Source organism: Microbacterium hominis NBRC 15708 (assembly GCF_001592125.1).
Taxonomy (GTDB): domain Bacteria; phylum Actinomycetota; class Actinomycetes; order Actinomycetales; family Microbacteriaceae; genus Microbacterium; species Microbacterium hominis.
In genome coordinates this window covers 1-54,316 of record NZ_BCWI01000024.1, presented here as the reverse complement: position 1 = coordinate 54,316, position 54,316 = coordinate 1, and the positions used below count along the sequence as shown (strand labels likewise).

Annotated in this window: 53 protein-coding genes and 1 riboswitch; of the genes, 24 read left to right on the top strand and 29 right to left on the bottom strand. The window is 72.6% G+C overall.

Translation table 11 applies throughout. From position 1 onward, the window contains the following. Positions 1-31: 31 nt before the first annotated feature. Positions 32-415 carry a rhodanese-like domain-containing protein gene (locus MHO01S_RS15090; protein ID WP_061782544.1) on the bottom strand — a complete coding sequence of 128 codons (384 nt, stop codon included), beginning with the start codon at positions 413-415 and terminating at the stop codon, positions 32-34. 238 nt (positions 416-653) lie between these two features. Here MHO01S_RS15090 and MHO01S_RS15085 point away from each other — a divergent pair, with 238 nt between their 5' ends. The 4 genes from MHO01S_RS15085 (at position 654) to MHO01S_RS16985 (ending at position 4,730) form a co-directional block, all read left to right on the top strand. Beyond that, positions 654-1,691 carry an amino acid ABC transporter permease gene (locus MHO01S_RS15085; protein ID WP_060960857.1) on the top strand — a complete coding sequence of 346 codons (1,038 nt, stop codon included), beginning with the start codon at positions 654-656 and terminating at the stop codon, positions 1,689-1,691. Further along, positions 1,688-2,461, top strand: coding sequence for an amino acid ABC transporter ATP-binding protein (locus MHO01S_RS15080; RefSeq protein WP_061782543.1), 774 nt, complete (start codon positions 1,688-1,690; stop codon positions 2,459-2,461). Before MHO01S_RS15085 ends, MHO01S_RS15080 begins: the two co-directional genes overlap by 4 nt. Positions 2,462-2,508: 47 nt before the next feature. Beyond that, a complete protein-coding gene (locus MHO01S_RS15075) occupies positions 2,509-3,510 on the top strand; it encodes an ABC transporter substrate-binding protein (RefSeq protein WP_060960859.1) in 1,002 nt (333 codons plus the stop codon). 68 nt (positions 3,511-3,578) lie between these two features. Then, positions 3,579-4,730 carry a GNAT family N-acetyltransferase gene (locus MHO01S_RS16985; protein WP_255266111.1) on the top strand — a complete coding sequence of 384 codons (1,152 nt, stop codon included), beginning with the start codon at positions 3,579-3,581 and terminating at the stop codon, positions 4,728-4,730. A 4-nt stretch (positions 4,731-4,734) separates the two neighbouring features. On the opposite strand, the gene MHO01S_RS15060 is transcribed toward MHO01S_RS16985, so the two are convergent. The 11 genes from MHO01S_RS15060 to MHO01S_RS15010 form a co-directional block, all read right to left on the bottom strand. Beyond that, positions 4,735-5,592 (bottom strand): DUF1684 domain-containing protein, encoded by an 858-nt coding sequence (locus MHO01S_RS15060; RefSeq protein ID WP_060960860.1) that lies wholly within the window; start codon positions 5,590-5,592, stop codon positions 4,735-4,737. Positions 5,593-5,627: 35 nt separating this feature from the next. Further along, positions 5,628-6,665, bottom strand: coding sequence for an LLM class flavin-dependent oxidoreductase (locus tag MHO01S_RS15055; RefSeq protein ID WP_060960861.1), 1,038 nt, complete (start codon positions 6,663-6,665; stop codon positions 5,628-5,630). After that, positions 6,662-8,038: a M20/M25/M40 family metallo-hydrolase gene (locus tag MHO01S_RS15050; protein ID WP_082734280.1), complete on the bottom strand. Its 1,377-nt coding sequence runs from the start codon at positions 8,036-8,038 to the stop codon at positions 6,662-6,664. The genes MHO01S_RS15055 and MHO01S_RS15050 overlap by 4 nt, the downstream gene beginning before the upstream one ends. After that, entirely contained in the window at positions 8,035-9,648 is a 1,614-nt protein-coding gene (locus MHO01S_RS15045) for a dipeptide ABC transporter ATP-binding protein (protein WP_061782542.1), read from the bottom strand. Before MHO01S_RS15045 ends, MHO01S_RS15050 begins: the two co-directional genes overlap by 4 nt. Beyond that, complete coding sequence (locus MHO01S_RS15040) at positions 9,645-10,583, bottom strand: ABC transporter permease (RefSeq protein ID WP_082808097.1); 939 nt, start codon at positions 10,581-10,583, stop codon at positions 9,645-9,647. The genes MHO01S_RS15045 and MHO01S_RS15040 overlap by 4 nt, the downstream gene beginning before the upstream one ends. A 31-nt stretch (positions 10,584-10,614) precedes the next feature. Next, positions 10,615-11,586, bottom strand: a complete 972-nt coding sequence (locus tag MHO01S_RS15035; protein WP_060960863.1) for an ABC transporter permease — start codon at positions 11,584-11,586, stop codon at positions 10,615-10,617. Positions 11,587-11,617: 31 nt separating this feature from the next. Then, a complete protein-coding gene (locus MHO01S_RS15030; protein WP_060960864.1) occupies positions 11,618-13,234 on the bottom strand; it encodes an ABC transporter substrate-binding protein in 1,617 nt (538 codons plus the stop codon). 175 nt (positions 13,235-13,409) lie between these two features. Further along, the gene (locus MHO01S_RS15025; protein ID WP_061782541.1) at positions 13,410-14,873 is read right to left on the bottom strand and encodes a protein adenylyltransferase SelO; all 1,464 of its coding nucleotides are present in this window, start codon (positions 14,871-14,873) and stop codon (positions 13,410-13,412) included. Between the two features lie 10 nt (positions 14,874-14,883). Next, the gene (locus MHO01S_RS15020) at positions 14,884-16,827 is read right to left on the bottom strand and encodes an FAD/NAD(P)-binding protein (protein WP_061782540.1); all 1,944 of its coding nucleotides are present in this window, start codon (positions 16,825-16,827) and stop codon (positions 14,884-14,886) included. Further along, the gene (locus MHO01S_RS15015) at positions 16,824-18,185 is read right to left on the bottom strand and encodes an NtaA/DmoA family FMN-dependent monooxygenase (protein WP_060960867.1); all 1,362 of its coding nucleotides are present in this window, start codon (positions 18,183-18,185) and stop codon (positions 16,824-16,826) included. The genes MHO01S_RS15020 and MHO01S_RS15015 overlap by 4 nt, the downstream gene beginning before the upstream one ends. Further along, the gene (locus tag MHO01S_RS15010; protein WP_061782539.1) at positions 18,182-19,387 is read right to left on the bottom strand and encodes an LLM class flavin-dependent oxidoreductase; all 1,206 of its coding nucleotides are present in this window, start codon (positions 19,385-19,387) and stop codon (positions 18,182-18,184) included. Before MHO01S_RS15010 ends, MHO01S_RS15015 begins: the two co-directional genes overlap by 4 nt. Before the next feature lie 133 nt (positions 19,388-19,520). Between MHO01S_RS15010 and MHO01S_RS15005 the strand changes: the two genes are divergently transcribed. From MHO01S_RS15005 to MHO01S_RS14995, 3 genes are all read left to right on the top strand, one after another. Further along, positions 19,521-20,723, top strand: a complete 1,203-nt coding sequence (locus tag MHO01S_RS15005) for a trans-sulfuration enzyme family protein (protein ID WP_060960869.1) — start codon at positions 19,521-19,523, stop codon at positions 20,721-20,723. A 77-nt stretch (positions 20,724-20,800) separates the two neighbouring features. Beyond that, positions 20,801-21,508: a GNAT family N-acetyltransferase gene (locus MHO01S_RS15000; RefSeq protein WP_061782538.1), complete on the top strand. Its 708-nt coding sequence runs from the start codon at positions 20,801-20,803 to the stop codon at positions 21,506-21,508. Between the two features lie 71 nt (positions 21,509-21,579). Then, a complete protein-coding gene (locus MHO01S_RS14995; RefSeq protein ID WP_060960870.1) occupies positions 21,580-22,602 on the top strand; it encodes an LLM class flavin-dependent oxidoreductase in 1,023 nt (340 codons plus the stop codon). Between the two features lie 9 nt (positions 22,603-22,611). On the opposite strand, the gene MHO01S_RS14990 is transcribed toward MHO01S_RS14995, so the two are convergent. Next, positions 22,612-23,466 carry a sulfurtransferase gene (locus MHO01S_RS14990; RefSeq protein WP_060960871.1) on the bottom strand — a complete coding sequence of 285 codons (855 nt, stop codon included), beginning with the start codon at positions 23,464-23,466 and terminating at the stop codon, positions 22,612-22,614. Positions 23,467-23,560: 94 nt separating this feature from the next. Continuing rightward, positions 23,561-23,962 carry an arsenate reductase ArsC gene (locus MHO01S_RS14985; protein ID WP_060960872.1) on the bottom strand — a complete coding sequence of 134 codons (402 nt, stop codon included), beginning with the start codon at positions 23,960-23,962 and terminating at the stop codon, positions 23,561-23,563. 234 nt (positions 23,963-24,196) lie between these two features. Between MHO01S_RS14985 and MHO01S_RS14980 the strand changes: the two genes are divergently transcribed. Together MHO01S_RS14980 and MHO01S_RS14975 are read left to right on the top strand one after the other, a co-directional pair. Further along, entirely contained in the window at positions 24,197-24,442 is a 246-nt protein-coding gene (locus MHO01S_RS14980) for a hypothetical protein (RefSeq protein ID WP_060960873.1), read from the top strand. A 75-nt stretch (positions 24,443-24,517) separates the two neighbouring features. Beyond that, the gene (locus MHO01S_RS14975; RefSeq protein ID WP_060960874.1) at positions 24,518-26,629 is read left to right on the top strand and encodes a bifunctional lysylphosphatidylglycerol flippase/synthetase MprF; all 2,112 of its coding nucleotides are present in this window, start codon (positions 24,518-24,520) and stop codon (positions 26,627-26,629) included. A gap of 11 nt (positions 26,630-26,640) precedes the next feature. On the opposite strand, the gene MHO01S_RS14970 is transcribed toward MHO01S_RS14975, so the two are convergent. The 4 genes from MHO01S_RS14970 to MHO01S_RS14955 all read right to left on the bottom strand — a co-directional run bounded on the left by MHO01S_RS14970 (position 26,641) and on the right by MHO01S_RS14955 (position 29,550). After that, positions 26,641-26,961: a DMT family transporter gene (locus MHO01S_RS14970; protein WP_060960875.1), complete on the bottom strand. Its 321-nt coding sequence runs from the start codon at positions 26,959-26,961 to the stop codon at positions 26,641-26,643. Positions 26,962-26,971: 10 nt separating this feature from the next. Beyond that, positions 26,972-27,038, bottom strand: a riboswitch (guanidine-III (ykkC-III) riboswitch). Between the two features lie 23 nt (positions 27,039-27,061). Next, positions 27,062-27,922: a CPBP family intramembrane glutamic endopeptidase gene (locus MHO01S_RS14965; RefSeq protein WP_060960876.1), complete on the bottom strand. Its 861-nt coding sequence runs from the start codon at positions 27,920-27,922 to the stop codon at positions 27,062-27,064. After that, complete coding sequence (trmB, locus tag MHO01S_RS14960) at positions 27,919-28,671, bottom strand: tRNA (guanosine(46)-N7)-methyltransferase TrmB (protein ID WP_060960877.1); 753 nt, start codon at positions 28,669-28,671, stop codon at positions 27,919-27,921. Before trmB ends, MHO01S_RS14965 begins: the two co-directional genes overlap by 4 nt. A gap of 30 nt (positions 28,672-28,701) precedes the next feature. Beyond that, complete coding sequence (locus MHO01S_RS14955; RefSeq protein ID WP_061782537.1) at positions 28,702-29,550, bottom strand: DUF3097 family protein; 849 nt, start codon at positions 29,548-29,550, stop codon at positions 28,702-28,704. A gap of 173 nt (positions 29,551-29,723) precedes the next feature. Between MHO01S_RS14955 and MHO01S_RS14950 the strand changes: the two genes are divergently transcribed. From MHO01S_RS14950 to MHO01S_RS14935, 4 genes are all read left to right on the top strand, one after another. Further along, a complete protein-coding gene (locus MHO01S_RS14950; protein ID WP_061782536.1) occupies positions 29,724-31,715 on the top strand; it encodes a TPM domain-containing protein in 1,992 nt (663 codons plus the stop codon). 78 nt (positions 31,716-31,793) lie between these two features. Then, positions 31,794-32,531, top strand: a complete 738-nt coding sequence (locus MHO01S_RS14945) for a PspA/IM30 family protein (RefSeq protein WP_060960880.1) — start codon at positions 31,794-31,796, stop codon at positions 32,529-32,531. 76 nt (positions 32,532-32,607) lie between these two features. Then, positions 32,608-33,420: an arginase family protein gene (locus tag MHO01S_RS14940; RefSeq protein WP_061782535.1), complete on the top strand. Its 813-nt coding sequence runs from the start codon at positions 32,608-32,610 to the stop codon at positions 33,418-33,420. Next, positions 33,417-33,899, top strand: a complete 483-nt coding sequence (locus MHO01S_RS14935; RefSeq protein WP_060960881.1) for a hypothetical protein — start codon at positions 33,417-33,419, stop codon at positions 33,897-33,899. The genes MHO01S_RS14940 and MHO01S_RS14935 overlap by 4 nt, the downstream gene beginning before the upstream one ends. Here MHO01S_RS14935 and MHO01S_RS14930 read toward each other — a convergent pair. The 3 genes from MHO01S_RS14930 to MHO01S_RS14920 are packed head-to-tail and all read right to left on the bottom strand — an operon-like array spanning position 33,886 to position 35,676. Next, on the bottom strand, positions 33,886-34,425 hold the full coding sequence (locus MHO01S_RS14930) for an SIP domain-containing protein (RefSeq protein WP_060961026.1): 540 nt from the start codon (positions 34,423-34,425) through the stop codon (positions 33,886-33,888). The two genes, MHO01S_RS14935 and MHO01S_RS14930, sit on opposite strands and share 14 nt — an antisense overlap. Before the next feature lie 40 nt (positions 34,426-34,465). Further along, positions 34,466-35,176, bottom strand: a complete 711-nt coding sequence (locus MHO01S_RS14925) for a tyrosine-protein phosphatase (RefSeq protein ID WP_060960882.1) — start codon at positions 35,174-35,176, stop codon at positions 34,466-34,468. Continuing rightward, on the bottom strand, positions 35,173-35,676 hold the full coding sequence (locus tag MHO01S_RS14920) for a carboxymuconolactone decarboxylase family protein (protein ID WP_060960883.1): 504 nt from the start codon (positions 35,674-35,676) through the stop codon (positions 35,173-35,175). The genes MHO01S_RS14925 and MHO01S_RS14920 overlap by 4 nt, the downstream gene beginning before the upstream one ends. A 152-nt stretch (positions 35,677-35,828) precedes the next feature. Here MHO01S_RS14920 and MHO01S_RS14915 point away from each other — a divergent pair, with 152 nt between their 5' ends. The 8 genes from MHO01S_RS14915 (at position 35,829) to MHO01S_RS14880 (ending at position 43,286) form a co-directional block, all read left to right on the top strand. Next, on the top strand, positions 35,829-36,767 hold the full coding sequence (locus tag MHO01S_RS14915) for an alpha/beta fold hydrolase (protein WP_061782534.1): 939 nt from the start codon (positions 35,829-35,831) through the stop codon (positions 36,765-36,767). Positions 36,768-36,931: 164 nt separating this feature from the next. After that, positions 36,932-38,443: an ABC transporter substrate-binding protein gene (locus tag MHO01S_RS14910; RefSeq protein ID WP_060960885.1), complete on the top strand. Its 1,512-nt coding sequence runs from the start codon at positions 36,932-36,934 to the stop codon at positions 38,441-38,443. Beyond that, positions 38,440-39,390: an ABC transporter permease gene (locus MHO01S_RS14905; RefSeq protein WP_061782533.1), complete on the top strand. Its 951-nt coding sequence runs from the start codon at positions 38,440-38,442 to the stop codon at positions 39,388-39,390. Before MHO01S_RS14910 ends, MHO01S_RS14905 begins: the two co-directional genes overlap by 4 nt. Then, on the top strand, positions 39,387-40,265 hold the full coding sequence (locus MHO01S_RS14900; protein ID WP_060960887.1) for an ABC transporter permease: 879 nt from the start codon (positions 39,387-39,389) through the stop codon (positions 40,263-40,265). The genes MHO01S_RS14905 and MHO01S_RS14900 overlap by 4 nt, the downstream gene beginning before the upstream one ends. Beyond that, positions 40,262-41,050, top strand: a complete 789-nt coding sequence (locus tag MHO01S_RS14895; protein ID WP_060960888.1) for an ATP-binding cassette domain-containing protein — start codon at positions 40,262-40,264, stop codon at positions 41,048-41,050. Before MHO01S_RS14900 ends, MHO01S_RS14895 begins: the two co-directional genes overlap by 4 nt. Continuing rightward, positions 41,047-41,868: an ABC transporter ATP-binding protein gene (locus MHO01S_RS14890; RefSeq protein ID WP_082734282.1), complete on the top strand. Its 822-nt coding sequence runs from the start codon at positions 41,047-41,049 to the stop codon at positions 41,866-41,868. The genes MHO01S_RS14895 and MHO01S_RS14890 overlap by 4 nt, the downstream gene beginning before the upstream one ends. A gap of 19 nt (positions 41,869-41,887) precedes the next feature. Further along, positions 41,888-42,973 (top strand): M4 family metallopeptidase, encoded by a 1,086-nt coding sequence (locus MHO01S_RS14885; protein WP_060960889.1) that lies wholly within the window; start codon positions 41,888-41,890, stop codon positions 42,971-42,973. A 25-nt stretch (positions 42,974-42,998) separates the two neighbouring features. After that, positions 42,999-43,286: a protealysin inhibitor emfourin gene (locus MHO01S_RS14880; protein WP_231735195.1), complete on the top strand. Its 288-nt coding sequence runs from the start codon at positions 42,999-43,001 to the stop codon at positions 43,284-43,286. A 207-nt stretch (positions 43,287-43,493) separates the two neighbouring features. Here the strand turns inward: MHO01S_RS14880 and MHO01S_RS14875 are convergent, their stop codons facing one another. Genes MHO01S_RS14875 through MHO01S_RS14865 form a run of 3 tightly spaced genes read right to left on the bottom strand, consistent with a single transcriptional unit; the run spans position 43,494 to position 45,309 of the window. Beyond that, positions 43,494-44,114 carry a GNAT family N-acetyltransferase gene (locus MHO01S_RS14875; RefSeq protein WP_060960891.1) on the bottom strand — a complete coding sequence of 207 codons (621 nt, stop codon included), beginning with the start codon at positions 44,112-44,114 and terminating at the stop codon, positions 43,494-43,496. A 5-nt stretch (positions 44,115-44,119) separates the two neighbouring features. After that, positions 44,120-44,809 (bottom strand): uracil-DNA glycosylase, encoded by a 690-nt coding sequence (locus tag MHO01S_RS14870; RefSeq protein WP_060960892.1) that lies wholly within the window; start codon positions 44,807-44,809, stop codon positions 44,120-44,122. Beyond that, positions 44,809-45,309, bottom strand: a complete 501-nt coding sequence (locus tag MHO01S_RS14865; RefSeq protein WP_060960893.1) for a phosphoribosyltransferase — start codon at positions 45,307-45,309, stop codon at positions 44,809-44,811. The genes MHO01S_RS14870 and MHO01S_RS14865 overlap by 1 nt, the downstream gene beginning before the upstream one ends. Positions 45,310-45,369: 60 nt before the next feature. Here MHO01S_RS14865 and MHO01S_RS14860 point away from each other — a divergent pair, with 60 nt between their 5' ends. After that, positions 45,370-46,872, top strand: a complete 1,503-nt coding sequence (locus MHO01S_RS14860; RefSeq protein WP_223849528.1) for an MFS transporter — start codon at positions 45,370-45,372, stop codon at positions 46,870-46,872. 29 nt (positions 46,873-46,901) lie between these two features. Here MHO01S_RS14860 and MHO01S_RS14855 read toward each other — a convergent pair whose 3' ends face one another. After that, positions 46,902-47,690: an SDR family oxidoreductase gene (locus MHO01S_RS14855; RefSeq protein ID WP_061782532.1), complete on the bottom strand. Its 789-nt coding sequence runs from the start codon at positions 47,688-47,690 to the stop codon at positions 46,902-46,904. A 162-nt stretch (positions 47,691-47,852) separates the two neighbouring features. On the opposite strand from MHO01S_RS14855, the gene MHO01S_RS14850 reads away from it, so the two are divergent. Both MHO01S_RS14850 and metX read left to right on the top strand, forming a co-directional pair. Next, positions 47,853-49,175 carry a bifunctional o-acetylhomoserine/o-acetylserine sulfhydrylase gene (locus tag MHO01S_RS14850; protein WP_060961029.1) on the top strand — a complete coding sequence of 441 codons (1,323 nt, stop codon included), beginning with the start codon at positions 47,853-47,855 and terminating at the stop codon, positions 49,173-49,175. Positions 49,176-49,323: 148 nt separating this feature from the next. Then, positions 49,324-50,526 carry a homoserine O-acetyltransferase MetX gene (gene metX, locus MHO01S_RS14845; protein WP_060960894.1) on the top strand — a complete coding sequence of 401 codons (1,203 nt, stop codon included), beginning with the start codon at positions 49,324-49,326 and terminating at the stop codon, positions 50,524-50,526. 6 nt (positions 50,527-50,532) lie between these two features. On the opposite strand, the gene MHO01S_RS14840 is transcribed toward metX, so the two are convergent. The 4 genes from MHO01S_RS14840 to MHO01S_RS14825 form a co-directional block, all read right to left on the bottom strand. Beyond that, positions 50,533-51,729 carry an MFS transporter gene (locus MHO01S_RS14840; RefSeq protein WP_060960895.1) on the bottom strand — a complete coding sequence of 399 codons (1,197 nt, stop codon included), beginning with the start codon at positions 51,727-51,729 and terminating at the stop codon, positions 50,533-50,535. A gap of 72 nt (positions 51,730-51,801) precedes the next feature. Continuing rightward, complete coding sequence (locus MHO01S_RS14835) at positions 51,802-52,134, bottom strand: thiamine-binding protein (RefSeq protein WP_060960896.1); 333 nt, start codon at positions 52,132-52,134, stop codon at positions 51,802-51,804. 27 nt (positions 52,135-52,161) lie between these two features. Continuing rightward, positions 52,162-53,412, bottom strand: coding sequence for a glycosyltransferase 87 family protein (locus MHO01S_RS14830; RefSeq protein WP_060960897.1), 1,251 nt, complete (start codon positions 53,410-53,412; stop codon positions 52,162-52,164). Between the two features lie 23 nt (positions 53,413-53,435). Continuing rightward, positions 53,436-54,269 (bottom strand): NAD(P)H-hydrate dehydratase, encoded by an 834-nt coding sequence (locus MHO01S_RS14825; protein ID WP_061782545.1) that lies wholly within the window; start codon positions 54,267-54,269, stop codon positions 53,436-53,438. Positions 54,270-54,316 lie beyond the last annotated feature (47 nt).

Genomic DNA, 54,316 nt, shown 5'->3' with positions numbered 1-54,316 from the left:
CCTAGCGGGCAGGATGCGGGCCGTCGGGGATTCAGTCCTCGGACGGGAGCTCGGCCGCCGGTGCCCCCGCGTCGCGCCAGGCGGGGAAGCCGCCGTCGACGTGCGCGACGTTGGTGAAACCGCTCTCGCGCAGCTTCTGCGCCACCGGTCCCGAGCCGCGGATGGATCCGCAGACGATGACGATGTCCTGATCCCACTCGGTGATCTCGGCGAGCTTCTCCGGAGAGTCGAGGAGGAACTGCGCGTCGATGCGATCGCGGTCACCGCGGATCACCCCGTCTTTGGCGCGACCGGCGTCGCTGCGCACGTCGACCACGACGGCGCCGGCCGCGAACCGGTCGGCGGCCTCTTCCGGGCTGATCAGCGGGGCCTCGACGGCGGGGGTGGATGCGGGTGCGACGTGGTCGTGGGTCACGGATGTCTCCTCGTGGGTCGGGATCGGAAGGGGGTGGTCCGCATGCGTCCGACGATAGGTGCGCCCCCGCGCAGCGCCGGCCGATGCGTCGCCGGATTGCTCTGTGTGACGCCACGCTACGGATGATCACGGGCCGTGACGAACGGTGTTTGCCGTGCGCCCGTGCCGCTCTCTACCGTCAGGCAACCGGCTCGTCCCCGATGAGCCTTCCCGAGAGAACGGCCCGAAAGAGGCTTCCATGACCGACACCCTGGCCCGCGCCACCGGCGCGTCCGCGACCGCCCCCGGATCGCCGCCCGACGGCGACCGGTGGGACCTCGGCACCATCCGCGTCGTCCGCACGAAACACTGGTTCCGCTGGGCGCTCGCGGCCGTCGTGATCTTCGTCCTCGCGCAGTTCGCGTGGTCGCTCGTGACCAACGAGAACTACGAGTGGGACGTGTTCGCGCGCTACTTCGTCTCCGAGCCGGTCCTGCGCGGACTCGGCCTGACGCTGCTGTACACGGCGGTCTCGGCCGTGATCGGCTTCCTCCTCGGGACGCTGATCGCCCTGGCCCGCCTCGCGAAGTCGCCGCTGCTGAACAGCGCCGCCTGGCTGTACATCTGGTTCTTCCGCTCGGTGCCGCTCGTCGTGCAGCTGGTGGTCTGGTACAACCTCGGCTACCTCTACCCCACCCTCGGCCTCGGAACGCCGTTCACGACGGACTTCTGGATCGTCGAGTTCCCCACCGTCCAGCTGATCTCGGCGTTCGCAGCCGGCGTGCTCGGTCTCTCCCTCCACCAGGCCGCCTACTCGGCGGAGATCATCCGCGGTGGACTGCTGTCGGTGGACCAGGGACAGCTGGAGGCCGCCGCCTCGCTCGGCATCCCACCCCGCCGCCGCCTCACCCGCATCGTGCTCCCGCAGGCCATGCGCTCGATCGTGCCCAACGCGACCAACGAGGTCATCGGTCTCGTCAAGGGGACGTCGGTGCTCTTCGTCATCGCCATCCCCGAGCTGTTCTACGCGGTGCAGGTCATCTACAACCGCAACAGCCGCGTCATCCCGCTGCTGCTGGTCGCGGTGGTCTGGTACACGATCGTCACGACGATCCTGAGCATCGCGCAGTACTACATCGAGCGCCACTACGCCCGCGGAACCGTGCGCGTGCTCCCGCCCACGCCGGTGCAGAAGGCGCGCGCGTGGATCGCCGCGCAGTGGGCGCGCCTGGCCGACGAGAACCCGACAGCGGCGCGACCGGTGTCGCACGACGAGAAGGTCGCAGGACGGTCATGAGCGCGACGACGGGACTCGTGGAGATCCACGACGTGCACAAGAGCTACGGCGGCATCGAGGTGCTCCGCGGCATCCATCTGACGATCGCCCCCGGCGAGGTCGTGGCGATCCTCGGCGCCAGCGGCTCGGGCAAGTCGACCCTGCTGCGCACCATCAACCACCTCGAGACGGTGGATGCCGGCTCGGTCACGGTCGACGGCGAGTTCATCGGCTACGAGAAGCGCGGCGGCGTCCTCCACGAGCTGCGCGAGCGCGACGTGCTCGCGCGACGCACGCAGATCGGCATCGTCTTCCAGAACTTCAACCTCTTCCCGCACCTGACCGCCCTGGAGAACGTCACGGAGGCGCCGATCGCCCTCGGGCGACACTCCAAGGAGGATGCCCGCGAGCTCGGGCTGGGGCTGCTGGACCGCGTGGGCCTCGCGGACAAGGCCGACCGCTACCCGCGCCAGCTCTCCGGCGGTCAGCAGCAGCGGGTGGCGATCGCCCGCGCGCTGGCCCTCGCACCGAAGGTGATCCTGTTCGACGAGCCGACGAGCGCCCTCGATCCGGAACTGGTCGGCGAGGTGCTCGACGTCATCCGCGACCTCGCGCAGCTCGGCACCACGCTGGTCATCGTCACCCATGAGGTCGGCTTCGCACGCGAGGTCGCCGACCGCGTCGTCTTCCTCGACGGCGGTCGCATCATCGAGCAGGGTCCGCCCTCCGAGGTCCTCGTGCGTCCGCAGCACCCCCGCGTGCAGGAGTTCCTCGCCAAGGTCCTCTCCTGACAACCCCACCGCAGATCACACCCGACACAGAAAGCAGAACACAGCACATGGCCATCAGCAAGAAGCAGGGCATCGCCCTCGGCATCGCGGTCGTCGCCGTCGCCGCGATCGTCGGCGGCATCGTCACGGCGGTCAGTCTCAACGGCTCGGCGACCGCCGCCGAGCCCGGCCCGACCGAGACCAGCGCGAACGTGTCCACCTCCGACATCCACTGGGTCCACCTGGACTCGTCCGTCCCCGCCGCCGTCGAGGCGCTCAAGGAGAGCGGCTTCACCCCGATCGAGCCCGGGAAGCTCACCGTCGCGATCGGCGCCTTCGTCCCGCCGCTGAGCTACCAGCCGGAGGGCACCTCGGCCGCGACGGACGTCGCGGGCACCGAGCCGAACATCGGCTCGCTCATCGCCGAGGCGCTGGGGCTGGAGTACAACCCCGTCGTGGTCGCCTGGGCCGACTGGCCGCTCGGCATCCAGTCGGGCAAGTACGACCTCATCGCGTCGAACGTCACGGTGACCGAGGAGCGCAAGGAGCTGTACGACTTCGCGAGCTACCGTGTCGACCAGCTCGGCTTCTACGTGAAGTCCGACAGCGCGATCACCTCCATCGCGGGCTCCGACGACATCTCGGGGCTGAAGATCATCGTGGGCTCGGGCACGAACCAGGAGAAGGTGCTGCTCGCCTGGAACGCGGAGCTCGAGAAGAAGGGCAAGGCGCCCGCTGAGCTCGTCTACTACGACGACAACGCGGCCGCGACGCTCGCGATCCAGTCGGGTCGCGCCGACGCCACCTTCGGCCCCAACGCGACCTCCGCCTGGGCCGCGCGCGAGACCGGAGACACCAAGCTCGTCGGGCTGGTGTCGGGCGGCTGGCCGCTGACGGCCAACATCGCGGCGGCGACGAAGAAGGGCAACGGCCTCATCGAGCCGGTCCAGATCGCCCTCAACGCCATCATCGACGGCGGCCAGTACGACGAGCTCCTGAAGACCTGGGGTCTGGAGGGCGAGCGGGTCGACAAGAGCGAGGTCAACCCGCAGGGTCTGCCGAAGTCCTGAGTCCACGCCCTCCCACCGGCCGGTCCCGTCCGCGGGACCGGCCGGTATCCTCGTCCTCTGGAGATCCCATGCCCCCTTCTTCCCCCGTCCCCGCTCCCGCGGCGCCCGCGCGAGCGGCCCACGACCCGGCGTCGCCGGCCGACGCCGTCACCATCCGCCTCGTGCGCACCGAGGAGTACGCGCGCGCCGGCGAGGTGACCGCCGCGGCGTACCTCGCCAGCTACGGCGCGCTGTCCGACGGTTATCTCGCCTCCCTGCGCGACGTCGCCTCCCGCGTGCGCGCGGGCGACGTGTGGGTGGCCGTCGACGACACGGGAGAGATCGTCGGCACCGTGTGGGTGTCGCGGCCGAACCGGGCCCTCAACCCCGACATCGGACGGCCGGGCGAGACCGACTTCCGCCAGCTCGCGGTCGCCCCGTCGGCGCGCGGCCGCGGCATCGGCGCCGCGCTGACGCGCCACGTCATCGCGCTGGCCCGCGAGCGCGGCTCGCACCGCGTCGTCATGAACTCGGGTCCGGAGATGACCGGGGCCCACGCGCTGTACGCGAAGCTGGGGTTCCGCCGGCTGCCCGACCGGGAGCAGGCACGCGAGCTCGAGCCGGGCCGCATCGTCACGCTCCTCGCCTTCGGCTACGACCTGGCTCCCGCACCCGCGCCCCCTGCCGAGCGCGCCCCCGACGAGCGCGGGCGACTGCTCGAAGTCCCCTGGGCCGACACCCGCGCCGCCGCGCTCCGCGAGCTCATGGATGCCGAGGTCGGCCCCCGCTACGCCGACCGCTTCCGCGACGGCGACCCGTCCGTCGCCGAGAGGGCGTTCGCCGTCGACCCCGCGACGATCGTCGCCACCCTGATCGCCCTCGACGAGGACGGCACCCCGGTCGGGCACGCCGCGCTGCGCGATCTCGCCCACGACGGCATCCGTGACCTCGAGATCAAGCGCTTCTTCGTGCACCCCCGCGCGCGCGGCCGTGGCGTGAGCCGGGCCCTGCTCGCGGAGTTGGAGCGCATCGCACAGCACCGCGGCGCGCGCCGGCTCATCCTGCAGACCGGGGACCGGCAGCACGACGCCGTGGCGCTCTACGAGAAGGCGGGCTACACCCCCATCGGGATCTACGAGCCCTACACGCCGTTCGCCTTCTCGCACTGCTTCGCGAAAGAGATCCCGGCGCGAGAGGTCCCGGCGCGAGAGGTCCCGGCGAGCGGGCCCGGCGAGCGCTGACCGCTCAGGCCGGCACCGGCGCCGTCGCGCCGTGCACGCGCGAGACGGGGGTCTTCTCGCCCGCCTCCACCGCGATCGGCAGCCGGTTCTCGCTCGGCGGCAACGGGCACGTCGCGAAGTCGGTGTACGCGCACGGCAGGTTCGTCGCGCGGGTGAAGTCGATCGCCGTCCAGCCGTCCGCATCGGGGGCGTCCACCGCGACCGAGCGGTTCGCCGCGTAGGTCGTGCGCCCGCTCGTCGCATCGGTGAACAGCACGAGGAGGCCGCCGCCGTGACCGGGGAAGGCGGTGAGGGCGAGCGTCTCCCCCTCCCAGGCGAACTCCAGGCGGCCGGGCGCGTCGTAGACGTGGGTGAGACCGTCGACGGCCGAGCCGACCTCGGTCGGACGCGGGGTCTCGAACGGCACGAAGCGGGCGGGCACGCGCCACCGCGCGTCGGGGAGGTAGGCGGGCGTCCCCGGATACGCGACCAGGAACGGGTGGTCGGCGCGCCGGGGACGCACGATCGTGTGGCCCCCGCGGCGGGCGAGTTCGATCGCGCCCTCGACGTCACCGTCGGTGAAGCCCAGGAGCACGGAGGCGCGCTCGGGCAGCGTCCCGAAGACGTGGCGCCCGCCGATGGCGACGCCGTCCAGGGTCAGGGTCTCGCCCGCGGCCAGGTCGACGACGGCGCCGTCCACTCCGACGCTCCACGCCCCCGGCGCGCCCTCCAGGCGCACCGGGTCGGCCGAGAGCCAGGCCAGCCCGGTGATCGCGTGGAAGCCCAGCGGACTGTTGCGTCGCTCCTCGTGCGCGAGGTGCCATGTCTCCCACTCGTGGGCGAACCGCGCCCGCTCGACGTCCGCGGTGATCGTGCTGGTCATGTTCTCTCCTCGTGGGGATGGGGGTGGGGTGGGTCTCAGGCGGGGATGTCGGCGGCCACGTGCGCGGCGACGAGCGGCAGCACGGCGTGGCGGACGTCGTGCAGGATGTGACGGTACTCCTCCGGCGCGAACGCGTAGGGAAGCGCGAGACGCAACTCGGTGCGCCCGTCGAAGGCGGGATCGGCCGCCAGGCGCTCGGCGATCTCCTCCGCACTGCCGAGCAGGTCGCGCTGGAACACGATGCGGCGCGCGCCCACGGTGACGGGTCGCTCGGTGCGGGCGTGGCGCTCGGCCACGTACGCGGCGTAGTGGGCGCGCTGCGCGGAAGTGGCCGAGTCGGTGGGCAGGATCACCCGCTCGACCGCGACCGCGGCGCCCTCGCCGCGGAACAGCCGGCGGTACTCGGCGATGTGGATCGCCTGCGCCTGCTCGAAGGTGTCGGCGACATGTCCGTCGCCGACGTTGCCGAGCAGCAGCTTCAGCCCGTTCTGCGCCGCCCACCGCACGGAACGCAGCGACCCGCCGCCCAGCCAGACGCGCCGGCGCAGGTCGGCGACGTGCGGCTGGATGCGCGGCACCTGCGGGCCGTAGGGCGTCGAGAGCGGCTCGCCGCCCAGCTCGCGGCCCTCAAGGGCCTCAAGGAAACGCGTGATCAGCGCGAAGGGGTCGGTCTCGGCATCCGCGTCGGGCCGGGCCAGGGACCGCAGGAGGTCCTGGTGCGGCGTCGAGGTCGAGATGCCCACATTGACGCGGCCGCCCGACAGCGCGTCGACGGTGGCGAAGTCCTCCGCGAGACGGAACGGGTTCTCGTGACCGAGGGGCACGACGTCGCTCTCGAGCCGGATGCGCCGCGTGCGCTGCGTGGCCGCGGCGAGCACGGTGAGCGCCGACGAGATGCCGCGCTCGAGATGCCGTTGCCGCACGCCCGCCACGTCGAAGCCCAGCTCCTCCGCGAAGGCGATGAGGGCGAGCGTCTCCTCGAGGCCCCGCGACGGGTCGTCTTCCGGATAGCTGCCGGCGACGATGATCCCGGTGCGCGCGATGACGCCGCGCGTCGCGGCATCCCCGGTCATCGCGCCGCCTCCGCCCGGGCGCGGGGCGTCCGCACCCGTGCAGCGCCGTCGGGATCGTGGAAGGTGCGCACCACGTCGTCGAGCGCGGTGACGGTGAGCTCGAGCGACGCGAGGTCGATGCGCTCGTCGTTGCCGTGGAAGAGCCGCCGGAAGGTGCCGTAGTCCCAGCGTTCGCTGAGGACGCCGAAACCGTATGCGGGGATGCCGCGGCGACGGTAGAACCGCCCGTCCGTCCCGCCGACGCCGAGCATGGGGAGCAACTCCGCTCCCGGATGCGCGCGACGCACGGCCGAGCCGATCGCCGCGTAGAGCGGCGTGTCGATGGGCGAGAGGGTCGCCTCGCCGAACCAGTCGCCCTCGATCTCGATGTTCTCGATCAGATCGCCGAGCGCGTCGCGCAGCTGCCCCTCGACATCCTCGCGGGTGACACCGGGCAGGATGCGGATGTCGAGCTGGATCGTCGCCTCTCCGGGGATGACGTTCCCCTTCTCCCCGGCGCGCACGATGTTGGGCGAGACGGTCGTGTGGGTCGAGGCGTGCGCGAAACCGGCGAGCCCGCCCAACCGCGGGAGGGCGTCGTCCAGGCGCTCGGGGTCGAGGAGATCGGCTCTCGTCGCCGCATCCAGATCCAGCGCCCGGGCGTAGTCGCGCCACTGCGGCGTGATGACGGCGGGTGAGCGATGCCGGGCCAGACGCGTGACGGCCTCCGCCGCGATCACCGCGGCGTTGCGGGCTCCCCAGGGTGCCGAGCCGTGGCCCGGGGATCCCGTGACGCGCAGCAGTCGTCCGGCGCCGCCCTTCTCCCCGACCATCACCGTGATCCCCGGCGCCTTTCCCGCGTGCGCGCCGCCCGACTCCGTCAGCACGTAGTCGGCGTCGATGAGGTCGAGCCGATGTTCGGTGAGCCACTCAACCCCGAACCGGCTGCCGTTCTCCTCGTCCGCCACGGCCGCGAAGACGAGATCGCCGCGCGGACGGAAGCCCTCGACGGCGAGGTTGCGCGTCACGACGGCGTAGGCCGCTGTCAGGTTGAGCATGTCGATGGCGCCCCGTCCCCACAGCACGCCGTCGACGATGTCGGCCGCGAACGGGTCGCGCGACCATCCCGCCGCCTCCACCGGGACGACGTCGGTGTGCCCGACGAGGGCGAGGGAAGGGGCGGCGAGGTCGGTGCCCTCGATGCGGATGACGAGCGAGGTCCGGCCCGGATGAGGCTCGACCGTGACGCCTTCCAGGCCCGACCCCTCGAAGAAGCGCGACAGGGTCTCCACCTGTCGGTGCTCGCCGCCGCCGTCGGGCGTGCCGTCGTTGACGGCCGCGCCGCGGATGAGATGCTGCAGCAGATCGACGGTCTGACGTCCGAGGGCGCTCATGCGGCGTCCTCGCGTCGGAGTCGGCCGCCGGGCACCGCGTCGAGCAGGCGTCGCGTGTACTCCTCGCGGGGCGCCGTGAGCACCCGCGCGGTCGGCCCCTCCTCGACGACGCGGCCCCCGCTCATCACGACGACCCGGTCGGAGATCTCGCGGACGACCGACAGGTCGTGGCTGATGAAAAGGTAGGCCACTCCCGACTCGGCCTGGATGTCGGCCAGCAGCGCGAGGATCTGCGCCTGCACGGAGACGTCCAGCGCCGAGACCGCCTCGTCGAGCACGACCAGGTCGGGGCGCAGCGCGAGGGCCCGGGCGATCGCCACCCGCTGATGTTGGCCGCCGGACAGCTCGGCGGGCCGGCGGTGTGCGAACGCGGCCGGCAGCGCGACCTGATCGATCAGCGCCGCGACGCGCGCCGCACGGGTCGCCCGGTCGACGCCGTACGCCCGCAGCGGCTCGTCGACGATGTCGGCGACGCTGAAGCGCGGGTCGAGGGAGGCGTAGGGGCTCTGATGCACGAGCTGGAACCGGCGGCGCAGCGCCCGCAGCTCCTCGCGCCCGGCGTGCACCAGATCGATGCCGTCGAAGAGGATCTCCCCCGCGCTCGGGCGCTCCAGCCGCAGGGCCAGTCGCGCCGTGGTCGTCTTGCCCGACCCGGACTCGCCGACCACGGCGACGGTCTCGGCGCGGCGGACGGTGAGCGACACGTCGTCGACGGCGACGAGCGATCGACGTCCGGGGAGGGCGAACTCCTTCCGCACGCGCGCGAGTTCGAGCAGCGGTGGGGCGGTCGATGCCCCCGCGGCCTGCGGTGCGCGCTCCCGCCGCATCGCGCCGGGGGCGGCGGCGAGGAGCGCGCGGGTGTACGGATGCTGCGGCGCGGTCAGGATCTCGCGCGCGTCCCCCTCCTCGACGATGCGCCCGTGCTGCATCACGATGATGCGGTCGGCCCGGTCGGCGGCGACCCCCAGATCGTGAGTGATCAGGAGCACGGCGGTGCCGAGGTCGCGGGCGAGGATGTCGAGGTGGTCGAGGATCTGCTTCTGCACCGTCACGTCGAGGGCGCTCGTCGGCTCGTCCGCGATGATGAGCTCGGGGTCGGCGGAGAGGGCGGCCGCGATGAGGGCGCGCTGTTTCATCCCTCCGGACAGCTGATGGGGGAACTGCCGTGCCCGCGCCTCGGGTTCGGGGATACCGGCGAGGCGCAGCAGCTCCACGGCGCGCGCATCGGCGCCGCGCGCGTCCGCCAGTCCATGGATGACCAGGGGCTCGCCCACCTGACGCCCGACGCGCTTGACGGGGTTGAGGCTCGTCGTCGGGTCCTGCGGGATGAGCGCGATCCGACGGCCGCGCACGTCGCGCCAGGACCGAGGCGACAGCGCCGAGATGTCGTCGCCGGCCAGTCGGAGGGTCCCGGCATCCACCGTGGCGTTGGCGGCGAGCAGACGGATGATCGCGTGGGCCGTCGTGCTCTTGCCCGATCCCGACTCGCCGACGATCGCGACGATCTCGCCGCGACCGACGGTGAACCCGACACCGTCGACGGCGGTGCGCGAGCGCCCGTCGACCGTGTAGGACACGGACAGGTCCTCGACCTCGAGCACGGCGCTCATCGACGTCCCCCGTCGCGCTCGAGGGCGCGGGCGACGCGGTTGGCCGACAGGACGACCGCGACGATGACGAGCCCGGGAAGCGTCGTCAGCCACCACGCCACCGCGAGGTAGTCGCGACCGCCCGACACGAGCGAGCCCCACTCGGGCGCCGGAGGCGGCGCCCCGAAACCGAGGAAGGACAGCGAGGAGATCGCGAGCACCATGACGCCGAACTCGAGCGCGGCCAGCGCGACGACGGGCCCGGCCGCGTTCGGGAGCACGTGGCGGCGGAGGATCGTGTACCAGCGCACCCCCGACACGCGGGCGGCCTCGACGTACACGGCCGTGGCGATCGAGAGCACCTCGGCGCGCATCACCCGCGAGAAGGAGGCGATGCTCGCCAGGCCCACGGCGACGGCGACGTTCAGCGTGCCGAAGCCGAGGGCGGTGATGAGGGCGAGGGAGAGCAGCAGGCTGGGGATCGCGAGGAGGACGTCCATGATGCGCATGATCGCGTCGTCCACGATGCCCGGGAGGAAGCCGGCGAGCAGCCCGAACAGCGACCCGACCGTGAGCCCGACGACGACCGCGACGCTCGTGGCGGCCAGCGAGGTCGCCGAGCCGTAGACGACCCGCGAGAACAGGTCGCGCCCGAGGTTGTCCGTCCCGAACCAGTGCGCGGGGCCGGGAGGCTGCAGCCGATCGGCGGGGACGCCCTCGATCGGGTCCCACGCCGTGAACCAGGTCGGGAAGAGGGCCCACAGCGTCACCAGCACGAGGACGAGCACCGCCAGCGCGAGCGAGGGCGCCACGCGCCGCGACCGGGGCCGCGCCGCGGCGGTCGCCGCCGCGGGGATGCCCGCCGCCGGCGGGACGGTCGGGACGTCCGGCTCCGCCGCGGGGATGCCGGGGGCGGGCGAGCGGTCGGTGACCGAGATCACGGTGTCGACGGTCATGGTGCTCCTTGTCGGAGGGTCGGGCCCGGGGTCAGGCGGCGGCGAAGGCGCTGCGGGCGAGGGTGATGCGGCGATCGACGAGGGGATAGATCAGGTCGACGACGAGGTTCGCGACGACGAACACGAGCGCGGCGAACACGACGACGATCTGCACCACGGGCACGTCGCGGTTGTTGACCGCCGTGACGACGAGGCGCCCGACGCCGAGGCGCGAGTACACGGTCTCGGTGACCACGGCGCCCGACAGCAGGCCTCCGATCAGCACACCGAGCATCGTGAGGCTCGGGATCGCGGCGTTGCGGAAGGCGTGTCCGAGCTGCACCCGCGCTTCCCCCGCACCCTTGGCCCGCACGACCTCGACGTAGGGCTGGGCGAGGGTCGCCCGGAGGCTGCGCGCGAGCAGCTGTGCGACGAAGGCGCCCGAGGGGATCGCGATCGTGAGCGCGGGCAGGACGAGACTGACGAACCCGGCGTCTGCGACGGACGGGAACAGGCGCAGGCGGAACGAGAACGCCTGCAGCAGGAGCAGCCCGATCCAGAACACGGGGATCGAGACCCCGATCGGCGGCAGCGCGGAGAGGAGGTTGCGCAGCCATGCGGGTCGCGCGAGCGACGCGGCCAGGGCGAGGCCCACCCCGAGCGCGATCGACAGGAGGAACGCGAACGAGGTGAGGGCCAGCGTCGGCGGCAGCGCCTCCGCGAGGAGGGCGGATGCGGGGCGTCCGGTCTGCGTCGAGACGCCGAAGTCACCGGTCAGCGCTCGGCCCAGCGCCGCGAGGTACTGCTCCCAGAGCGGCCGGTCGAGGCCGAGCTGGGTGCGCAGCTTCGCGACGAGCTCCGGGTCGACGGCATCCTGATCGCCTCCCCCGGCGAACAGCGTCGCCGCATCGCCCGGCAGGAGGTAGAGGATGAGGAACGAGACCGTGTAGGCCGCCCACAGCACGAGCAGCCCCTGCCCGGCTCTCCGTCCGACGTAACGCAACCACACGATCTCGCTCCTCATCGTCGTCACCTCCTCGCTGCCGCTGCGCGCCTCACGGGGTGACCCAGGCGTCGTAGAAGTCGAGGCGGCTCGACGCCTCGAACGTCAGGTCGTGCACCTTCACGGATGCCGTGATGGTCGTCGACAGCTGGTAGATCGGGATGGAGGAGGCGTCCGTGACGAGCAGGGTCGCGGCCTCGTCCACGAGCTTCTGCCGCTGGGCGCGGTCGGTGGTCGCCGCCTGCTGGGCCAGCAGCTCGTCGATCGGCTCGACGGCCGTCCGCTTGGTCGCGTTGTTGGTCCCCTGCGAGGAGAAGACGGTCCGCAGCACGTCGGGGTCGGCGCGCGTCAGGTTCCCGTAGCTGAAGTCGTAGTCGCCGTCCGCCTGGGCCGCCTGCACGTCGGCGATGGAGGCGAACTTCAGCTGGAGGTCGACACCGATCTGCCGAAGCTGCTGCTGCACGAGCTCGAGGACCTCCTTCGGCGACTGCCAGTACGTCACGAGGAAGCTCAGCTTCTCGCCGTTCTTCTCGCGGATGCCGTCGGAACCGACGGTCCAGCCGTCGGCGTCGAGGAGCTTCTTCGCGGCATCCGGGTCGTACACGAGCTCGGCGCTCAGGTCGGTGAAGTACGGCGTGGACGAGGACAGCGGCGACACCGCGGGCTTGTCGTCGGGTCCGAGCAGCGACGACGTGATCTGCTCGCGGTCGATCCCCTTCTGGATCGCCTGCCGCACGGAGACGTCCGCGAGCTTCGGGGTCGACTGGTTCGCATACAGGTTGTAGACCACTCCGGGGTTGGCGCGGTTGTGGGACCAGAAGTCGGCGGTCTGGAAGAGGGGCGCGTCCGTCGTCGCGATGCCCGTGGTCGCGTCGATCTGACCGGACTGCAGGCTGCCGGTGCGGTTTCCCGACTCGGGGATCACGACGTAGGTGATGGTGTCCAGGTACGCGTCTCCGCTGTGCGCGGCGGTGGGCGGCGCCCAGTCGTAGCCTGCCCGGCGCTCGAGCACGGCGCCCTGGTTGGGGGTGTAGCTCTTGACCGAGAACGGTCCCGAGCCGACGTACTTCCCGAGGCAGCGGTCCGCCTGGCTGACGGACGCGGTCGCGGGCGAGAGCAGCCCGAGCGTGAAGGTCGACGTCGCCTGCAGGAACTGCGCGCTGGGCGCGGAGAAGTCGATGACGACGGTGCTCGCGTCGGGTACCTCGATGCTCTTCAGCCCGGCGAGGTAGGAGGACCCGAGGGTCGCTTTGGCGCCGAGGGCCTGGATGGCCTCGAAGTTGGTCTTGACGGATGCCGCGTCGATGGGGGCGCCGTCGGCGTAGGTGGCGCCGCCACGCAGCGTGAAGGTGAAGCTCGTCGCGTCGTCGTTGACCTTCCACGACTGCGCGATCCACGGGAGGATGTCGCCGGTCTGCGGGTCCTGGGTCGTGAGGGAGGCGACGGTCTGGCGCGCGATGGCGATCGCGTCGTTGTTGCCGACCTGCTGCGGGTCGATGCACTGGCTGTCGACGGAGATCGCGAACGTGAGGTTTCCGCCGGGCACGGCGCTGGCCGATGACGCGGTGGGATCGGCCGCCGGGGTGCCGCCGGCGCACGCGGTGAGCGCGAGGGCGAGTGCTCCGCCGGCGACGCCGATCGACGCTGCGCGTGATCTGGTGAGGGACATGTCTGGACTCCAAGCTGTGTGAGGGCGGGATGCGGTGCTCCCGCACTCCAGGTTCGTCAGGGCCCGGTCGCGACGCGAAGGGCGTCGTCATCCGGGTCAATGTGTCGACATAGAGCTCAATGAGGCGTCTTCCGGCGTCATGTTCGGCGCGTGCCACGACCCTCCCGCGGCGCCCTCAGGTGCCGCAGAACGTCCGATGCGGAGGGTGGTCCGCCGGGGCGGGCGCGGCGTACCGGCGGTACGTGGGCTCGCTGCGGACCGTGTACGGGGCGCGGACGAGGGACAGGAGGACCCGAAAGGGATCGAGGTCTCCGGCGACCGCCGCGTCGAGCGCCTCGTCCACGAGGTGGTTGCGGGGGATGTAGACGGGGTTCGCCGCCCGCAGCCGCTCGGCGACGGGCGCGAGACGGCGCCATCGGCCGAGCCAGTCGTCCAGCCCGCCGACGGCGCCGAGGAAGCGCGCGCGCACGGGACGCTCGTCGCCGTCGGCCGCCGCGGCCAGATCACGCCAGAACCCGGTGACGTCGACGCCGTGGTCGTGGAGCAGGAGGTGCGCGTCCGTGGTGAGCTCGTCGACGTCCGCGGTGGCGACCCGCACGTCCAGGCCGAGCTTGTCGCGGAAGAAGGCGGTCCGGTGGGCGCGGTGGCGCTCGTCGAACGCGCCGACGATCTCCCGCGCGGCCGCCGCGCCCCGGGCGGGCTGGTCGTCCAGCAGCGGCGCCAGGGCCTCGCCGAGGCGTTCCAGGTTCCACGCCATGATCTCCGGCTGACGCGCGTAGGCGTAGCGCCCCGAGGTGTCCAGGCTGCTGTAGACCGTGTCCGGGTCGTACGCGTCGAGGAACGCGCAGGGTCCGTAGTCGATGGTCTCCGCCGACACGAGCACGTTGTCGGTGCTGAGCACGCCGTGGACGAAGCCCAGCCGCATCCAGTGCGCGGTGGTCGCGGCGGTGGCGTCGACGATGGCCGCCAGCAACGCGCGATACGGCTGTGGTGCCGACGCGGCGCCGGGATGGTGCCGGCCGATGACGTGATCGGCGACGCGGCGCAGGAGTCCCGGGTCGTCGTGACGCGCGGCATACTCGAACGTGCCGATGCGCACGTGACTGGATGCCGTGCGGGCGAGCACCGCACCCGGACTCCCCCGGCCGTCGCGCACGCGTGTGGCGCCCGTCGACACGACGGACAGCGCGCGGGTCGTCGGCACTCCGAGGGCGTGCATCGCCTCGCCCAGGAGGAACTCCCGCAGCATGGGCCCGAGCGTGGCGAACCCGTCGACGCGTGACATCGGCGTGGGACCGATGCCCTTCAGGTGCAGATCCCGCAGCCGGCCGTCGGCATCCCGCAGCTCGCCCAGCAGTGCCGCGCGGCCGTCTCCGAGGATCGGACGGTACCGCCCCCACTGATGACCCGCGTACACCTGGGAGACCGCGCCCTCGGCCGCCGCGCCCGTGAGCAGCTGCACGCCGTCGGGCGAGGACAGCCACGCGGCGTCGAGTCCGAGCGACGCCGCGACGCCCTCGTTGAGCACCACCAGCTCCGGGGAGGGCGGAGCGACGGCACGCACCGGGACCGACAGCTCGGGCAGCTCGTCCGCCCACACCCGCTCGAGTGCGACCGCGACACCGGATCGCTCCGTCACGGCCTGCTCCTCACGAGCGGCTCAGCTCCGGGATCCCCGCATCGCTGGCCTCCCGCGGGCCTCCGCGCGATCCGGCGAGGCGAGCGAGCAGCGCCCCGGCGACACGATCGGTCTGCCGGAACGACAGCGCGTCGCTGCGCGGGCGGGTGAACGCGCCGCCCTCGGGATGCGAGGTGAACGGGCCGATCGCGAACAGGGCGTCGTGGACCGCGCCGTCGGCACGACGCACCCGACCGTCCGCGTCGACGACGACGCGCCCGATGGTGAGCGTGCGCTCGCCGTCGGCGACCCGCAGGACGGTGCCGTGCACGGTGGCCAGCTGGCGCAGCGCGGCGCTGTCGCCGGTGGCCGCGTCGCTCGGCGGAAGCCACGCGTCGACGAGGGTCCGCGCCCGCGTCGCACCCGGCCGAGACGGGCTGGATGCCGCGAACGACGCCCCGGAGGGGCCGCCCGCGTCGATCGCGATCTCGAGGTCGGGGCCGAGGAAGCGGACGATGCCGGCGTCGGCGAGCGCGAGCAGCTCCTCGAGACGGTGCGCGGGCGGGCCGCTCGCGACGTAGCTGAAGAAGGTGTGCCAGCGCACGGGCAGCAGGTCGGCGCGCGAGCGGGCGTTCCACCGTTCCGCGGGGATCTCGCTGAGCGCCAGGAACGAGAGCAGGATCGCGAAGAAGAGCCCCTGCGCGGGGCTGCGCTCGGGCGCGGTGCGCAGGTGGAGGTCGCCGCGGATGTGGGCGACGACCGCATCGTGCGCGTCGTCGCCGTCGCGGAAGACCGCGCCCGCGAAAGGGCGATCGAGGGCGGCGATGTCGAGCCGGTCCAGCGGGTCGGTGACGAGCGCGGCCAGCGCCGCGTGCAGCGCGGGGTCGTCCCAGGCGTGCGTCGACAGCAGCGCCCGCGCCTGCTCCCACGTGCCCGCGACCCGGTCGGGGTACCCCGTGAACAGCTCGCGATAGTGACCGTGGAGGAGCTCGCCGGCGATCAGCGGCCAGGCGTCGCGCTCGAAGTCGAGGAGGCGCCCGTCGTCGCCGGATGCCGCGAGGGCCGCGATCGCGGTCGGTGTGAGCACCTCGCGGCGGGGAGCCTCGCCCCGCAGCTGCGACGAGACCTTGGACCGGTAGGGGACGCCCCGTCGGGAGCCGAGATGCAGTCGGGGCTCGCGGCCGGAGGGGACGTAGCGCAGACCGTCCGCCGCGCGCTCGAACCGCCCCCCGCGCCCCTGCGTCAGCAGGACGACGAGATCGACCGCGGCGAGCCCGAGCCCCCGCACGATGACGTCGGCGGCCGCGGGGACCGCGTCGAGGTCGAGGTCTGCGGTGAACGCTGGCGGGATGTAGTCCAGGCCCGCACGTCGCGCGGCATCCACGAGGACCGCGGTCGGGCTGCCCGCGGCGGGGGCCGAGGCGACGTGGCCGATCGCGTAGACCACGGCATCCGCGGGCAGTGTCCCGCCCGAGGCGAGGGCGACCTCCCACTCCGCGCCGACGGCACGCACCTCGGTCACCTCGTCGACGTGCGTGCGGATGACGACGCCCTCGGGCGCCGCCGCGACCACCCGGCGCGCGAACCACTCCAGGTAGAAGCTCTGCAGCCGCCGGGTGGGGAACGCGTCGCCGGTCAGGGCCCGGGCCTCGGCGGCCACGACCTCGTCGTCGATCTCGACGTCGGCGAGGAGACCCTCCCGCCAGGACTGCGCCCACTCGATCAGCGAGGGCCCCGCGACGACCGGCCCCTCGATGGAACAGGTCTCGTCGGTGAACACCGTGACGTCCTGTGCCATCGAGTTGAGCTTCAGCAGCGGCGACTGCGCGCGCCGCCAGATGCGCCCCGCCCCGAGCGGATGGGGGTCGACGAGATCGATCCTCAGATCGGAGGCGGCGTCGGAGCGCGCGACGATCCGCTCCAGCAGCATGATCGCCCGGGGACCGCCCCCGACGATGACCAGGCGCGAGGTCATCGAACGGCGACGCTCGCGTCGAGGGGACGCACGGCGGGAAGCCCCAACAGGTCGCGGAGGGTCGCGCCGTCCTCGTACGCCTGACGGTACGAGCCGCGCTCCTGCAGCAGGGGCACGACCCGGTCGGCGAACTCGTCGAGACCGTGCGGGGTGAGGTGACCGACGATCGTGAAGCCGTCGGTCGCGCGCCCCTGCACGTAGCGGTCGATCTCGGCGGCGATGTGCGCCGGCGTCCCGACGAAGGTGTGCCGCGCGGTGAGGCGGATGACGACTTCGCGGATGCTGAGGTTCTCGCTCTCGCTGAGTTCGCGCAGCGAGGCGATGCGCCGCCGCACCGCGGCGTGACGGTTCGCCCACCCGTGGTCCGACTCGGCGCCCGTGTCCGGATCGATCTCGGGGAGCGGACCGTCCGGGTCGTAGCCGCTGAGGTCGCGCCCCCACACCTGTTCGACGTAGGTCAGGGCGACCTCGGGACGCACCTGCTGGCGGGCGATCTCCCGCGAGCGCTCCTCGGCCTCCTCGGCGGTGTCGCCGATCACGAAGCTGGCGGCGGGGAGGATCTTCAGCGACTCCTCGTCGCGGCCCCCGGCGGCCAGGCGGCCCTTGACGTCGTCGTAGAAGGCCCGCGCGTCGTCGAACTCGGTGTGCAGCGAGAAGATCACCTCGGCGTGGGCGGCCCCGAAGTCACGGCCGTCGGCAGAGTCGCCCGCCTGCACGATCACCGGCCGCCCCTGCGGGGAGCGCGGCACGTCGAAGACCGCGTCGACGTCGAACTGGGGGCCGCTGTGACGCACTCGTGCGGGTGCGCCCGCACGCAGGTACTCCCCCGCGGCGGCATCCGCGACGACGTCGCCCTCCGCCCACGAGTCCCAGAGCTTCTTCGCGAGCTCCGCGAACTCGGCGGCGCGCGTGTAGCGATCGGCGTGGTCGAGGAAGCCGCCGCGGCGGAAGTTCGCGCCGTGGAACGCATCCGAGCTCGTCACGGCGTTCCACCCGGCGCGTCCGGCGGAGAGCCAATCGAGGGTGGCGAGCTCCCGCGCCAGCTCGTACGGCTCGTTGAACGTGGTGTTGAGCGTGCCGACGAGCCCGACGTGATCCGTGACGGCGGCGAGCGCCGCGAGCACCGACAGGGTGTTGGGCCGGCCGACGACGTCGCGTCCGTGGATGCGACCGCGATGCTCGCGCAGGCGCAGCCCCTCCGCGAGGAAGACGTAGTCGAACAGCCCCTTCTCGGCCGTGCGACCGAAGTACTCGAAGGAGGAGAAGTCGATCTGGCTGCCCGAATGCGGGTCGTTCCACACCGTCGTGTTGTTGACGCCCGGGAAGTGGGCGGCGAGATGGATCTGACGACGGCTCATGCGAAGGCCTTCTCTCGGGTGGGGGTGGTGGTCGGTCGTGCCAGACCGAGACGGCCGCGCAGGCTGACGCGGTCGTCGCGGACGAGGCCGCCGAACGCGTCGAGCAACGGGACCACGCGCTCGGCGACGGCGACGACGTCGCGCGGCTGACGAGCGGGTCGCAGGCGCACGCCGTCGACGCCGGTCGCCGCCAGCGCGCGGATCTCGTCCACGACCTCGAGCGGGGTGCCGATGACGATGCGCGCATCGGAGGCGAACGCGGAGCCGGCGAGATCGTCCAGACGCGCGGCGGCGGCGCGCGCCGCGGCCGGGGTCTCCTCGATCAGCACGACCAGATCGGCGAACACCCGGAGGCGCTCCCGTCCGCGTCGGTGCGCGGCGACGGCCTGATCGAGCTCGGCCAGGATCCCCGTGGCCGACGCCTCGTCGTGCGGTGTGACGAAGACGACGTCGGCCTGCTCGGCGGCCAGTCGGAACGGCACCGTCTGGTGCGCGAGCACCGTGATCAGCGGACGCCCCTGCGGCGAGCGCGGCACGATCGAGGCCCCCTCGACGGAGAAGAACTCGCCCTCGAACCGCGCGGGGTGCACACGATCGGGGTCGAGGAAGAGGCCCGCGGACGTGTCGCGGACGATGGCGTCGTCGTCCCACGAGTCCCACAGTCGTGTCAGCACCTCGGCGAACTCGCCCGCCTCGCGGAAGGCGGCCACCAGCTCGGGCGCGTCCTCGACCCGTCCGGATGCCGGGAGCCGTCCCGGCCCGTCCGGACGACGTCCGAAGTTCGCGCGCTCGGCGGGCGACGCGCCCGCGACGAGGCGGACGCCCGCGCGGCCACGGCTCGCGAAGTCCAGCGTCTGGATGCCGGTGGCGACGTGGAACGGCTCGGGGTGCGCGGTCGTGACCGTCGGTACGAGCCCGATCCGCTGCGTGAGCGGAGCGACGTACGACGCGACGAGGACGGCGTCGAGGCGGCCGCGGACCCGATCCGATGCCGGGTGCTGCGCGTCCTCGAAGCGGTCGGTGAAGCTGAGGGCGTCTTCGATCGTGGCGAGCACGAGACCCGCGCGGTCGGCGCTCGCCACGAGGCGCCGCCAGTAGTGCGGGCTCTGCAGGTCGTGTGGGGCGGCGGAGGCGTCGCGCCAGGCGGCGGGATGCCACCCGGCCCGGTCGAGGGCGAGGGCGAGATGAACCGGGGCTGTCATGTCGCCACTGTGCGTCGGTCCCGCGCGATCTCTCAACCGACGACGACACAGGACGACGCACCTCGACACGCGGCGTCATCTTCCCCGTGGGTTCGTCGTGAGACGGGTGCGGTCACCGGCCTAGGCTCGGGGCATGACCCGTCCCGATCGGCACGACGCCCCCACGACCCATCTCGACACGCGGGCGGTGCACGCCGGCAACCGGGTCGATCCGGCTTCCGGCGCGATCCGGACGCCGGTGGTGATGGCCAACTCCTACGCGCTGCCCGAGGACCCGTCCGCCCTCGACTGGTCGGGCACCGACGTGCCGCTGTACACCCGGAACTCGGGCGTCAACCAGCTCGCGCTCCAGGAGAAGCTCGCGGCACTGGAAGAGGGCGAGGATGCCGTGGCCCTGGCATCCGGCGTCGCGGCGCTGCACGCGGTCTTCTTCACGTTCCTGCGCACCGGCGACCATGTCGTCGTCGCCGACGTCACCTACGAGGCCAGCTGGCGGCTGTTCGCGCAGCTCCTCCCGGAGAAGTACGGCATCGACGCGACGTTCGTGGATGCCGCCGATCCCGCCGCCGTCGAGAACGCCATCCGCCCCGAGACGCGGCTGATCCACGTCGAGACGATCGGCAACCCCACGACGAAGGTGACCGACATCGCCGCCGTCGCGCGCATCGCGCACGCCGCGGGCGCGTTGCTGTCGGTCGACTCCACCTTCACGCCGCCGCCCCTCTACCGGCCGCTCGCCGACGGGGCCGATCTGGTCGTCCACTCGCTGACGAAGTTCATCAACGGTCACGGCGATGCGATGGGCGGTGCGGTCATCGGCCGTCGGGAGCTCATCCAGCGGATCAAGGCGGACGCGATGGTCGACGTCGGCGGCGTCATCTCGCCCTTCAACGCGTGGCTCATCCAGCGCGGGTCGGTGACGCTGCCGCTGCGTCTGCCCCGTCACCTGGAGACGGCGCAGCGGCTCGCCCGCGTGCTGGACGCCGATCCGCGCATCGCCTTCGTCGCCTATCCGGGGCTGGAGAGCCACCCGCAGCACGAGATCGCGCGACGTCAGTTCGGCGGGCGTGGGTTCGGCGCCGTCATGGCGTTCGCCGTCGACGGGGGCCCCGAGGTGCAGAACCGGTTCGTCTCGCACCTTCGCGTCATCACCTCAGCCGTCTCCCTCGGGCACGACGAATCCCTCATCGTCCACATCGGCACGAGCGGCCCACGGACCCTCGCGTACCCGGAACCGTTCCGCCGCTACGGTCATCTGCGTTTCTCGGTGGGGCTCGAGGACGCCCGCGACCTGGAGGCCGACCTCCTCGCCGCGCTCGACGACACGTTCGCATGAGGCCCTCCGACGCGCGCGTGTTGCCCGACGTGTCGGACGCGTTTGCGTGTCGCGTCGCGGACGCCGACAGTGGACGGATGACCGCATCGCCCGCCACGGCCGCCAGCGAGATCGCGCTGGACAACGCCGCCTGGTCCTCCCTCGCCGGCCCCCATGCGACGTTCGCGATCGGCGACGACCTCGCCCGCCGGTATCCGGAGGACGTCGCGCCGTTCGTGGCGGTGCGATCGTGGGACGAGCCGGGCGTCTGGGATGCGTTGCGCGGCATCCTCTCGCCGGGTGAGGCGTTCGGGCTGTCCGGCTTCGACGGCGAGCTCCCGCCCGGATGGGCGCTGCTCGGCGGCGGCGACGGGGTGCAGCTGGTCGAGACGGCGGCGCTGTCGCCGCGCCCCGACGACGAGGCGGTGCTCCTGGGCGCCGACGACGTGCCCGAGATGCTCGCGCTCGTGGAGCGCAATCAGCCCGGTCCGTTCCGCCCCCGCACCCACGAGCTCGGTCGCTACATCGGCATCCGCCGCGGCGACCGCCTGGTCGCGATGGCCGGCGAGCGCCTGCACCCGCAGGGGTGGACGGAGATCAGCGCCGTCGCCGTCGACGACGACCATCGCCGACAGGGGTTGGCGTCCCGTCTCGTGCTCGACGTCGCGTTCCACATCCAGCAGCGCGGCGACCGCGCCCTCCTGCACGCCGCGGCGTCGAACACGGGTGCCATCGCCGCGTACGAGAGGCTCGGCTTCGCGCTGCGGCGACGCACGCGGTTCAGCTCCGTGCGCGCACCCCTCTGACCGCCGCGCCGCGTGACGCCGCGTGACACGAGCCGGGCGATCCGACGCGGCGGCGCGCCTAGCGTGGAGGCGTGACCCGTCCCCTTCGTGCGCTCGGCTTCCTCACCATCGGCCTCTTCGACCGGGCCGACCCTCGACCCGGGCATGAGGCGACCCTCGCGATCATCGAGCGGGCCGAGCGACTCGGCTTCGACAGCGCCTGGCTGCGCGATCGCCACCTCCAGTACGGCATCTCGTCGCCGGTCGCCGTCCTGGCGGCCGCGTCGCAGCGCACCCGCCGCATCCGCCTCGGCACCGCCGTCATCCCGCTCGGGTTCGAGAACCCCTTCCGTCTGGCCGAGGACCTGGCGACCGTCGACGTCCTCTCCGGCGGCCGGTTGGAGCCCGGATTCTCGGTCGGTCCGCCGCGCCGCTTCGATGAGATCGCCGAGGCGCTCTACCCCGACACCGCCGCCCACGAGCGGTTCGGCTACGAGAGGCTGGCGCGCCTGCGGCGGTACCTCGCCGGCGATGCGGTGAGCGCCTTCGCCGGCGTGGAAGGCATCGAGGAGTACTCGGAGCGCATCGAACCGCACTCCGCGACGCTCGCGCAGCGCCTCTGGTACGGCGCGGGCAGTCCCGAGTCCACGCGGTGGGCGGCCGAGAACGGGTTCCATCTGCTCACCAGCAGCGTGATCCAGTCGCGGGAGACCACCGACTTCGACCGCGAGCAGCACGCCCAGATCCGCCTCTTCCGCGAGCATCATCCCGACGGCGAGCGCGCCCGCGTCTCGCAGGGTCTGGTCGTCATCCCCACCGACACCGCGACGGCGGATCAGCGCGAGCGGTACCGCGCGTACGCGGCGTCGCGCGCGCACCGCGTGGGCGTGCCGCACGGCCCCAAGCGGATGCTGTTCGCGGCCGACATCGTCGGCACCTCGGAGGAGATCGCCCAGACGCTGACGCAGAGCCGGGCCTTCGCCGAGGTCGACGAGGTGGCCTTCGCACTGCCGTTCAGCTTCCGCGAGGCGGACTACGTCCAGATCCTCGAGGACATCGCCGGCGTGCTCGCCCCGCTGTTGGGCTGGGAGCCGGCGGCGGACGCCACGGTGTGATCGCCGCGATCACCAGCCGCGGAAGGCGTCTCCGGGCGTCGGTCCGACGGCGACGGGCCGGCGCCGATCACGCGCCCACTGGCTCCACGAGCCGGCGTAGACGGCGGCGTCGATGCCCGCCGTCGCCAGCGCGAGCGCGGAGTGGGCCGAGGCGACGCCCGTCCCGCAGTACAGCACGACCTCGCCGTCCGGATCGATGCCGTGCGCCCACAGGATCGACCGCACCTCGGCGGCGTCGTGCAGCGCTCCGCCGTCGCGGATGAACGTCGTGGTGGGCAGGTTGACGGCGCCGGGGATGTGGCCCGCCGCCGGATCGGCCCCCGCCGCGGTGCCGCGATAGTGCGCCGGCGCCCGCACATCGATCAGGACGCCGTCCACGGGCGCGCGCGCCGCATCGTCGATGCCGACGACGCGGGGGCCGCGCCCCGTCAGGGTGACGCCGCCGGGCTCGGCCACGTGGTCGCCCGCGCTGACCGGCAGGCCCCGGGCGACCCAGGCGCGGATCCCTCCGTCGAGAACGCGGATGTCGATGCCCCGGTCGCGCAGCAGCCACCACGCGCGCGCCGCCGCCACGGAGTCGTTGTCGTCGTACGCGACCACGAGGTCGCCGTCGTCGATCCCCCACCGGCGGGCCGCGCGCTCGATGTCCTCCGCGTGCGGAAGCGGCAGGCGTCCCTCCTCCGGGTGGCCGCGTCGGGCGAGATCCCGCTCGAGGTCGACGTACACGGCATCCGGCAGGTGAGCCGCGAGGTAGGCGGGCCGGCCCTCCGGCACGTCCAGTCGCCAGCGCACGTCGAGCAGCCTCACGGGTCTCGCGTCGGCGAGCGCCGCGCTCAGTCCGTCGACGTCGATGAGATGCGGCATCTCCCCAGGCTCTCCCCGCGAGCCGTCGAGCGGAAACGAGGTCGAAACCAATCGCAACAGGACGAAAGACGGCGTCGCATTGACGCCCGCGGTGTCACACCAGGCTGGCGATGAGCCCCTCGACGCGCGCCCTGATGTCGTCGCGGATGCCGCGCACCACCTCGACCGGCTGACCGGCCGGGTCGGTGAGCTCCCAGTCCTCGTAGCGCTTGCCCGGGAAGATGGGGCACGCGTCGCCGCAACCCATCGTGATGACGACGTCGGCCTGCCGCACGGCATCCGTCGTGAGGATCTGCGGCGTCGCGGTCGACAGGTCGATCCCCTCCTCGGCCATGACGGCGACGGCTGCCGGGTTGACGGCGTCGCCGGGTTCGCTCCCGGCGGAGAAGACGTCGATGCGATCCCCGGCGAGGGCGCGGAGGTAGCCGGCGGCCATCTGTGAACGACCGGCGTTGTGCACGCAGACGAAGAGCACGGCGGGAGCGGTGGCGGACATGGTTCCTCCGTGTCGGGCGACGGTGTGGGACGCAGGCGGTGCGACGGTGCTCGCCGCCCCCGCCGAATGGTCCGCACCAGAGGATCCCCGATGCGTCGACGGATGTCAACACGGGCGTCGCCGGCTCGTGCGGGCGCCGTGCCCCGATCGGCCGGCGAAGATCATCCTCCCGGCGGATGCCGGTGCATCCGCCGTCCGATGTGCGGCTCCCGCGCCGTCCGTAGCGTCGAGACCATGACCACCTCGACCCTCGTCCTCGCTCCGGCCTCCCCTCCCGCGACGTCGTCGTCGCGGACCGCGCGCGTGCCGCGGAACACGCGGATCGCGCTGTCCGACCGCGGGGCGGCGACGTCCGTCGGCGCCGCCGTGCTGTCGATCCTCGGCAGCATGATCGCGATCGGCGTGGCCGCGATGGGCCTGCTCGTGGTGCCCGTGGCGACGCTGGTGGTCTTCGGTCCGGCGCTGCTGGCACGCTTTTGAGGGCGACCGCCCCGGTGCGCGATGCGTCGACGTGGGTTCACGGCGGCGTGGGGCAGCTCCCGGTACGGTGAAGGCATGACGGAGACAGCCCCCGCCGCCTCCCCCGCTCCGGCGGCCGCCGCGGCATCCGCGCGCACGCACGCCGTCGTCCGGCTCATGCGTCATCTGCCCGCCACCCTGCTCACGGTCGTGGCGATCCTCGTCGTGGGCGCGCTGTCGCAGGGCCTCTGGGAGCCCTTCGACGAGAGCGCCGGCATGGACGTGTGGGCCTACGGGCTGCCCGCCCTGCAGGCCGGTCGCTGGTGGACGCCGCTGACGGGCACCTTCTTCGTCGCCGAGCCGTGGCTCTTCGTCCCGACCATCCTCGGCTTCATCGGGATGGGCGTCCTCGAATACGCCCGCGGCACGCGCGTCGCCCTCGCCTACTTCTGGATCGGTCAGATCGTCGCCGTCCTCGCCACGGCGCTGCTCCTGGCCGCGCTCAGCGTCTTCTCCGGGTGGGAGTGGGTGCAGGAGACCGCGACCACGCTCGACGTCGGCGCCAGCGGCGGCACGTTCGCCTGCATCGCCGCGGTCATGGGCCTCCTGGCGTCGCCCTGGCGCCTGCGCGGCTGGCTCGTGCTCATCGCCGTCGTGATCGTCGGCGTGCTCGTGCTCGGAACCGTGGCGGACCTCTCACACCTCCTCGCGGTCGTGGCCGTCCTCCTCTTCGACCGCACGCTGCGGCCCCGCCGTGCGACGCTGCGGGAGCAGCGGCTCATCGCGTTCATCGGCATGGTGTCGTTCGTCGGCATCGAGGTGATCCTGACGATCATCCCGACCTACGGCCCGTTCGGCAGCACCGATCCGCTCTCCAGCTCGTGGATCACGACGGTCATCGACGTCGTCGTCGTCCTCGTGATCGCGCAGGGCCTGCACCGCGCGCGTCGCTGGGCGTGGATCTGCGCACTCGTGCTGCTGTCGCTCAACATCCTCTCGGCGACGCTCCTCGCCGCCGTCGTCACCCTCGACGTCCACTTCGACCTGGGCGTGCCCATCGACGGCGAGACGGCCATCGAGATCGGGAGCGGACTCATCGCCCTCGTGCTGCTGGTGTACCTCGTGCTCGTGCGCGGCGCGTTCGCCGGCGCTCCGCGCACGGCGCTCGGGGCACGAGGGGCGGAGCCGACCGCCCGCGATGCCGCCGACCTCATCCGCACCCACGGCGGCGGGACGCTCTCGTGGATGACGACCTGGGAGGGCAACAGCTACCTCGGCACCAGGACCGGCATCGTGACCTATCAGATCCGGGCGGGCGCGGCCATCGCGCTGGCCGATCCGCTCGGACCGGAGGAGGGACGCGCCTCCTCGGTCGCGGAGTTCATCGCGGCGGCCGAGCAGGCGGGCCTGGCACCGTGCTTCTTCAGCGCCGGCGCATCGACGCTCGAGGCCGTGCCCCCGACGTGGCGCTCGCTCGTCGTCGCCGACGACACCATCGTCGATCTCCCGGGCCTGGCGTACACCGGAAAGCGGTGGAACTCCGTCCGCACGACGCTCAACCGGGCCGGCCGTGAGGACATGACCTTCCGCCTCACCCGCCTGCGCGACGAGTCGTGGGGTGTGCGCACACAGCTGCAGGCGATCTCGAACCAGTGGGTCGGCGAGAAGCAGCTCCCGGAGATGCGCTTCACGCTCGGCACGCTCGCCGAGGCCGACGACCCCGAGGTGCGCATCGCCCTCGCACTGGACCCGCGCGGGGACGTGCACGGGTTCCTGTCGTGGATGCCGGTGTACGGCGAGAGCGGCATCCGGGGATGGACGCTCGATCTGATGCGTCGCCGCGAGCACGGGTTCGGCCCCGTCATGGAGTACCTGATCGGCAGCTCCGCCGCGGCGTTCCGCGACGAGGGCGCCGAGATCATGTCCCTGTCCGGCGCCCCCCTCGCGCACGAGTACCCGCCCGAGGCTCAGGGGCTGTCGGCGCTGAGCACGCGCCTGTCGGACGCGCTGGAGCCCGTCTACGGCTTCCAGTCGCTCCACCGCTTCAAGCAGAAGTTCCACCCGCGGTACGAGACGATGTACCTGCTGTTCCGCGACGAGGCCGACCTGCCGCGGATCGGCGCCGGACTGACCCGGGCCTTCCTGCCGTCCGCGACGACGCGCCAGTTCGCCAGCGCCGGTCTGGAGCTGCTGCGCGGGGAGCGCTGAGCGCGCGGCGGTCAGTCGTGGCCGACGAGTTTCAGGCCGACGACGCATCCGACCAGTCCCACGATGAGCAGCATCCGTACGAGCGAGAACTGCTCGTCGCCGGTGATCATCGCGTACGCGACGGTGAGCGCGGCACCGATGCCGACCCACACGGCGTAGGCGGTGCCGGTGGAGATGTCGCGCATCGCGCACGCGAGTCCGCCCATGCTGGCGACGAGCGCCACGGCGAAGACGATCGTGGGAGCGGGCCGGCTGAAGCCCTCCGATTTGCCGAGGGCGGTGGCCCAGACGGCTTCGAGGATGCCGGAGACGATGAGGACGAGCCAGGACATGACGAGACCTTTCGGCCAGTCTTGTCGCTCACCGGGTACTGGGATCCCTCGTCCGGAGACCCGGTCGGGGTCCGAGTACGAGGATAGCGTCGTCGCCTGATCAGGAGCCGGGCACGAGCAGGAAGATCCCGTCGAGCAGTCCGGGGTTGTGGGCGTGCACCAGGACGGCGAAGACGACGGCGTCGAACAGCAGGTGCACGGTCACGACGTAGCCGAGTGAGTGCGTCTTGAGGAAGATCACCGCCTGCAGCAGAGCGAACGGGATCGTGAGCACGGGACCCCATGCCCGGTAGCCGAGCTCCCAGAGGAAGGAGACGAAGACGACGGCCTGCAGGAGGTTCGCGGCGACGTCGGGCAGGTGGCGGCGCAACAGCACGAACACGGTGCAGATGAAGAACAACTCGTCCCAGATGCCGACCGCGCCGACCCCGACGAACAGCCGGGCGATGAGCTCCGGCGAGTCGACCACGGGCCAATTGCGGTACACGCCGGAGCTGATGAAGTAGAACGGCAGGAGGGCCCATCCGAGCACGAGCACGGCGACGAGCCAGGCCCACTGCCAGCTCTTCCAACGCCCGCCGCCGCGCCAGGGGAACCGGATGGCCCGGTCGCGGTACACCCACCGTGAGACGGCGTACGGCACCGCGACGGCGCCGCCGAGCGCGAGGGTGAAGCGGATCATGGAGAGGTCGTCGAGCTTCGCCTCGAGCGAGATCGCGCTCACGACGAGCATGCCCAGCGCGATGAGCGAGAGGTCGCGGGCGAGCGAGGGTGCGGATGCGGCGACCCGGCCCCGTTCCCGCGCGATCGCGGCGCCCACCCCGAGGGCCAGGAGCCCCACGCCGATCAGGGGCTGCAGCAGCACGAAGAACGCGGGCGCGGCCAGGCAGACGATCAGGGCGGGGCCGACGGCCGTACCCCACCGGGGGGAGGACGCGTCCGAAGCCGCCGTCGAGATCATGCCGCGTCGGAGGGGCCGCGCGCCGCGCGACGGTAGGCGAGGTCGCGGATCTCGCGCCCCTTGGCGAGCCCCTTGCGCTCGAAGGCGGTCATGACCCGTCCGTCGAAGCGCGGTGCCCACTCCCCCTCGAACGCCGCGGCGAACTCCGACGCGGAGCCCAGCACGGCGCGCATCTGCAGGGCGTAGTCCTCCCAGTCGGTCGCCAGCCGCAGCATCCCGCCGTCGCGCAGCGCCCGCGCCGCGAGCGGCGGGAAGGCGGGGGCGACGAGCCTGCGCTTGTTGTGCTTCGCCTTGTGCCACGGGTCGGGGAAGAAGATCCAGAGCTCGTCGACGCTCGCCTCGGGCAGGAGGTGCTCGAGGACCTCGGGCGCGTTCGCCTCGACCAACCGCAGATTGCGCACACCGTCGCGGTCGGCGTCGAGCATCGTCCGGGCCAGGCCCGCGCGGAACACCTCGACCGCCAGGAAGTCGGTGTCCGACGTCTGCGCCGCGGCGTGCACGATCGCGTGGCCCTGGCCGGAGCCGATCTCGACGATCAGCGGCGCGGTGCGCCCGAAGACCCCGGCGGGCGCGATGGTCGTCCCCGGCAGGATGCTGGTGGCCGCGGCATCCCGCTGCACCTCGATCACGTACCGCGGCGACAGCTCCGCCCACGCCCGCTCCTGCGCGTCGCTCATCCGGCCGCTGCGCCGCACGAACGAGACGGGCTTGTCGCGGTAGCGCGGGGCGGGTTCGGTCTCGTGCGGCATCCGACCAGGGTACCGGCGGACGCCGCGCCGTCAGGTGGTGACGAAGTCGATGAGCTCCTCGACGCGCCCCAGCAGGGCCGGGTCGAGGTCGCGGTAGCTGTGCACGGAGCCGAGGATGCGCTGCCACGTCCGCGCGATGTCGGCCTGGTCGTGCGCGGGCCAGCCGAGCGCCCGGCTCACGCCGACCTTCCACTCGATGCCGCGCGGCACCTCCGGCCAGGACTCGATGCCGAGCGCACGCGGCAGGACGCACTGCCACACGTCGATGTGGGGGTGCCCGACGATGCGCACGTGCGCGCCGTGGGGCCCGCGCGCGACCGCGTCGGCGATGCGCGACTCCTTCGAGCCCGGCACGAGGTGGTCGACGAGCACGCCGTAGCGCCGTCCCGGCCCGGGCGGCTCGTCGCGCAGCACGGATTCGAGGAGGTCGACGCCCTGGAGGTACTCGACGACCACGCCCTCCACGCGCAGGTCGTCGCCCCACACCTTCTCGACCAGCTCGGCGTCGTGGCGGCCCTCGACGAGGATGCGGGAGGCGCGCGCGACCCGCGCCCGCGCGGTGTCGGCGGCGAAGGAGCCCGACGCCGTGCGCCGCGGCCCGGTCGCCGTGCGCCGCGGGGGCTCGAGCACGACGGCGGCGCCGTCGATCAGGAAGCCGCCGCCGAGCGGGAACAGTCGGCGCCGTCCGCGCCGATCCTCCAGCTCGACGTGGCCGGACTGGATGCCGGTGACGGCTCCGCAGAACCCGTCGCCGGCCACCTCCACCACCAGGTCGGCGGTGGCCTCGACGCGCGGGACGACGGCGCGACCGGCATCGCGCCATCCCGCGGCGAGCACGTCCGCTCCGTACCGGTCGGGGCCGAATCCGTCGTCGATCATGGTTCCTCCGAAGCCGACACCCTACCGGGCCGACTCCCGCCGGGCGGGACGACGGGCCGCGTCCGCGCAGACCCGCAGCATCCCGTCGGTCCGCCTATCGTGCCATGCCGCGCGGGGCATAGGATCGAAGGGAGGGAGCGAGGGACCCGCGCCTCGCGCAGGGAGGATCACGCATGCGTGCGCGTCTGTGGCTGGCTCTGACGGCGGCAGCGGCGATCGTCCTCGGCGGTGCGGCGGCAGCGGTGGCGACGAGCCCCGTCGCCCTAAGCTCCTCGCGCGTCGTCGACCAGTCCGGGGTGCTCTCCGGGGCCCAGGTGTCGGAGGTCGACACGCGCTTGCGCGCCCTGACGGCCAGCTCGGGAGTGGACCTGTGGGTCGCCTACGTCCCGCAGTTCACCGACCCGTCCTCCCCCGAAGAGTGGGCGAACCAGACGGCTCAGAACAACGGTCTCGGCCCGCACCAGTACCTGCTCGCGATCTCCACCGACGGCCGGCAGTACTACCTGTCGGGGTATTCCGCGGGGCCGGTCACCGGCGACGAGCTCACCACGATCGAGCAGCAGCGGGTGCAGCCCGCGCTCAGCTCCGGCGACTGGGTCGGAGCCGCGACCGCCGCCGCCGACGGGCTGGCCGACGCGATCGCGGGGGGCTCGGGAGGCACCTCGGCGGGAGGTGCCGGCGGCATCGTGCCGATCCTGCTCATCGTGGTCCTGCTGGCCCTCGCCGTCCTGGTCGTGTGGATCGTCGTCCGGTCGCGGCGCCGCGGTCCGCAGGGCGCGACACCGGGGGCGCCGCCGCCGGTCAGCCTCGAAGACCTCGCCCGCCGCGCGTCGTCGGCTCTCGTGCAGACCGACGATGCGGTCAAGACGAGCGAGCAGGAGCTCGGCTTCGCCCGCGCGCAGTTCGGCGACGACGCCGCCCGCGAGTTCGCCGCGGCACTCGCCGACGCGAAGTCGAAGCTGGACGAGGCGTTCTCGCTCAAGCAGAGGCTGGACGACGCGACGCCCGACAGCGAATCCGACGCGCGGGCGTGGAACGCGCGCATCGTCGAGCTGTGCGACGCCGCGAACGCCCAGCTCGACGAGAAGGCCGCCGCCTTCGACGAGCTGCGCAAGCTCGAGCAGAACGCGCCCGAAGCGCTGGCCCGCCTCCAGCAGCTGCGCGCGACGGTGGGCGGCGCGCACGAGGCCGCCGCCTCGGCCCTCGCCGCCCTCCGCACGACCTACGACCCGCTCGCGCTCGCCCCGATCGCGGACAATCCCGAGCAGGCGCAGCAGCGGCTCGCGTTCGCCGACACCCAGCTGACCACCGCTCAGCAGCAGATCGGCGCCGGCAACGGCGGCGCCGCGGCCGTGAGCATCCGGGCGGCCGAGGACGCGGTCTCGCAGGCGCAGGTGCTGCAGGACGCGGTCGGTCGCCTCGGCGCCGACCTCGCGCAGGCCGAGACGGACGCCGCCGCCCTCATCGCCGACCTCGAGACCGACATCGCCGCGGCGAGCGCCCTGCCCGATCCGGACGGACGGATCGCGCCGGTCATCGCGGCGACACGCGCCCAGGTGGATGCCGCCCGCGCCCTGATCACGGGCACGGCGAAGCGCCCCCTGTTCGCGCGCGACGAGCTCGATCGGGCGAACGCGCAGATCGACGCCCTGCTGGCGGGCGTCCGCGACGCACAGCAGCAGGCCGCGCGCGCCGCCCAGCAGCTCGGCGGCCTCCTGGCCCAGGCGCAGGGCGAGATCTCCGCCGCCGAGGACTTCATCGGCTCGCGCCGCGGGGCCGTGGGCGCCGAGGCGCGCACGCGGCTCGCCGAGGCCGGTGCCTCCCTCGTCCAGGCGCGCCAGCTGCAGCAGTCCGACCCCGCCCAGGCCCTCGCCGCCGCGCAGCGCGCCCACGACCTCGCGACGCAGGCGCTGCGCGCCGCGCAGAACGACGTGGGCGTGTTCCAGGGCGGGATGTTCGGCGGCACGGCCCCCGCGGCGCGCGGCAACGGATCGGGCGACATGATGGGCGCGATCCTCGGCGGGATCGTCATCAACTCGCTCCTCGGCGGCGGCGGTCGCCGAGGCGGTTTCGGAGGCTCGTCCGGCAGCCGCGGCGGCAGCATCTCCCCCGGCGGCTTCGGCGGGGCCGGAAGCCGGTCCCGCCGCGGAGGGGGCCGTTTCTGAGCCGGCATCCCGCCCTTCTCCCGCCCACCACCACTGACCTCGCAGTCCCCGCAGTTTCCCGCTAGGAAAGGAAAACCGATGGCAAAGCAGTCCATCTTCGGCCGCATCTCGACTCTCGTGAAGGCGAACATCAACGCGATGCTCGATTCCGCCGAAGACCCGCAGAAGATGCTCGACCAGCTGGTGCGCGACTACACCAACTCGATCGCTGACGCCGAGTCCGCCATCGCTGAGACCATCGGAAACCTGCGCCTGCTCGAGCGCGACCACGAAGAGGACGTCCGTGCCGCCGCGGAATGGGGCAACAAGGCCCTCGCCGCCAGCCGCAAGGCCGACGAGCTGCGCGCCGCCGGCAACGCCGCGGATGCCGACAAGTTCGACAACCTCGCCAAGATCGCCCTGCAGCGCCAGATCAGCGAGGAGAACGAGGCCAAGGCCGTCCAGCCGACGATCGCCTCCCAGACGGAGGTCGTCGACAAGCTCAAGGACGGCCTCAACGGCATGAAGCAGAAGCTCGAGCAGCTCAAGGCGAAGCGCAGCGAGCTGCTGGCGCGCGCGAAGACCGCCGAGGCGCAGAACAAGGTGCACGACGCCGTGAAGTCGATCGACGTGCTCGACCCCACGAGCGAGCTCGGACGCTTCGAAGACAAGGTCCGTCGCCAGGAGGCCCTCGCCGCCGGCAAGGCGGAGCTGGCGGCATCCAGCCTCGATGCCCAGTTCAACGAGCTCGAGGACGTCGGCGAGCTCACCGAGGTCGAGGCGCGGCTGGCCGCGCTCAAGAGCGGCGGCAGCCCCACGGCGGCGCTCGAGCAGTAGGAACGGCGCGCACGTTCCGGGGCCCCGCCCGACGCGGGAGCCCCGGGACGGCCCGCGGGGACGGAAGGACGACCGCATGACACGCTTCCTGGTGGTGCCGCAGTGGCAGGGCTCGCCCGCCCCGCGGGCGATGCTGCTCGTCGACGGTGCCGAGGCGATCGCGGGCGACCTCCCGCGCGCCGCGACGACGCGCGTCGAGGTCCCGGCGGAGGCCGGCGAAGAGCTCGAGACGGGCATCCGCCGTTTCAGCGCCCTGAACCGCGTCGCGGAGGCCGTCGGCGCCGCCCTGGCGACCGGCGACGAGCCCGCCCTCGTCATCGGCGGCGACTGCGGCGTGGCCCTTCCCGCGATCGCGCACGCCGCCCGGACGCACACCGACCTCGCCGTCGTGTGGTTCGACGCGCACGGCGACCTCCACACCCCGACCACCTCGCCCTCCGGCGCGTTCGCCGGGATGGCGCTCCGTGCGGTCGTGGCGACCTCCGCGCTCCCGGGCGGCGGCGCCGTCGCGGAGGATCGCACCGTGCTGGTCGGCACCCGCGAGCTCGACGAGCCGGAACGCGCGTTCCTGGACACCAGCGCGGTGCGCGTCGTCGACGCGGATGCCGCCGCCGAGGCGAGCGCGCTCGTGGACGCGGTGGCGGCCACCGGCGCGCAGGCCGTGTACATCCACGTCGATCTCGACGTGCTCGACCCGGCGGTGCTCGCGGGTGTCTCCCGTCCGGTCCCCTTCGGGCTCACGCTCGCGCAGCTGACCGCCGCGATCGGCGCGGTGCGCTCGCGCTTCCCCCTCGCGGGCGCATCGCTCTCCGGGTTCGCACCGGCCTCGCCCGCGGCGGCCGTCGACGATCTCGGGACGATCCTCCGCGTGGTCGGCGCGCTCGCGTGATCGCGACTCCGCCTCCCGGCTGGCAGACCCGTGCTGCCCGGGCCGTGGCGCGCGGGCGACGCCTGGACGCGCTGATCCCCGGCTTCCTCCTCGACTCGCCGGTGAGCCGCGTCGGCTACTGGTGGGGCACGGCCGTGGGCTGGGTCTGGGGGACGCTGTGGTCGACGGGACGCATCGAGCGCCGGGGCGGGCTCTGGGTCTTCACCGGGATGCCCTCCTGGACGTTCGGTCGCGGCGGCGTGTGCGTGGGCGGGTGCTTCCTCACCGACTCGCCGCACATCGGCGACGCGGTGCTGCGGCACGAGGCCGTGCACGCGCGCCAGTGGCGCCGCTACGGGTTCCTCATGCCGCTGCTGTACGCCGTGGCCGGTCGGGATCCGCTGACGAACCGCTTCGAGATCCTCGCCGGGCTGGAGGAGGGCAACTACGTGCCACGCGGCTCGTCGTCGACGAAGGGCGCGCGGGTCAGCGGGAGCTGACGAGCCCGAAGCGGGCAGGCGTGTGCACCGCCGCGGCGGCGATGCCCAGACGCTCGGTGAGGTGATCGAAGATGTCGGCGGTGCCGAGGAAGCCCCCGAGCAGGTGGATGCGCGTGCCGTCGACGCACGCGGCATCCGACGCGGGCCGAAGCCCGTCGGTGTCGTCCGCCGCGGCTTCGTCGGAGACGGCGTCGTCGCAGAGCATCTCGTCGGCCCAGGCGGTGACGGCGCGGCTCAGCGCCTGCCCCGGGGCGCATGCCCGACCCGTGCCCGGCTCGCCGCTGCGCGTCGATCGATCGAGCCACGTGAGCACCATCCGGGCGGGCACGGTGATCGGAGCGATCCACGACGCATCGGGAACCTCGACGAAGACGCGGCCGGTCGAGCAGATCGGCAGGGTCGCGATGAGCGCCTCCAGCTCGGCGAGCGCGTTCTCGTCGGCCGTGATGAGGTGCTGCACGCGCGCGTGACGCGACGCCTTGCAGGCGGTCGAGTCGTGCACGGCACGTGTCGCGAGGGAAGTCATGATGACCCCCATCATACGCTCTGTTAAGGGGAGCCTTACCTCATTCTTCGATGAGGTGCGTACGCAGGGCCGCCACCTCGCCCTCCGTCAGTCCGTAGGCGCGCAGGTAGTCGGCGGCGCCGCCGTAGCGGCCGCGCACGTCGGCGAGGAGATCGCGCATGACCGTGGCCGGCGAACGCGTCACGAGGTCGTCGAGATGGCGCGCGTCGGGATGCAGGGTGCGCAGATACGCCAGCACGCGCCCGTTCCGCTCCGGCGGCAGCAGCTCCTCCGTCCGGGCGTAGTCGGCGACGATCGCGTCCTCGTCGACGCCCCCCGCCGCCAGCAGCAACGCGATCGTCACGCCCGTGCGGTCCTTGCCCACCGTGCAGTGCACGAGCACGGGCTGCGCGCCCAGGACGGCGCGCGCGGCCTCGACGAGCTGCGGCGCCGAGCCGTCGACCAGCTCGCGGTACATCTGCGCGAGCGATCTGTCCTCCGCGAAGAAGGATCCGACCGATCCGACGAACAGCGGGATGCGGACCGTCTCGAGGTCGAGGCCGTCGACGCGACTCGGCTCGGTGGCGACCTCGTCGTCGGCGCGCAGATCCACGATCCGGCGCACGCCGAGATCCGCGAGCGCGCGGCATCCCTCGCCGGTCAGCCGAGCGAGGTTGCCGGAGCGGAAGAGCACCCGCGGCCTCGTCGTACCCGAGCCCGCCGGCAGCCCGCCGACGTCGCGGAAGTTGAGCGCTCCGGGCACCAGCGTCATGCGGTGCCGCTCCCCGCTGCTGCGGCCGCCGCCTCGCCCCCGCGCGGCGGGACGGGGTACGCCCCGGCGATCGTGATGCGGTTGAACGCGTTGATCGAGACGAGGAGCCAGCTGATCGCGACGTACTCCGGCTCGGAGAGGATGCCGCCCACGCGGTCGTAGACCTCGTCCGGCACGCCTTCCTCGTGGATGAAGACGTAGCACTCGGCGAGCTCGAGAGCGGCGCGTTCACGGGCCGAGAAGACGCCCGACTCGCGCCACGTCGCCAACTGCGCGATGTCGTCGGCGGTCAGTCCCGCCGCCACGCCGCGGTCGACGTGCACCCGCACGCAGTAGGCGCAGCCGTTGAGCTGCGAGGCATGGATGAGCACGAGCTCCCGCAGCCGCGCGTCGATCCCCGCGTCGGCCGCGATGGTGCCGACCGTCTGGGAGAAGGCCTCCAGCGCGTCGTAGGCGGGACGGGCGGACCGGGACAGGTGGACGCGACGCTCGCTGCTCATGCGCCCAGCCTAGGACGCCCCCTCACCCGCGAACCGCTATCCCGCGTGCGAGCCGCCATCGCGCGCACCGCCCAGGCTATAGCGGCTCGTCCGTGCCGTGGCGGCTCGCGGGGTGGGGTGGGTGGGAGAGGGAGAGGGGGGAGAATGGCGGGATGGATGAGTTCTCCTTCCTCGCGGCCCAGGCCGCGGAGCTCGGCATCGACGCCCCGCCTCCGGTCCGCCGGCTGACCCACACGCTGCCGGACGGTCGCACGGTCAGCGCCCTCCACTACGGCGATCCGACCACCGGAGCCTTCGTTCCCCCGCAGGTCACCCTCCTGCACGGCGCGGGCCTGAACGCCCACACGTGGGACACGACGGTGCTCGCCCTCGGGCTCCCGGCGCTGGCCGTGGACCTGCCCGGCCACGGCGACTCGTCGTGGCGGGCGGACGCGACGTACGCGGGCGGCGTGCTGGCCGCCGACATCGCCCCCGCGATCGCCGCCTGGGCACCGGCCGCGCAGGTGCTGGTCGGGCAGTCGCTCGGCGGCCTCACCGGCGCGGCCCTCGCCGCGGCACACCCCGACCTCGTGCGCGAGCTGATCGTCGTCGACATCACTCCCGGCATCGATCCCAACGGCGACGCCGCCCAGATCGCGGCCTTCTTCGCGGGGCCCACCGATTGGGCGAGCCGAGAGGAGCTCGTCGAACGCGCCCTCGCCTTCGGCCTCGGCGGGTCGCGCGAGGCCGCGACGCGCGGGGTCACGCTGAACTCGCGCATCCGCGCGGACGGCCGCATCGAGTGGAAGCACCACTTCGCCCACCTCGCGAACGCGCTCGCCGGCGACCCGGATGCCGCCGCGAGCGCCGCCGCCCAGCAGGCCGCTCTGCGCGGCGCGCTGACGGCGAGCGGCTGGGACGATCTCGCGGCCGTCGCCGCGCCGATCACGCTCGTGCGCGGCACCCGCGGGTTCGTGACGCCGGCGGATGCCGACGAGTTCCGGCGCCGCCTGCCCGCGGCATCCGTGGTCGACATCGTCTCGGGCCACAACGTCCAGGAGGAGCAGCCGGTCGAGCTGGCGCGACTGATCGCACAGGTCGCCCGCGGTTGAGGCGGGGCCGGCCCGACGCGCTGCATGACGCGCCGTGTCGGGGCTGCGACGATCGATGACCGCGACGGGCCCGGCAAAGCCTAGGCTGTAACGCGCACAAGAGTCCGCGGGCCGCTGCGCACAGCACCGGCGCATGCCCGCGCCCCCGAAAGGACACCTCTCACATGCTTCGCCGCACCTCCGTCGCCGCGGCCGCGCTCATCGCGGCCGGCGCCCTGCTGCTCAGCGCCTGCTCCGGCGGCGCCGCCCCCGACACCTCGGCCTCCGCGGTCACGCCCGACCCCGACGCCGTCGTGACGGTGCGCCTGGTCTCCGAGCCGAGCAACCTCGACATCCGCGAGACGGCCGGCGCCGCGCTCGACCAGATCCTCATCGACAACGTGTACCAGGGGCTCGTCTCCCGCACGCCCGACCAGCAGATCGAGCCGGCGTTGGCCAGCAGCTACGACGTCTCCGGCGACGGCCTCACCTACACGTTCACCCTCCGCGAGGGGGTGAGCTTCCACGACGGCTCGCCCCTCACGCCCGAGGACGTCGTCTGGTCGCTCCAGCAGGTGAAGGACAACGCCGCCTACCGCGACTCCGAGCGCCTCGCCCGCGTGCAGACGATCGCCGCGAACGGCCAGGACATCGTCCTCACCCTCAGCGAGCCCGACTCGAGCCTGCTGTGGAACCTCACCGGTCGCGCCGGCCTCGTCCTGAAGAAGGACGACACCACCGACCGCAAGACGAAGGCCAACGGCACCGGTCCGTTCACCCTCGCGAACTGGAAGCAGGGCGATTCGATCACCTTCGACCGCAACGACGCCTACTGGGGCGACAAGGCGAAGGCGAAGGAGGTCGTCTTCGACTACATCCCCGACAACCAGGCGGCCCTCAACGGCGCTCTCGCCCACGAGCTCGACGTCGTCACCGGCTTCGACGCGAACCTCAAGGACCAGGTCGAGGCGAACGGCGACTTCGCGCTCGTGCTCGGCAAGTCCACCGACAAGGGCACGCTCGCGATGAATGCGACGAAGGCCCCGCTGTCCGACAAGCGCGTGCGCCAGGCCATCCGCCAGGCCATCGACCACGACGCCATCGTGAAGGCGCTGGGTGCGGGCCAGACCCTCTACGGTCCCATCCCCGAGCTCGACCCCGGCTACGAGGACCTCTCGTCGACGGCGCCGTTCGATCCGGATGCCGCGAAGAAGCTGCTCGCGGAGGCGGGCGTGAGCGATCTCACGCTGACCCTCACGATCCCCTCGTTCTACGGGACGACGGTGTCGCAGATCCTCGTGTCGAACCTCAACGACGTGGGCATCACGCTCAAGGTGAAGGCCGTCGAGTTCCCGACGTGGCTCAACGACGTCTACATCAACAAGAATTACGACCTCAGCTTCGTCCTGCACACCGAGGCGCGTGACTTCGAGAACTGGGCGAACCCGGACTACTACTTCACCTACGACAACGCCGAGGTGCAGAAGCTCTACCAGCAGTCGCTCAGCGCGACCGACGAGCAGACCTCCGCCGACCTGCTGAAGAAGGCCGCGAAGATCGTCGCCGACGACCAGGCCGCCGACTGGCTGTACAACGGTGCCTCGGTCGTCGCGGTCGCCACCAACGTGAGCGGCTTCCCCTCGGTCAACGTCAACGAGCGCATCGACCTCGCCGAACTGGCCAAGAGCAAGGGGTGATCCGCTACGTACTGACGCGACTGGCCCTGCTCCTGCTGGGCCTGTTCGTCGCCAGTGCGCTGATCTTCCTCACGCTGCGGGTCCTTCCCGGCGATGTGGCGCAGCTCATCGCCGGGATCGACTCGAGTCCGGAGCAGGTCGCCGCGATCCGCGAGCGCCTCGGCCTCGGCCAGCCGCTGCCCGTGCAGTACCTCGCCTGGATCGGCGGGGTGCTGCGCGGCGACCTCGGGCAGTCGCTGCTGACCGGGGCGCCGGTCGGGGCGCAGCTGGCCGAGAAGGCCCAGGTCACCATCCCGCTGGGGCTGATGGCCATGACGGTGGCGCTCGTGATCGCCCTCCCCTTCGGCGTCGTGTCGGCGATGCGCCGCGGACGCCCCGACGGCACGGCGCTGTCGGTGGGCGCCCAGGCCGTCGCGGCGGTGCCGGTCGTGTGGGCGGGCATGATGCTCGTCCTCGTCTTCGCGGTCTGGCTCGGCTGGCTGCCCGCGCAGGGGTTCCCCCGCGCAGGATGGAGCGACCCCGCATCCGCCGTCCGCGCCCTGCTGCTGCCGGCGATCACGATCGGCGTGGTCGAGGGTGCGATGCTGATGCGCTTCGTCCGCTCGGCCACCCTGCAGGCCACGGGGCAGGACTTCGTCCGCACCGCGGCCGCGAAGGGCCTCACCCGCACCCAGGCGCTCCTGCGCCACGGCCTGCCCACGGTCGGGCTGTCCATCATCACGGTGCTCGGGCTGCAGGTCGCGGGCATCATCGTCGGAGCCGTCGTCATCGAGCAGCTGTTCAGCCTCCCCGGCATCGGACGGATGCTGGTGGAGGACGTCGGCAAGCGCGACCTCCTCAAGGTGCAGGGCGAACTGCTCGTGCTGACCGGGTTCGTCCTCGTGGTCGGGTTCGCCGTCGACCTCGTCCACCGGGTCATCGACCCCCGGCAGCGGGAGGCGGAATGAGAAGGCTCGAGTGGCTGCGCCGGCTCTGGTCGCTGTCGACGGGACGCTTCGGTCTCGTGGTGGTCCTCGCGATCGGGGTCGTGGCGCTCGTCGCGCGGTTCTGGCTGCCCTTCGATCCGCAGACCGTCGACGTCGACGGACGGTGGGCTCCCCCGGGCTGGCCGCATATGCTCGGCACGGACGGCTCTGGCCGCGACATCCTGAGCCTGCTGATGGCCGGGGCGCGCACGACCGTCTGGGTCGCACTGGGCGCCGGGCTCGTCGCGACGGTGATCGGCGTCGCCCTCGCGGCGCTGGGCTCGCTGACCGCCCGCTGGCTGCGGGAGACGGTGGCCGTGCTCGTGGACATCCTGATCGCCTTCCCGGTCCTGCTGATCGCCATGATGATCTCGTCGGTGTGGGGCGGCTCGCTCTGGGTGGTGATCGTGTCGGTCGGCATCGGTTTCGGCGTCAACATCGCGCGCGTCACGCGCCCGGAGCTGCGGCGTGTGCTGCACAGCGACTTCGTCCTCGCCGGTCGCGCGGCCGGACTCACCCCGTTCCAGAACCTGTACCGGCACCTGCTGCCCAACGTCGCGCCCGTGTTCATCGTGCAGCTGTCGTGGGGCATGGCGGTCGCCGTCCTCGCCGAGGCCGGACTCAGCTACCTCGGCTTCGGCGCGCCGCTCACCGAGCCGAGCTGGGGCCTGCTGCTCAAGGACCTCCAGCAGTACATCTCGGTGCATCCGCTCAGCGTGGTCTGGCCGGGTCTGGCGATCACCATCACCGTCCTCGGACTCAACCTGCTCGGCGACGCCCTGCGCGAGGCGACCGACCCCACCCTGTCGCGGCGTCGCACGGCCGCGCAGACGCATACCCCGGCGGTGATCGCATGAGCCTCGTGGTGCGCGACCTCGTGATCGAGATCGACGGCCGTCGTGTCGTCGACGGCGTCTCCTTCGACGTGCCCGACGGCGCTCGCGTGGGGCTGATCGGTGAGTCCGGCTCGGGCAAGTCGCTCACCGCCCTCGCGGTGCTCGGCCTCCTGCCGGACGCCGCGACGGCGTCGGGCAGCATCCGCTGGGACGACCGCGAGCTGATCGGCCTCCCCGACCGCGAGCTCGCGCGGCTGCGCGGCGACGAGATCGGCATCGTGTTCCAGGAGCCGCGCACCGCCCTCAACCCCATCCGCACCGTCGGGCGTCAGATCGCCGAGTCGGTGCGCATCCACGAGGGCCTCGGACGCCGCGATGCCGCGGTGCGCGCGATCGCGGAGGCGGAGCGAGTGCGCCTGCCCGAGCCGGCGCAGATCGTGCGGCGCTATCCGCACCAGCTCTCCGGCGGTCAGCGACAGCGCGTCGCCATCGCGATGGCCCTGGCCTGCCGCCCCCGGCTGCTCATCGCGGACGAACCCACCACGGCGCTGGACGTGACGATCCAGGCGGAGGTGCTCGACCTGCTGGCGGGTCTCGTCACCCGCGACGGGATGTCGCTCGTGTTCATCACCCACGACCTCGCGGTGCTCTCGCAGATCGCCACCCACGCGGTCGTGCTCGACGAGGGACGGGTCATCGAGCACGGACCGCTCTCCCGGCTGCTCACCGCACCGGCATCCCCCGTCACGCAGGGACTCCTGCGCGACGCGACCGCCACCCTGTGGCGCCCGGGAGGGATCTCGTGAGCGACGCCTCGCCCCTGCTCAGCGGACGCGGGCTGAGCCGCCGCTTCCGCCAGCGCGGCACCCGACTGCTCGAGCCGGCGCGGTGGACGACCGCGCTCGACGACGCCGACATCGACGTCTTCGAGGGATCGGCCGTGGGCATCATCGGCGAGTCCGGCTCCGGCAAGTCGACCCTCGTGCGCATCCTGCTCGGACTCGACCGCCCCTCGACGGGCACCGTCACGGTCGCCGGTCGCCGCGTCGACGCCGGCGCATCCGCCCGCTCGCTGCATTGGTTGCGCCGCGAGACGGGGATCGTCTTCCAGGACCCCTACGCGTCGCTCGACCCGCGCATGAGCGTCGGCCGGATCGTGGGCGAGCCCCTGTGGGCGCTCGGCATCCCGGGCGACCGGCGCGCCCGGGTGCGGGAGGTGCTGGAGGCGGTCGGGCTGGACGCCGAGATGGCCGACCGCTACCCGCACGAGTTCTCCGGCGGCCAGCGTCAGCGCGTCGCCCTCGCCCGCGCGATCGTGCACCGTCCGCGCATCCTCGTCGGCGACGAGCCGCTGTCGGCCCTCGACGTCACCGTGCGTGCGCAGATCCTCGAGCTGCTGCGCGCGCTGCGCGAGAGCGAGCGGCTCACCCTCGTGATGGTCTCGCACGACATCGGCGTGGTGCAGAACCTGTGCGACGAGGTCATCGTCATGAAGGACGGGCGGATCGTCGAGGAGGGCCCGACGGAGAAGGTGCTCCTCGCCCCTCAGGTCGCCTACACGCGGCGTCTGCTCGCATCGATCCCGGTGATCGACCCGCCGCGCGACGCAGACGGGCGTCGGTAGCCGGGCGTAGGGTGACGCCATGCCGGCCATCGTCCCCCCGTACCTGCTGTCCCGCCTCGCCGCCGCGCAGGCTCCTCACCTCGAGGCCGCGGCGGAGGCCGCCCGGGCGACGCTCGCGATCGTGCGCACCTACCATCCGTCGCGTCCCGATCGCGCCCGGCTCGACCTCTCGGTCGACGGTGATGCGCTCGTCGTGAGCGGCGAGCCCGCCCCCGACCGTGTGATCTCCGACGCGCAGCACCGCGAGCAGCTACCCGGCGTGCGCGTGCGCGGCGAGGACGACCCGGCCTCGGGCGACCCGGCGGTCGACGAGGCGTTCGACGGGCTCGGGGCGAGCTTCGAGCTGTTCTGGGATGCGTTCTCCCGGCGGTCGATCGACGGCGCGGGCGGCACCCTCGAGGCGACCGTGCACTACGGCGATCGCTACGACAACGCGTTCTGGAACGGCGAGCGGATGGTCTTCGGCGACGGTGACGGCGAGGTGTTCCGCGGCTTCACCGGGTCGATCAGCGTCATCGGGCACGAGCTGGGCCACGGCGTGATCGAGCACGGCGGCGGTCTCGACTACCGCGGACAGTCCGGCGCGCTCAACGAATCGGTGGCCGACGTCTTCGGCGCCCTCACCGAGCAGCACCTCCGCCGCCAGAGCGCCGCCGACGCGACGTGGCTGATCGGCGCCGGGATCTTCACGGACGCCGTCCAGGGCGTCGCCCTGCGCTCGCTGAGCGCACCGGGCACGGCGTACGACGACGACGTGCTCGGCCGCGACCCGCAGCCCGCCCACATGCGCGACTACGTCGACACCGCCGAGGACAACGGCGGCGTCCACATCAACTCGGGCATCCCCAACAAGGCGTTCCACCTCGTCGCCACCGCCCTCGGCGGCTTCGCGTGGGAGCGCGCCGGACGCATCTGGTACACCACCGTCACCTCGGGCTCGCTGTCGCGCACGGCCGACTTCGCGACCTTCGCGGCGGCCACGACGGCGACCGCCGAGCGGGAGTACGGTGAGGACTCGGAGGAAGCCGAGGCCGTCCGCACCGCGTGGAACGCCGTCGGCGTGACCGCCCGTGACGAATCACCCCGATCCAGGCCCCACGTCTGACCCTGCCGAGCAGGGCGAGCCGGAGGTGTTCCTGAGCGTCACCCGCTCCGGCGGGTTCGCGGGGCTCACCCGCCGATGGAGCGTGAGCGCTCCCCCGCACGAGTCCGCGACCTGGATCGCGCTCGTCGGGCGCTGCCCGTGGGAGGCTACGGCATCCGATCCCCCACCGGCCGACGGCGCCGATCGCTTCACCTGGACGATCGACGCCGACCTGCGCGGTCGACGTCACCGCGCCGTCATCGGCGAGGACCAGGCGCGCGGCGCGTGGCGCGAGCTGCTCGACGCCGTCCGCGCGCGCGGATCCGCGGGCTGAGCCCGACCCCGCCCGGCTCGGCCTGCCTCGCCGGGTTGTGCCCCCGTGACGAGCGTCGGACAATCCGCGCGGCGGCCGGGGAGGCCGCCCGGATACCGCGGGTACCCCTCGGGGGCGGCCGAGAAGTCCGGCGTTCGTCACGGCGCCTCCGCGAGCGGCCGGGGTGGCTCCTCCGCGGGCGACGAGCCGGCGGGCGACGGCGGCCGGTCAGCGCTCGGATCGGGAGAACAGCGAGCGCTTCTTCTTGACGGGAGACAGCTGCTTCTGCAGGTAGATGGTGCCCAGCCAGCGACCGAACTTGAAGCCGACCCGGCCCATCCGCCCGACCTCGACGAAGCCGAGCTTCTCGTGGAGGGCGATCGACGACTCGGCACCCTTGTCGCTGATCACGGCGACCATCTGGTGGATGCCGGCGGCCTCGCTCGCCGCGATGAGCGCTTCGAGCAGCGCACGCCCCAGCCCCTTCCCGGTGGCCGCCTGCCCCAGGTAGATCGAGTTCTCGACGCTGTAGCGATACGCGGACTTGGCGGACATGGGCTGTACGAGCGCGTAGCCGAGGATCTGCCCGCTCGGCGACTGGGCGACCAGGAACGGCATGCCCAGCCGCGACAGGTGCGCGACCTTCTCGCGCCACTGCGCGAGCGTCCACTTCTTCTCGTCGAAGGTCACGACGGAGTTCGTCACGTAGTGGTTGTAGATCTCGCGGATGTCGGGGATGTCGGCATCCCGCACGGGACGGATCTCGTACGCGAACGGTCGTTCCTGCTCGGCGCGCCGCAGATGCGCCGGCAGCCGCCGTCGCGTCTTCTCGTACTCCTCCTCCAGCATGACGCTCAGCCTAGGCGCCAGTCCACGGCGGACGCACCCTGCTGCGCCAGCAGCTCGTTGACGCGCGAGAACGGCCGTGAGCCGAAGAAGCCCCGGCTGGCCGACAGCGGTGAGGGATGAGCCGATTCGACGATCGGGGTCGCCCCGAGCAGCGGCCGCAGGTTCGCGGCATCCCGCCCCCACAGCACCGCCACGAGCGGGCGTTCGCGGGCCACCAGCGTGCGGATGGCGTGCTCGGTCACCTTCTCCCACCCCCACCCGCGATGCGACGCGGGAGCTCCGGGCGCCACCGTCAGCACGCGGTTGAGCAGCATGACGCCCTGGTCGCTCCAGGCGGAGAGGTCGCCGTGCGGCGCTCTCGGGATGCCGAGGTCGGCTTCGAGCTCCTGGTAGATGTTCGCGAGGCTCCGCGGCAGGGGCCGCACGTGCGCGTCGACGGCGAACGACAGTCCGATCGGGTGACCGGGCGTCGGGTACGGGTCCTGGCCCACGATGAGGACCTTCACCGCGGACAGGGGGCGCGCGAACGCGCGGAGCACCTTGTCGCCCGCGGGCAGGTAGGGGCGACCGGCGGCCGTCTCGGCGCGCAGCCGCTCGCCGAGGGCGGCGATGTCCGGGGCGACCGGCGCGAGCGCGGACGCCCAGTCCGCGTCGATGAGCCCGGCACCGGCCAGCTCATCGAGCGTCATCGCCATCAGGCGCTCGCCTCCGCGCCGGCATCCTCCTCGATGACGGAGCCGGCGGCCGACCACGGGAAGTCGATCCAGCGGTCGGTCTCACGCCAGGAGTAGTCGGGCCGGGCGATGCTGCCGGGCTTCGTGTAGATGCAGACCGAGCGCACGTCGGCATCCGCGTCGCGCAGCATCTTCACGGCGAGCGCCAGCGTGCGTCCGCTGTCGGCGACGTCGTCGACGAGCAGCACCCGCTTGCCCGGCAGGTAGCCGAGGTCGAGGTCGGGCGGCAGCAGCGCCGGCGCCTCGAGCACCGTGCCGATGCCCGTGTAGAACTCCACGTTCAGCGCGCCGCAGCTCTTCACGCCGAGGCCGTACGCGATGGCGCCGCCGGGCAGCAGCCCGCCGCGTGCGATCGCCACCACGACGTCGGGCACGAACCCGTCCGCCACGATCGATCGGGACAGCGCCCGGGTCGCCTCGCCGAAACCGTCCCATGTCAACACTTCGCGCTCGCTGGTCACGGCATTCAGCCTAGGCGTCGGTGCCGCCGCCCGCCGTCACGCGTGGCTAGAGTGAACGCCGTGACCTCCCCCACTGCAGGCTCTTCGACGGCGAAGACCTCCCGCGCCCGCTCCGCCCGGCTCCCCGCCGGCTTCGGCATCACCGCCGGCCTGATCGGCTGGTTCATCCTGGTGGAGATCGTCAGCGGCATCCTGCAGGGCTACTACGTGCCGCTCTTCAGCGACATCGTCGTCTCCCTCGGCATCCACGATTCGGACGTCAACTGGTTCGAGGCGGCGCAGCTGCTGCTGTCGGCACTGGTCGTCCCGGTGCTCGCCAAGCTCGGCGACATGTACGGGCACAAGCGCATCCTGCTGATCGCCGCGATCCTGACTGCCGGGGCGACGTGGTGGCTCGTGTTCGCGACCTCGTTCTGGAGTTTCCTGATCGCCTGGGCGCTGCAGGGCTTCTACGTCGTCTGGCTGCCGCTGGAGATCGCGCTCATCTTCGAGCGCGGACGCGTCCAGCAGCGGGGTGTGTCCACGACCCGCCGCGCCGCGGGCCTGCTCGTCGTCGGGCTGCAGGCGGGAGCGATCATCGGCGCCCTCGCCGCGGGGCGCATCTTCGCGGCGACCGGGCAGAACCTCACCGCCACGCTGGTCGTGCCGGCGATCGCCGTGACGGTCGTCGCCCTCGTCATCTGGGTCGGCGTCCCCGAGTCCGTCCCCGAGGGCGGACGACGCCTCGACACCTGGGGGTTCGTGCTGCTCGCCTGGGCGCTCCTGCTGATCACGGGCGGGCTCGCCTGGATGCGCATGATCGGCGAGCTCGCACTCGGCTCCGGCGCCTGGTTCTGGGTCGTGGCGCTGCTGGTCGCGGGGGCGGGCGTGCTCGTCTGGTTCGTGCGCTACGAACTGCGCCAGGACGACCCCGCCGTCGACATCCGCGTGCTGCGGCGCCCGGAGATGTGGCCCGTGCAGGCCACCGCGTTCCTCATCGGGATCAGCCTCCTCGGCGCCCAGGGACCGCTGTCGACGTATGCCGGCACCGATCCCTCGATCGGGTACGGCCTCGGCCTGGATGCCACGGAGCGCTCGAACATCATCGGCGTGTACCTGGTGTCGCTGATCGTGGGAGCCGTGCTGTTCGCGATCACGTCGCGGCGGGCGAGCCCGCGGGTCGTGCTGATCGGGGCCTCCCTGCTGGTGGGCGTGGGGTATCTCCTCTTCCTGCCGTTCCACCTCGAGCTGTGGCAGGTGCTGCTGAACCTCTCGATCGCCGGCCTCGGCTGCGGTGCGCTCGTCGGGGCGCTCCCGGCGGCCGCGGCCGCCGCCGCCCCGCGCGGGCAGACGGGCATCGCGACGGCGTTGACCAACACGACCAAGACCATCGGCGGCTCGTTCTCGTCGGCCGTGTTCGGTGTGGTGCTCGCCGCCGGCGCCGGCGCCGTGGCCAGCCAGACCGCGGCCTCCCTCGGCGGCTACCTCACGGTGTGGGCGATCTGCGCCGGCGGCGGCTTCCTCGCGGCCCTTCTGCTCGTGTTCGTCCCGAAGGTGGCCTTCTCCGACGCTCCCGCCTCCTGACGCGTCGCCGCTGCGGGCGCGCCGCGGGGTCAGCCGCGCGGGCGGAGGCGCCCGCGCGCGAGCAGGTGCTGCGCGGACTGGGCGACGGGCCGCATCGTCACGAGGTCGAGGTTGACGTGTCCGGGCGCATTCAGCGCGTAGGCGATCACGTCGGCGACGTCGTCCGCGACGAGCGGATTCTCGACGCCCTCGTAGACCTTCTCGGCGGTGGCCCGGTCGCCGCCCAGCCGGTTGAGCGTGAACTCCTCGGTGTAGACCATCCCCGGCGCGATCTCCGTCACCCGGATCGGCTCGCCGTTGAGCTCGAGGCGGAGGGCGTGCACGAGCATCGCCTCGCCCGCCTTCGCGGCGTTGTAGCCGGCGCCGCCGGGATACGCCGTCTGGGCGGCCGTCGAGGTCACGTACAGGGTGTCGGCGTGGCCGCCGGCGCCGATCGCCGCACGCAGCAGCGGCAGCACCGCGGCGGTCACCAGCTGGGCCGACAGCACGTTGGCCTCGAACATCCACCGCCAGTCGGCGGGATCGCCGTTCTCGACCCGGTCGGTGCCGCGCGCGCCGCCCGCGACGTGGACGAGCGCGTGCAGCGGACCGGTCGCGGCCAGGTGCTCGACGAGCGCGGCGACGTCCGCCGCGTTCGAGAGGTCCGCCGCGAACGACGCGGAGCCGACCTCGGCGTCGAGGGCGGCAAGGCGGTCGGCGCGGCGCGCGACGCCCACGACCTCCCACCCGCTCGCCCGGAGGGCCCGCACCGTGGCGGCTCCGATCCCCGAGCTCGCACCCGTCACCACGGCTCGTCTGGTCCCCTGCTGCGAAGTCATGCCCCCACGCTACGTCACGGTGCCGGATGCCGTCGGGAGCCGAATTCGTTACGTCACATTTCCCACCCGTTGTTGACAACGACGCCGATCCCTACTCTCGGTGGTGGCCGCGGCGTCCGTCCCGGCACCCCTCCACTTCCCGATACCCCGATGGAGCCCGACATGTCCGCATCCGAGAACTGGCGCTTCGAGACCACGCAGATCCACGCGGGCGCCCAGCCCGATCCGGTCACGAAGGCGCGCGCCACCCCGATCTACCAGACCACCTCCTACGTGTTCGACAACGCCGACCACGCCGCGAACCTCTTCGCTCTGGCCGAGTTCGGCAACATCTACACCCGCATCCAGAACCCCACGCAGGATGTCGTCGAGCAGCGCATCGCCGCGCTCGAGGGCGGCACCGGCGCCCTCCTCGTCGCATCGGGTCAGGCCGCGGAGACCTTCGCGGTGCTCAACATCGCCGAGGCGGGCGACCACATCGTTTCGTCGAGCTCGATCTACGGCGGCACCTACAACCTGTTCAAGTACACGCTGGGCAAGCTCGGCATCGAGGTCACGTTCGTCGAGAACCAGGACGACCCCGAGGAGTGGCGCCGCGCCGTCCGCCCGAACACGAAGCTGTTCTTCGCGGAGACGATCGGCAACCCGCAGATCAACGTCCTCGACATCCGCACCGTCGCCGACGTCGCGCACGAGGCCGGGGTGCCGCTCATCGTCGACAACACGATCGCGACCCCGTACCTCATCCGCCCGTTCGAGCACGGCGCCGACATCGTCGTGCACTCGGCCACCAAGTTCCTCGGCGGTCACGGCACCGTCATCGGCGGCGCGATCGTCGACGGCGGCACCTTCCCGTGGTCGGAGCACGCCGACCGCTTCCCGGGCCTGACCACCCCCGACCCCTCCTACCACGGCGCGGTCTACACGCAGGCGGTCGGCGACGGCCTGGCCTACGTCATCAAGGCCCGCGTGCAGCTGCTGCGCGACCTGGGTGCCGCCATCTCGCCGCAGAGCGCGTGGCTGCTCATCCAGGGCATCGAGACCCTGTCGCTGCGCATCGAGCGTCACGTGCAGAACGCGCAGGAGATCGCGGAGTGGCTGGAGAACCACGACGACATCGCGTCGGTGAACTACTCGGGCCTGCCCACCTCGCCCTGGTACGCCGCCGCGAACCGCTACGCCCCGAAGGGTGTCGGCGCGGTGCTCTCGTTCGAGCTGAAGGGGGGCGTGGAGGCCGGCCGTGAGTTCGTCAACGCGCTCGAGCTGTTCAGCCACCTCGCGAACATCGGCGACGTGCGCTCGCTCGTCATCCACCCGGCATCCACGACGCACTCGCAGCTCACGCCCGAGCAGCAGCTCACGACGGGTGTGACCCCCGGCCTCGTGCGCCTGTCGGTGGGTCTGGAGAACGTCGAGGACCTCAAGGCCGACCTCGCGCAGGCCCTCGCCGCCGCGCGCAAGGTCTCCGAGGCCGCCCGCGCCTGAGCCCACTCCCCTCGCGCGGCGCACGAGCACCGCAGGATGCCGCGAGCTCCGCAGCCGATCACGCGATCGACTGCGGAGTTCGTGCGTGTGGGCCCCGCCCGGCGTAACAGTCGGTTCGCGCGCCGGGCGAGCCGGGAGAATGGATCGTATGGACTGGCAGACCTCCGAGGACACGGTGCCGAGCGCGCCGATCACGGAGGCCGACGCGCGTCTCCTGCGCGGACGTCCCCCGGCGACGGGCGCCTGGCGCGACGGCGATCCGGCCGGCGAGCGCCGCTTCGCCGCGTTCGGCGCGTTCACGACGGAAGGCGGTCGGGAGCTGCCCGGCATCCGACTCGCCTACGAGACCTGGGGCGAGCTGTCCCCCGACCGCGACAACGCCGTGCTCGTGCTGCACGCGTTGACCGGCGACAGCCACGTGCGCGGCGCGGCCGGCCCCGGCCACCCCACCGCGGGCTGGTGGGACGACATCGTCGGTCCCGGCGCTGCCATCGACACCGACCGCTGGTTCGTCGTGGCGCCCAACATGCTCGGCGGATGCCAGGGCTCGACAGGCCCGTCCTCGATCGCACCCGACGGCTACGAGTGGGCGGGACGCTTCCCGTACCTCACGATCCGCGACCAGGTCGCCGCGCAGGTGCTCCTCGCCGACAGCCTGGGAATCCCGGTGTGGGCAGCGGTGATCGGCGGCTCGATGGGCGGGATGCACGCCCTGGAGTGGGGTGTCGGCCTCCCCGAGCGGGTGCGCCGGCTGGCGGTCCTCTCCTCGCCGCCGACGACCACGGCCGACCAGATCGCCCTCAACGGCGTGCAGCTGGAGGCCATCCAGATGGACCCCCGCTTCGCGGACGGCGAGTACTACGACGCGCCCGACGGCGACGGCCCGCACCGCGGTCTCGCCCTGGCCCGCCGCATGGCACTGCTGAACTACCGCAGCCCCACCGAGCTGAACCAGCGCTTCCAGCGCTCGTGGCAGTCGGGAAAGAGCCCGCTCGGGCACGGCGGCCGGTTCGCCGTGGAGAGCTATCTCGACTTCCACGGCAACAAGTTCACGCGCCGCTTCGACGCGAACACCTACATCACGCTCGTCGAGGCGATGAACTCGCACGACGTCGGTCGTGATCGCGGCGGTGTCGAGGACGCCCTCGCCCGGGTCACCGCCCGCACCCTCGTGCTCGGCATCGACAGCGACCGGCTGTTCCCGATCGACGGTCAGCACCGGATCGCACGAGGCATCCGCACGACGATCGACGACGGCGCGATCGTGCTGTCGAGCGACTTCGGCCACGACGGCTTCCTCATCGAGACGCCCGCGGTGGGAGCACATCTGCGGCGACTGCTGCAGGACTGATACGGCTCAGCCGGCCGGGTGCACGGCACGGCGCGTCGCGCGCGCCTCGATCCCGAAGCTGACCAGGGCGAGCACGAGCCCGGATGCCGCGAGCAGCGCACCCACCCAGACCGGCGCGACGAAGCCGAACCCCGCGGCGATCACGACGCCGCCGAGGAACGCCCCGCTCGCGTTGCCGATGTTCAGCGCCGAGTGGTTCAGCGCCGCGGCGATCGACTGGTTGTCGCCGGCGACGTCCATGAGCCGCGTCTGGATCGACGGGCTGAGCACCGACGACACGAAGCCGACGAGGAAGATGAACACCCCGAGGGTGAGCAGCAGCCCCGCGCTCAGCGCGAGGAGCACCTGCACCACGACCAGGGCGGCGAGGCCGCCCAGCATCGTGCGCTTCAGGTCGCGATCGGCGAGGTGGCCGCCGACCAGGTTGCCGATCGTCATCCCGAGGCCCATGACGATGAGGATGACGGGGACCACGGCGCTCGGCGCGCCGGCCACCTCGGTCACGATCGAGGCGACATAGCTGTAGGCCGCGAAGAAGCCGCCGAAGCCGATCGCGCCGACCCCGAGAGTCAGCCACACCTGGCCGATGCGCAGCGCGCCCAGCTCGGCGCGGAGCGTACGGCCGGGATCCCCCGCGTGGGCGGGCACGGTCAGGGCGATCATCACGGCGGCGAGCGCGAAGATGAGTGCGACGACGAGGAAGGCGACGCGCCAGCCGAAGCTCTGCCCGAGGAAGGTCCCGAGCGGCACGCCGACGACGTTCGCGACCGTGAGCCCGGTGAGCACGAACGCGACGCCCTTCGCGCGGTTGCCCGGACCCATGACGTCGGCGGCGACGAGCGCGCCGATGCCGAAGTACGCGCCGTGCGGCAGCCCGGCCAGCACGCGGGATGCCGCGACCAGCTCGAACGTCGGGGCCACCAGGGTCAGCGCGTTGCCGACCGTCAGCGCGGCGGCGAGCGCCAGCATGACGCGGTGTCGCGGGTACTTCGCGACGGCGCCGGCGATCGTCGGCGCGCCGATGACCACCCCGAGCGCGTACAGCGTGATGAGCCAGCCGGCGTGCGCGACGGCATCCTCCGGCGAGGCCGCCCACGTGGCGGGCAGCAGGTCGGCGGCGATGTCGGGAAGCAGGCCCATGACGACGAACTCGGTCATGCCGATGCCGAACGAGCCGACGGCGAGAGAGAGGAGCGCCCACATCGCCGCACCCCTCGACGGTGTCGAGGAGATCACCCGGTCATGCTACCGGTTGCCGACAGCGTCAAGGCCGGCCTAGGACGGGTCGTCGAGCGCCGCGATGGCCGTCTCGAGACGCTCGATCTTCCCGTCGATCTCACCGGTGCGCCCGGGCCGGATGTCGGCCTTGAGCACCAGCGAGACGCGCGAGCCGAACGGCATCACGGCATCCGTCGCCGCCTTCACGACCGCGAACACCTCGTCCCACTCCCCCTCGATCTCCGTGAACATCGAGGTCGTCCGGTGCGGCAGGCCGGACTCCCGCACCACCTTCACCGCCGCGGCGACGGCGTCGTGGACCGAGCCGTCCGCGGACGCGGTCGGCTGCGAGGATGCGCCGCTGGGGGCGACGGAGAACGCGACGAGCATGGGGACTCCTTCGATCGGGGTGAGCGGTCAGGGCAGGCTGCGCACGGTGGGCGTCTCGAGGGCGGCGGCTCGGGCAGCCCGTGCCGGCCCGGTGGGCGCCCGCACGACCGCGACGAGCCGGACCAGCATCCAGACGAACATCGCGACGAGCACGAGGTTGCGCAGGGTCAGCAGGCTCACCGGCACCACCTGCGGATACAGGATGCCGTTGTAGGTCAGCGGGTAGACGAGCTGCGTCAGCAGCGCGGCGAAGAGGGCCACGGATGCCGGGGCCGACCATCGCCGGCGATCGATGACCAGACCGACGACCAGCGAGGGCACGAGCCAGCACAGGTACTGCGGCGAGCCGACCTTGTTGAAGACGATGAAACCCAACACCAGCGCGAGCGACAGCGTCGGGAACAGCGTCGCGTAGCGGGCGCCGCGCATGACCGCGGCCGCCCCCAGGCCCACGACGGCGAGCATCGCGATCATGAGCGCGGGCGTCATCGCCGCGATGACGGGATCGATCTCGGTGCCCGTGACCTGGAAGGTCAGCAGGTCCTGGGCGTAGTACACCGAGAAGCCGGGGATGCCGAGGAGGGCGCCCCAGAGGTAGGGCATGCTGATGGGTGCCTCGACCTGCAGGCCCCGGGTCGTCTGATCGCCGATGAACCCGAACGCGTGCGCCGCGCCCCCGAGGGCGACGACGACGAGGAGGGTCGCCGCGCTCACCAGCAGCGCCCCGCCGATCAGGGCGATCCGCCGACGCAGCGCCACGACCGCGGCGGCGAGCAGAGCGGCGGGCCACACCTTCATCCACGTGGCGACCGCCAGCAGCACGGAGGCCAGCCACGGCCGCCCGAGCAGCCACAGGCAGCCCAGCACCGCCAGCGCCACGGTGAACCCGTCCAGCCGGTAGAGGCCGACCGGGCCCAGCAGTGCGATGTAGCAGAGCCAGAACCAGCCCGCCGTCCGGCGTGCGGCCGACCGGGCGCGACCGATGAGCACCGCGAAGGCGACGGCATCCACGGCGATCACCACGAGCGCCCACGCGACGGTGTAGCCGGCGATCCAGGCGAAGGCGTGGGCGAGCAGCATGGGCAGCAGGGCCAGCTGTGGGTACACCCAGGACTGGTCGATGCCGACGATGCCGTATCCCTGCAGGGCGCCGAGCGACCAGGGCTCGTACACGCGGTAGACGTCGCCCATCGGCTCGTTCGGCAGGAGGAAGCCGAGCCAGGCCACGGCGACGTGCACGATCACGAAGGCGGCCCACAGTGCGCTCCGCCTCGTCATCCCCCCATCCTAAGGAGACGCGCTCAACGGTCCGAGACCAGCTGCCCGACGACGGATGCCACGGCGTGCGCGACGTCGAGGGCGACGATCGGTCCGCCGCCGTGCCGCTCGGACGCGAGCGCGCCGGCGCGCCCGTGGAGCCAGGCGGCGGTGGCCGCGGCATCCGCGGGTCGGTCGGGGTAGGCGGACAGCAGCGCGCCCAGCACGCCGGCGAGCACGTCGCCCGTCCCGGCGGTGGCGAGCCAGCCGACGCCGGACGTGACCGAGCGCAGGGCGGGGGCGCCCGTGCCGGGGGCGGCGATCAGGGTCGTGCCGCCTTTCAGGAGGACGACCGCGCCCGTCGCCGTCGCGGTGTCGGCGGCGGCCGCCTCGCGATCGGGCTGCTCGTCGCGCCCGAGGCGGCGGCGCAGGGCGGTGTGCTCGCGATCGTGCGGAGTGAGCACCAGGCGGGCGGATGTGCCGGGCGGCGCGGACGGCACGAGATCGAGGGCGCCGGCGTCGACGACGACCGGCGCCTCTCCGGCGAGGAGCGTCCGGACGGCGGAGGTCTCCGCGGCGGTCCGCGTCTGCGCGGACGTGCCGGAGCCGACGACCCACGCCTGCACCCGGCCGTCGGCGGTGACCGTCTCGGGTCGGCGGTGCAGCACGAGGTCCGCGGCGCGGCGGGGCCCGAGGTAGCGCACCATGCCCACACCCGTGCGCCACGCCGCCTCGACACCCAGCACGGCCGCCCCCGGGTACTCCTCGGATCCGGTGCGCAGCCCCACGACGCCGCGGGAATACTTGTCGTCGTCGGCGGTTGGCACCCTGAGGAGGGCGGCGGATTCCGCCGCCGACCACGGCCGGGCAGCGCTCATGCCCGCCACTGTACCCCGGCCCCACCCCCGGTCGTCGAGCGAGGCCA

Bases quoted from the DNA above. Each gene is read 5' to 3' on its own strand.
- MHO01S_RS15085 (WP_060960857.1), top strand. From the start codon at position 654: ATGACCGACACCCTGGCCCGCGCCACCGGCGCGTCCGCGACCGCCCCC.
- MHO01S_RS15080 (WP_061782543.1), top strand. From the start codon at position 1,688: ATGAGCGCGACGACGGGACTCGTGGAGATCCACGACGTGCACAAGAGC.
- MHO01S_RS15075 (WP_060960859.1), top strand. From the start codon at position 2,509: ATGGCCATCAGCAAGAAGCAGGGCATCGCCCTCGGCATCGCGGTCGTC.
- MHO01S_RS16985 (WP_255266111.1), top strand. From the start codon at position 3,579: ATGCCCCCTTCTTCCCCCGTCCCCGCTCCCGCGGCGCCCGCGCGAGCG.
- MHO01S_RS15060 (WP_060960860.1), bottom strand. From the start codon at position 5,592: ATGACCAGCACGATCACCGCGGACGTCGAGCGGGCGCGGTTCGCCCAC.
- MHO01S_RS15055 (WP_060960861.1), bottom strand. From the start codon at position 6,665: ATGACCGGGGATGCCGCGACGCGCGGCGTCATCGCGCGCACCGGGATC.
- MHO01S_RS15050 (WP_082734280.1), bottom strand. From the start codon at position 8,038: ATGAGCGCCCTCGGACGTCAGACCGTCGATCTGCTGCAGCATCTCATC.
- MHO01S_RS15045 (WP_061782542.1), bottom strand. From the start codon at position 9,648: ATGAGCGCCGTGCTCGAGGTCGAGGACCTGTCCGTGTCCTACACGGTC.
- MHO01S_RS15040 (WP_082808097.1), bottom strand. From the start codon at position 10,583: ATGACCGTCGACACCGTGATCTCGGTCACCGACCGCTCGCCCGCCCCC.
- MHO01S_RS15035 (WP_060960863.1), bottom strand. From the start codon at position 11,586: ATGAGGAGCGAGATCGTGTGGTTGCGTTACGTCGGACGGAGAGCCGGG.
- MHO01S_RS15030 (WP_060960864.1), bottom strand. From the start codon at position 13,234: ATGTCCCTCACCAGATCACGCGCAGCGTCGATCGGCGTCGCCGGCGGA.
- MHO01S_RS15020 (WP_061782540.1), bottom strand. From the start codon at position 16,827: ATGACCTCGCGCCTGGTCATCGTCGGGGGCGGTCCCCGGGCGATCATG.
- MHO01S_RS15015 (WP_060960867.1), bottom strand. From the start codon at position 18,185: ATGAGCCGTCGTCAGATCCATCTCGCCGCCCACTTCCCGGGCGTCAAC.
- MHO01S_RS15010 (WP_061782539.1), bottom strand. From the start codon at position 19,387: ATGACAGCCCCGGTTCATCTCGCCCTCGCCCTCGACCGGGCCGGGTGG.
- MHO01S_RS15005 (WP_060960869.1), top strand. From the start codon at position 19,521: ATGACCCGTCCCGATCGGCACGACGCCCCCACGACCCATCTCGACACG.
- MHO01S_RS15000 (WP_061782538.1), top strand. From the start codon at position 20,801: ATGACCGCATCGCCCGCCACGGCCGCCAGCGAGATCGCGCTGGACAAC.
- MHO01S_RS14990 (WP_060960871.1), bottom strand. From the start codon at position 23,466: ATGCCGCATCTCATCGACGTCGACGGACTGAGCGCGGCGCTCGCCGAC.
- MHO01S_RS14985 (WP_060960872.1), bottom strand. From the start codon at position 23,962: ATGTCCGCCACCGCTCCCGCCGTGCTCTTCGTCTGCGTGCACAACGCC.
- MHO01S_RS14980 (WP_060960873.1), top strand. From the start codon at position 24,197: ATGACCACCTCGACCCTCGTCCTCGCTCCGGCCTCCCCTCCCGCGACG.
- MHO01S_RS14975 (WP_060960874.1), top strand. From the start codon at position 24,518: ATGACGGAGACAGCCCCCGCCGCCTCCCCCGCTCCGGCGGCCGCCGCG.
- MHO01S_RS14970 (WP_060960875.1), bottom strand. From the start codon at position 26,961: ATGTCCTGGCTCGTCCTCATCGTCTCCGGCATCCTCGAAGCCGTCTGG.
- MHO01S_RS14965 (WP_060960876.1), bottom strand. From the start codon at position 27,922: ATGATCTCGACGGCGGCTTCGGACGCGTCCTCCCCCCGGTGGGGTACG.
- trmB (WP_060960877.1), bottom strand. From the start codon at position 28,671: ATGCCGCACGAGACCGAACCCGCCCCGCGCTACCGCGACAAGCCCGTC.
- MHO01S_RS14955 (WP_061782537.1), bottom strand. From the start codon at position 29,550: ATGATCGACGACGGATTCGGCCCCGACCGGTACGGAGCGGACGTGCTC.
- MHO01S_RS14950 (WP_061782536.1), top strand. From the start codon at position 29,724: ATGCGTGCGCGTCTGTGGCTGGCTCTGACGGCGGCAGCGGCGATCGTC.
- MHO01S_RS14945 (WP_060960880.1), top strand. From the start codon at position 31,794: ATGGCAAAGCAGTCCATCTTCGGCCGCATCTCGACTCTCGTGAAGGCG.
- MHO01S_RS14940 (WP_061782535.1), top strand. From the start codon at position 32,608: ATGACACGCTTCCTGGTGGTGCCGCAGTGGCAGGGCTCGCCCGCCCCG.
- MHO01S_RS14930 (WP_060961026.1), bottom strand. From the start codon at position 34,425: ATGACTTCCCTCGCGACACGTGCCGTGCACGACTCGACCGCCTGCAAG.
- MHO01S_RS14925 (WP_060960882.1), bottom strand. From the start codon at position 35,176: ATGACGCTGGTGCCCGGAGCGCTCAACTTCCGCGACGTCGGCGGGCTG.
- MHO01S_RS14920 (WP_060960883.1), bottom strand. From the start codon at position 35,676: ATGAGCAGCGAGCGTCGCGTCCACCTGTCCCGGTCCGCCCGTCCCGCC.
- MHO01S_RS14915 (WP_061782534.1), top strand. From the start codon at position 35,829: ATGGATGAGTTCTCCTTCCTCGCGGCCCAGGCCGCGGAGCTCGGCATC.
- MHO01S_RS14910 (WP_060960885.1), top strand. From the start codon at position 36,932: ATGCTTCGCCGCACCTCCGTCGCCGCGGCCGCGCTCATCGCGGCCGGC.
- MHO01S_RS14900 (WP_060960887.1), top strand. From the start codon at position 39,387: ATGAGAAGGCTCGAGTGGCTGCGCCGGCTCTGGTCGCTGTCGACGGGA.
- MHO01S_RS14895 (WP_060960888.1), top strand. From the start codon at position 40,262: ATGAGCCTCGTGGTGCGCGACCTCGTGATCGAGATCGACGGCCGTCGT.
- MHO01S_RS14885 (WP_060960889.1), top strand. From the start codon at position 41,888: ATGCCGGCCATCGTCCCCCCGTACCTGCTGTCCCGCCTCGCCGCCGCG.
- MHO01S_RS14875 (WP_060960891.1), bottom strand. From the start codon at position 44,114: ATGCTGGAGGAGGAGTACGAGAAGACGCGACGGCGGCTGCCGGCGCAT.
- MHO01S_RS14870 (WP_060960892.1), bottom strand. From the start codon at position 44,809: ATGGCGATGACGCTCGATGAGCTGGCCGGTGCCGGGCTCATCGACGCG.
- MHO01S_RS14855 (WP_061782532.1), bottom strand. From the start codon at position 47,690: ATGACTTCGCAGCAGGGGACCAGACGAGCCGTGGTGACGGGTGCGAGC.
- MHO01S_RS14850 (WP_060961029.1), top strand. From the start codon at position 47,853: ATGTCCGCATCCGAGAACTGGCGCTTCGAGACCACGCAGATCCACGCG.
- metX (WP_060960894.1), top strand. From the start codon at position 49,324: ATGGACTGGCAGACCTCCGAGGACACGGTGCCGAGCGCGCCGATCACG.
- MHO01S_RS14840 (WP_060960895.1), bottom strand. From the start codon at position 51,729: ATGTGGGCGCTCCTCTCTCTCGCCGTCGGCTCGTTCGGCATCGGCATG.
- MHO01S_RS14835 (WP_060960896.1), bottom strand. From the start codon at position 52,134: ATGCTCGTCGCGTTCTCCGTCGCCCCCAGCGGCGCATCCTCGCAGCCG.
- MHO01S_RS14830 (WP_060960897.1), bottom strand. From the start codon at position 53,412: ATGACGAGGCGGAGCGCACTGTGGGCCGCCTTCGTGATCGTGCACGTC.
- MHO01S_RS14825 (WP_061782545.1), bottom strand. From the start codon at position 54,269: ATGAGCGCTGCCCGGCCGTGGTCGGCGGCGGAATCCGCCGCCCTCCTC.